General features: G+C 69.1%; 37 protein-coding genes, 1 tRNA gene and 2 pseudogenes (1 of these 40 only partly in view). 17 read left to right on the forward strand and 23 right to left on the reverse strand.

Annotation, left to right across the window (positions count from 1 at the left end; all coding sequences use genetic code 11):
- From ACFHYO_RS06065 to ACFHYO_RS06120, 12 genes are all read right to left on the reverse strand, one after another.
- Window positions 1–865, reverse strand: partial view of a c-type cytochrome gene (locus tag ACFHYO_RS06065; protein WP_394319065.1) — the 5' portion only. 431 nt of this gene lie to the left of the window's left edge; the window shows 865 of its 1,296 coding nt (coding positions 1–865); its start codon is at window positions 863–865; the stop codon falls past the left edge of the window.
- A complete protein-coding gene (locus ACFHYO_RS06070; RefSeq protein WP_036707569.1) occupies window positions 865–1,431 on the reverse strand; it encodes a (2Fe-2S)-binding protein in 567 nt (188 codons plus the stop codon). Before ACFHYO_RS06070 ends, ACFHYO_RS06065 begins: the two co-directional genes overlap by 1 nt.
- Complete coding sequence (locus ACFHYO_RS06075) at window positions 1,431–4,238, reverse strand: xanthine dehydrogenase family protein molybdopterin-binding subunit (RefSeq protein ID WP_394319067.1); 2,808 nt, start codon at window positions 4,236–4,238, stop codon at window positions 1,431–1,433. The genes ACFHYO_RS06070 and ACFHYO_RS06075 overlap by 1 nt, the downstream gene beginning before the upstream one ends.
- A gap of 243 nt (window positions 4,239–4,481) precedes the next feature.
- The gene (locus ACFHYO_RS06080) at window positions 4,482–4,793 is read right to left on the reverse strand and encodes a ribbon-helix-helix domain-containing protein (RefSeq protein WP_394319069.1); all 312 of its coding nucleotides are present in this window, start codon (window positions 4,791–4,793) and stop codon (window positions 4,482–4,484) included.
- Between the two features lie 90 nt (window positions 4,794–4,883).
- Window positions 4,884–5,942, reverse strand: a complete 1,059-nt coding sequence (locus ACFHYO_RS06085) for a DUF1513 domain-containing protein (RefSeq protein ID WP_394319071.1) — start codon at window positions 5,940–5,942, stop codon at window positions 4,884–4,886.
- The gene (locus ACFHYO_RS06090; RefSeq protein ID WP_394319073.1) at window positions 5,942–6,928 is read right to left on the reverse strand and encodes an imelysin family protein; all 987 of its coding nucleotides are present in this window, start codon (window positions 6,926–6,928) and stop codon (window positions 5,942–5,944) included. Before ACFHYO_RS06090 ends, ACFHYO_RS06085 begins: the two co-directional genes overlap by 1 nt.
- A complete protein-coding gene (locus ACFHYO_RS06095) occupies window positions 6,910–8,508 on the reverse strand; it encodes a di-heme oxidoreductase family protein (protein WP_394319075.1) in 1,599 nt (532 codons plus the stop codon). The genes ACFHYO_RS06090 and ACFHYO_RS06095 overlap by 19 nt, the downstream gene beginning before the upstream one ends.
- A gap of 114 nt (window positions 8,509–8,622) precedes the next feature.
- Window positions 8,623–9,891, reverse strand: a complete 1,269-nt coding sequence (locus tag ACFHYO_RS06100) for an imelysin family protein (protein ID WP_394319077.1) — start codon at window positions 9,889–9,891, stop codon at window positions 8,623–8,625.
- A 21-nt stretch (window positions 9,892–9,912) separates the two neighbouring features.
- On the reverse strand, window positions 9,913–10,050 hold the full coding sequence (gene hemP, locus ACFHYO_RS06105; protein WP_074826909.1) for a hemin uptake protein HemP: 138 nt from the start codon (window positions 10,048–10,050) through the stop codon (window positions 9,913–9,915).
- 387 nt (window positions 10,051–10,437) lie between these two features.
- Entirely contained in the window at window positions 10,438–10,752 is a 315-nt protein-coding gene (locus ACFHYO_RS06110; protein ID WP_052175042.1) for a hypothetical protein, read from the reverse strand.
- Window positions 10,749–10,874 (reverse strand): hypothetical protein, encoded by a 126-nt coding sequence (locus tag ACFHYO_RS06115; protein WP_269429363.1) that lies wholly within the window; start codon window positions 10,872–10,874, stop codon window positions 10,749–10,751. Before ACFHYO_RS06115 ends, ACFHYO_RS06110 begins: the two co-directional genes overlap by 4 nt.
- 409 nt (window positions 10,875–11,283) lie before the next feature.
- Window positions 11,284–12,669 carry a glycosyltransferase family 92 protein gene (locus ACFHYO_RS06120; RefSeq protein ID WP_394319080.1) on the reverse strand — a complete coding sequence of 462 codons (1,386 nt, stop codon included), beginning with the start codon at window positions 12,667–12,669 and terminating at the stop codon, window positions 11,284–11,286.
- 116 nt (window positions 12,670–12,785) lie between these two features.
- Here ACFHYO_RS06120 and ACFHYO_RS06125 point away from each other — a divergent pair, with 116 nt between their 5' ends.
- Window positions 12,786–17,288, forward strand: a complete 4,503-nt coding sequence (locus ACFHYO_RS06125; protein ID WP_394319082.1) for a glycosyltransferase family protein — start codon at window positions 12,786–12,788, stop codon at window positions 17,286–17,288.
- A 103-nt stretch (window positions 17,289–17,391) separates the two neighbouring features.
- On the opposite strand, the gene ACFHYO_RS06130 is transcribed toward ACFHYO_RS06125, so the two are convergent.
- Window positions 17,392–18,873, reverse strand: a complete 1,482-nt coding sequence (locus ACFHYO_RS06130; protein ID WP_394319084.1) for a glycosyltransferase family protein — start codon at window positions 18,871–18,873, stop codon at window positions 17,392–17,394.
- A 372-nt stretch (window positions 18,874–19,245) separates the two neighbouring features.
- On the opposite strand from ACFHYO_RS06130, the gene ACFHYO_RS06135 reads away from it, so the two are divergent.
- Together ACFHYO_RS06135 and ACFHYO_RS06140 are read left to right on the forward strand one after the other, a co-directional pair.
- Window positions 19,246–21,792: a Hint domain-containing protein gene (locus tag ACFHYO_RS06135; RefSeq protein ID WP_394319086.1), complete on the forward strand. Its 2,547-nt coding sequence runs from the start codon at window positions 19,246–19,248 to the stop codon at window positions 21,790–21,792.
- A gap of 171 nt (window positions 21,793–21,963) precedes the next feature.
- Window positions 21,964–22,584, forward strand: a pseudogene (locus tag ACFHYO_RS06140) (AMP-binding enzyme); the annotation flags it as partial.
- Window positions 22,585–22,605: 21 nt separating this feature from the next.
- Here the strand turns inward: ACFHYO_RS06140 and modC are convergent.
- The 4 genes from modC to ACFHYO_RS06160 form a co-directional block, all read right to left on the reverse strand.
- A complete protein-coding gene (gene modC, locus ACFHYO_RS06145) occupies window positions 22,606–23,694 on the reverse strand; it encodes a molybdenum ABC transporter ATP-binding protein (RefSeq protein ID WP_394319088.1) in 1,089 nt (362 codons plus the stop codon).
- Window positions 23,691–24,401, reverse strand: coding sequence for a molybdate ABC transporter permease subunit (gene modB, locus ACFHYO_RS06150; RefSeq protein WP_394319090.1), 711 nt, complete (start codon window positions 24,399–24,401; stop codon window positions 23,691–23,693). The genes modC and modB overlap by 4 nt, the downstream gene beginning before the upstream one ends.
- A 9-nt stretch (window positions 24,402–24,410) precedes the next feature.
- Window positions 24,411–25,172: a molybdate ABC transporter substrate-binding protein gene (modA, locus tag ACFHYO_RS06155; RefSeq protein ID WP_394319092.1), complete on the reverse strand. Its 762-nt coding sequence runs from the start codon at window positions 25,170–25,172 to the stop codon at window positions 24,411–24,413.
- A 97-nt stretch (window positions 25,173–25,269) separates the two neighbouring features.
- Window positions 25,270–25,659: a hypothetical protein gene (locus ACFHYO_RS06160; protein WP_394319094.1), complete on the reverse strand. Its 390-nt coding sequence runs from the start codon at window positions 25,657–25,659 to the stop codon at window positions 25,270–25,272.
- Between the two features lie 539 nt (window positions 25,660–26,198).
- On the opposite strand from ACFHYO_RS06160, the gene ACFHYO_RS06165 reads away from it, so the two are divergent.
- Both ACFHYO_RS06165 and ACFHYO_RS06170 read left to right on the forward strand, forming a co-directional pair.
- On the forward strand, window positions 26,199–26,756 hold the full coding sequence (locus ACFHYO_RS06165) for a hypothetical protein (RefSeq protein WP_394319096.1): 558 nt from the start codon (window positions 26,199–26,201) through the stop codon (window positions 26,754–26,756).
- 99 nt (window positions 26,757–26,855) lie between these two features.
- The gene (locus ACFHYO_RS06170; protein ID WP_394319098.1) at window positions 26,856–27,407 is read left to right on the forward strand and encodes an SMI1/KNR4 family protein; all 552 of its coding nucleotides are present in this window, start codon (window positions 26,856–26,858) and stop codon (window positions 27,405–27,407) included.
- A gap of 352 nt (window positions 27,408–27,759) precedes the next feature.
- Here ACFHYO_RS06170 and ACFHYO_RS06175 read toward each other — a convergent pair whose 3' ends face one another.
- Complete coding sequence (locus ACFHYO_RS06175; RefSeq protein WP_394319100.1) at window positions 27,760–29,451, reverse strand: FAD/NAD(P)-binding protein; 1,692 nt, start codon at window positions 29,449–29,451, stop codon at window positions 27,760–27,762.
- Window positions 29,452–29,628: 177 nt separating this feature from the next.
- On the opposite strand from ACFHYO_RS06175, the gene ACFHYO_RS06180 reads away from it, so the two are divergent.
- The 11 genes and pseudogenes from ACFHYO_RS06180 to ACFHYO_RS06230 all read left to right on the forward strand — a co-directional run bounded on the left by ACFHYO_RS06180 (window position 29,629) and on the right by ACFHYO_RS06230 (window position 40,781).
- Window positions 29,629–30,111, forward strand: a complete 483-nt coding sequence (locus ACFHYO_RS06180) for a MarR family winged helix-turn-helix transcriptional regulator (RefSeq protein ID WP_394319102.1) — start codon at window positions 29,629–29,631, stop codon at window positions 30,109–30,111.
- Entirely contained in the window at window positions 30,108–31,307 is a 1,200-nt protein-coding gene (locus tag ACFHYO_RS06185; RefSeq protein WP_394319104.1) for an HlyD family secretion protein, read from the forward strand. Before ACFHYO_RS06180 ends, ACFHYO_RS06185 begins: the two co-directional genes overlap by 4 nt.
- A complete protein-coding gene (locus ACFHYO_RS06190; protein ID WP_394319106.1) occupies window positions 31,304–32,845 on the forward strand; it encodes a DHA2 family efflux MFS transporter permease subunit in 1,542 nt (513 codons plus the stop codon). The genes ACFHYO_RS06185 and ACFHYO_RS06190 overlap by 4 nt, the downstream gene beginning before the upstream one ends.
- A gap of 787 nt (window positions 32,846–33,632) precedes the next feature.
- Window positions 33,633–34,247 (forward strand): annotated as a pseudogene (locus ACFHYO_RS06195) (Fic family protein); the annotation flags it as partial.
- 37 nt (window positions 34,248–34,284) lie between these two features.
- Window positions 34,285–34,782 (forward strand): Qat anti-phage system associated protein QatB, encoded by a 498-nt coding sequence (gene qatB, locus ACFHYO_RS06200; RefSeq protein ID WP_394319108.1) that lies wholly within the window; start codon window positions 34,285–34,287, stop codon window positions 34,780–34,782.
- Window positions 34,783–34,835: 53 nt separating this feature from the next.
- Window positions 34,836–35,651, forward strand: a complete 816-nt coding sequence (locus tag ACFHYO_RS06205; protein WP_394319110.1) for a hypothetical protein — start codon at window positions 34,836–34,838, stop codon at window positions 35,649–35,651.
- A gap of 469 nt (window positions 35,652–36,120) precedes the next feature.
- Window positions 36,121–36,753 carry a CerR family C-terminal domain-containing protein gene (locus tag ACFHYO_RS06210; RefSeq protein ID WP_394319112.1) on the forward strand — a complete coding sequence of 211 codons (633 nt, stop codon included), beginning with the start codon at window positions 36,121–36,123 and terminating at the stop codon, window positions 36,751–36,753.
- The gene (locus ACFHYO_RS06215) at window positions 36,746–37,687 is read left to right on the forward strand and encodes an HlyD family secretion protein (protein ID WP_394319114.1); all 942 of its coding nucleotides are present in this window, start codon (window positions 36,746–36,748) and stop codon (window positions 37,685–37,687) included. Before ACFHYO_RS06210 ends, ACFHYO_RS06215 begins: the two co-directional genes overlap by 8 nt.
- On the forward strand, window positions 37,684–38,595 hold the full coding sequence (locus ACFHYO_RS06220; RefSeq protein ID WP_394319116.1) for an ABC transporter ATP-binding protein: 912 nt from the start codon (window positions 37,684–37,686) through the stop codon (window positions 38,593–38,595). The genes ACFHYO_RS06215 and ACFHYO_RS06220 overlap by 4 nt, the downstream gene beginning before the upstream one ends.
- On the forward strand, window positions 38,592–39,707 hold the full coding sequence (locus ACFHYO_RS06225; RefSeq protein WP_394319118.1) for an ABC transporter permease: 1,116 nt from the start codon (window positions 38,592–38,594) through the stop codon (window positions 39,705–39,707). Before ACFHYO_RS06220 ends, ACFHYO_RS06225 begins: the two co-directional genes overlap by 4 nt.
- Before the next feature lie 633 nt (window positions 39,708–40,340).
- Complete coding sequence (locus ACFHYO_RS06230; protein WP_394319120.1) at window positions 40,341–40,781, forward strand: hypothetical protein; 441 nt, start codon at window positions 40,341–40,343, stop codon at window positions 40,779–40,781.
- Between the two features lie 522 nt (window positions 40,782–41,303).
- Here the strand turns inward: ACFHYO_RS06230 and ACFHYO_RS06235 are convergent.
- From ACFHYO_RS06235 to leuB, 4 genes are all read right to left on the reverse strand, one after another.
- On the reverse strand, window positions 41,304–42,233 hold the full coding sequence (locus tag ACFHYO_RS06235; RefSeq protein WP_394319122.1) for an anti-phage phospholipase: 930 nt from the start codon (window positions 42,231–42,233) through the stop codon (window positions 41,304–41,306).
- Between the two features lie 37 nt (window positions 42,234–42,270).
- The gene (locus ACFHYO_RS06240) at window positions 42,271–43,632 is read right to left on the reverse strand and encodes a hypothetical protein (RefSeq protein ID WP_394319124.1); all 1,362 of its coding nucleotides are present in this window, start codon (window positions 43,630–43,632) and stop codon (window positions 42,271–42,273) included.
- Window positions 43,633–43,981: 349 nt separating this feature from the next.
- Window positions 43,982–44,058, reverse strand: a tRNA-Pro gene (locus ACFHYO_RS06245).
- Window positions 44,059–44,337: 279 nt separating this feature from the next.
- Window positions 44,338–45,483, reverse strand: a complete 1,146-nt coding sequence (gene leuB, locus ACFHYO_RS06250) for a 3-isopropylmalate dehydrogenase (protein ID WP_394319126.1) — start codon at window positions 45,481–45,483, stop codon at window positions 44,338–44,340.
- 240 nt (window positions 45,484–45,723) lie between these two features.
- Here leuB and ACFHYO_RS06255 point away from each other — a divergent pair, with 240 nt between their 5' ends.
- Entirely contained in the window at window positions 45,724–46,119 is a 396-nt protein-coding gene (locus tag ACFHYO_RS06255; protein WP_036735876.1) for a hypothetical protein, read from the forward strand.
- A 22-nt stretch (window positions 46,120–46,141) separates the two neighbouring features.
- On the opposite strand, the gene ACFHYO_RS06260 is transcribed toward ACFHYO_RS06255, so the two are convergent.
- A partial coding sequence (locus tag ACFHYO_RS06260) for a DUF2270 domain-containing protein (RefSeq protein ID WP_394319128.1) occupies window positions 46,142–46,980 on the reverse strand: 839 nt, incomplete at its 5' end.

The raw sequence follows: 46,980 nt of genomic DNA on the forward strand, positions 1-46,980 counted from the left end.
CGGGGGCGAGGTGGCGGGTCGAGTGGCGCAGCACCGGATACATCGTCAGCGTCGGCACGCCCTGCGCCGACAGTCCCTGCCCGAGGAACGCCTTGAGGTCGCCGTCCGTCCAGCCCTTCGCGGCCAGCGTCTGCGGCCGCAGGTCGGGGGCATAGGCCCCTTCGAGCGTGAAGCCGGCCAGGTGGTCGTCGGTCATGGCAAAGGCGAGGTTGCGGGGCGTGTGACACTCGCCGCAATGGCCCAGCACGTTGACGAGATAGTGGCCGTCCACCGTATAGGTCGCGGCCCCGGCGACCGGCGCATAGGGGCGCGCGGTCGGACGGAACAGGGCGTTCCAGAAACTGACCGCCGGGCGCAGGTTGAAGGGGAACATCAGGTCCGGCGTCCGGTCGGGCGTCTCGACCGGCGGCTGGGCCATCAGCCAGGCATAGAGCGCGTCGGAATCCTCGCGGCTGATCTGGTGGTAGCTGGCATAGGGCATCGCCGGGTAGAGGTTGCGGTTGCCGGGTGCCACACCCCAGGCGACGGCGCGGTAGAGGTCATCGGCGTTCCACGTCCCGATGCCGTGGTCGCGCGAGGGCGTGATGTTGGTGCCGTAGATGGTCCCGACCGGGGTCATCATCGGATAGCCGCCGCCAAGCTCCGACGCGCCCGAGGGATCGAGGTGGCAGGCCACGCAGTCACCCGCGCGGGCGACGCGCGCGCCGCGCTCGACCAGCACCAGCCGCTGGGTGTCGTCCAGCCGGGCGAAGTCCACCGAGGCCGGCGGGATCTTGCCCGCCCCGTGGCCGAGCCAGAACAGGAACACCGCGGCGACGAGGCCGAGGAAGACGACGGCGGCGATTATGCGCAGGACACGGACCATCAGCCCTGCCTCGCGTCCGTGGCGACCACGTCGATGACGAGGCCGGGGGTGGCGAGGATCACCGCGCGCACCGCCTCGAGATAGCGGATGTAGCCGGTGCAGCGGCAGATGTTCTCATTGAGCGCCGCGACGATCCGGTCCTCGAGCTGGGCGCGCGGGATCGGCGCCCGGCCCAATTCCTCGACCAGCGCCGTCGCGGCCATGACGAAGCCGGGGGTGCAGAAGCTGCACTGGAACGAGAAATGATCGAGGTAGGCCTGCTGGATGGCCGAGGGGACCACGCGCCCCTCGGGGTCGCGGCCGGCGATCCCCTCGATCGTGCGCAGGGTGCGGCCGTTGGCCCAGGCTGCGCCGGTGACGCAGGCGGGCAACGTCCGCGCGCCGCCCGCCGCGTCGTCGAAGATCACCGTGCAGGCCCGGCACACGCCCTGCCCGCAGGCGGCGCGGGTGCCGGTCAGGTTGAGGTATTCGTGCAGCAGCTCGGTCAGCATGAGGTCGGCGGGGATGTCGAGTGGCCCCACCGCCTGCCCGTTGATCGTCGCCGAGAAAGAGATGCGCTCGGCCATCACAGCACCGCCCGGATGCGCTCGGCGGTGACCGGCGTGCGGTAGAAGCGGTGCCCCGTCGCGTGGCAGATGGCGTTGGCGCAGGCCGCGACGACCGGGATCATCGTGACCTCGGCCATGCCCTTGGGCGGGTCGAACTCAGAGAGCGGCGGCAGGACGTGGCCGGTCTGGGTCCAGACCGCGACCTCGGCCGCGCGGGGCACGCGGTAGCGGCTCCACCCCCAGGTGCCGTTGCCGGGGCCGTCGGGGCCAAGCGGCAGCTCTTCGTAAAGCGCATGGCCTATGCCCATGGCGACGCCTCCCTGTAGCTGGCCCGAGACGAGCTCGGGGACGATCTGCGTGCCGCATTCGAGCCAGGTCTTGTGCGACAGCAGCCGCACCTCGCCCGTACCGCGGGCCACGCTGAGGTCGAGCAGCGTGGCGCAGGGGGCGTAATAGACCGGCCCCCCGTCGTTGCGCGCCACCGGCGGATAGCGCACCGCGCTGCGCGGGATGAAGGCATAGCCGCCCGCCGTCATCCGCGCCCGGCGCTCGGCGCTGGCGCCCTGGCCCCACTGCACCGACAGCGCGTCGATGGGGGCGCTGACCAGCTCGCCCTCGACGTCGAAATCGGCCTCGGCCCAGCTCCACCGGTTGAAGGTGTGGATGCAGACGCCGGTGACCAGCCCGTCGCGGTGCGCCCGCTCGGCCAGCCGCGCATGGCTGAGCGGCTCGAGCGAGCGGGCGGTCAGCATCCCGCCGGTCCAGCGCGCCTCGGCCAGCGCCACCGGCTCAGGCCCGGTCTGGCCGCCGCCCGCGCCCTCGGACCAGATCGAGAGCGCCGCCGGCCACAGCCCCAGCCGCAGCAGCATCTGCGCCGCCTGCTGGGTCGCATGGGTGAAGTAATAGGCCGAGTTCGACGCCGAGCGTGGCGAGGTGATCCGCGGCACCCAGGTCGGGTCGCGGGCGAGGGCGTCCTCCTCGTCCTGCGAGATCTCGTAGGGGTTGTCCTCGGTGTGGACCGGCATCTGCGGCCAGTGCTGGACCGAGAACTCGACCTCGTCCACCGGCCGGCCGAGCTGCGGCTGGACCACCAGCATCTGCGAGGTGGTCGCCCCCGCGCCGATTTCGGACGCGATGTGGCGCATCCGGGTGCGCCCGTCGGGCGTGATCTCGAGCTGCACGATCGCCGCCTCGGCGCCGGTGCCGAAGTTCTTCTGCGACGAGGCGAAGCCCACGCCGTAGAGCATCCCCGGGTTCTCGGCCTCGAACCGCGCCTTGCGCTCGGCCCGCTCGATCCACAGCGGCTCCTGCTCGGCCAGGGCGAGAAGCTCGTCCATCCGCAGGTGCCCGGCGGGGACCAGCCCCTGGGTGTTCTTCATCCCCGACTTGAGCACGTTGAGCCGGCGCAGCGCGATGGCGTCGCGCCCGGTCTCGGCGGCGAGTTCGTCGACCAGCATCTCGGTCGCGGCCATCGACTGCACGGTGCCATAGCCGCGCATCGACCCCGCGGTGACGTTGATCGTCGCCCGGACGTCGGCCGACAGGTCGCTGGTCGGGAAGTAATAGGCCGACTGTGCCGCGGTCACCGCGACGGTGCCCACCGAGGGGCTGAAGTTCTGCACCCCGCCGCCGTCGCCCACCATGTCGCAGATGAAGGTCTGGAAGCGCCCCTCGGCGTCGCAGGCGATGGTCAGGTCGGTCTCGAACGGGTGGCGCTTGAGCGCGAACTGGAAGTGCTGCCAGCGGTCGAGCGCCAGCCGCACCGGCCGCCCCTCGGCGTAAAGCCCGGCCACGGCGACGTAGTTGGGGAACGAGTGATGCTCTTTCTGGCCGTAGCCGACCGTATAGCCGGTGACGAAATCCAGCGTGCCGACCTGGAAGCTGCTGCGGTCGAGCATGTGCAGGATGTGCCCGGCGGCGGTATAGGGCGACTGGGTGGCGCCGATCACGTGCAGCGTGCCGTTGGCGGTGTCGTGCCAAGCGAGGCCGTTCTCCATCTCCATCGCCGCGGGCTCGACGCTCTGGCTGCTGAAGTGGCGCGAGATGACGTGCCAGCCCTGCGGCGGCGCGGCGGTGCGGGCGCGCAGCTCGGCCGACAGGCGGCGCGCCTCGCCGAAGGCGGCATGGTCGGCTCCGGGCCAGACGACGCCCTCGGGCGTCAGGTCGGGCCAGATCGTGCCGTTCTCGAACGGCGAGAAGCGGTCGGGGCCGCGCGGGTCGTCCCCGCCGATCCGCACGAACTGCGCCGCGCCATAGGACGGCCGCGCCGGCGGCGCACCGGCCGCGCCGAAGCGGAAGATCGCCGGGTTGAAGCGCAGCAGCTTCTGCGCCGCGCGGAAGCGTTCGTAGTCGTGCCAGATCCCCATCGCCACCGGCTGGCCCAGCATCGGCGAGACCTGCCCGGGGGCGAGCATCAGCTCGCCGTAGAAGTCGGGGTCCGACATCGAGACGCCGTCGGCGCTGAGGCGGGCGTGATCGACCAGCACGTCGGGTTGCAGACCGTCGCCCAGCACCGAGAGGTCCAGCCCCTCGAACACCGCGTCGGCGCGGGGGATCATGATCAAGAGCGCGTGCGACTGCTGGTCGGGCCAGCCGTCGAGGTCGCGCGCCCGCAGGTCGAGGGCAAAGACCTTGGACCCGGTGACCTTCGCCATCCCGTCGCGGCGATAGCGCAGCTTGCCGTCGCGGAACCAGCCGGTGTCCTGCCCGACCGGCGAGGGCATCATCGCCGCCCGCGCCTGGTCGAGCGGCCGCACCATCGCCACCATCCCCAGCGCCGCCGCCGAGGCGAGCAACTGCCGCCGGGTCAGATCGAATCTCGGCATGGCGCGGCTCCTCCATTCGCTTCGCCGCGGGGGGTAGGACGGGGGCATCGTCCGCGCCGGCCGCGACGGTGTAAACTCAGGGTTGCACGGGTTCGGCCGTCGGGCAACCCGGCAGGCCGGGATCGACACCGATTGCCGCGGCCGGGGGAAACCAGTCAGGGCGTCGTCGCGCCCGCGGGGGCGATCGCCTGCGCGGCGGCGATGAACCGCCGGACGAGCGGCGGCGGGGGTAGTAGGGGGCTACTACGCCGACTTTCGGTCGAGGTCCGGGGCGCGCGCCCGCAGCGCGGCCGCGGCCCCCATCTCGGCGCGGGTCAGGCAGGCGCAGCGCAGCAGCGAGGTGAAGTTCGTCGCCTCGCCCTGCGAGAGCAGCACCTCGTCGTGCAGGCGCGAGATGAAGGCGGGGGTGGTCAGCCCTTCCTCGGCCGCGATCTGGTCGAGGATCTTCCAGAACGCCCGCTCGAGCCGGATCGAGGTCGACTGCCCGTTCAGCCGCAGCCGCCGGGTCAGCGGCTGGTAGCGGCTCATGTCCAGATGGGCGAACATTCGGCACATGGCGGGGTTCCTTACGCCTGGCCCCGACGATGCGGCGCGGGGGGCCGGTCTGTCAAGGAAGGCGGGGGAGGGGGGGTAAAGGGGGGGGCCTCACCCCACCGCGATCAGATGGTTGTCCCACGCCAGATCGTGCCGGGCGCGCAGGCGCAGGCCGGCGGGGTCGGCCGACCACACGGCGCCGGCGCCGTCGGTCAGGGTGAAGGCCGCGTCCGGGGCGGGGGCCGCGCCGCAGAGGTCGGCGCGGCGCAGCGTCGCCAGATGCGCGCCCGCTGCGTCGTGGATCATCGCCACCCCGCCGCGCGGCGAAGTGACGGCGATCAGCCCCGCGCTGGCGGCGATCGAGCCGGCGTAGCCCTGCATCGCCAGCGCCTCGGCCTCGGGCGCGGGGCAGAGGGTCAGCCCGTCGCCCTGCGCCAGCCCGAGCAGCGGCACCGGCTCGGTCGCCTCGCCCTGCCACTGCATCGCGAAGGCCACACCCGCGCCGGTCAGCGCGAGGTGGCGGATCGAGTTCCGCGCCAGTTCGGGCGCCAGCTCGTGGCGCGAGAGCAGCGCGCCCTCGGCGTCCAGCACGGCGAGGTTCGCGCGCATCGTGTCGAGGTTCAGGGGCGTGCGGTCCTCGGGATCGGTGGCGATGCCGCCGTTCGCGACCACCAGCGTGCCGTCGGGGCGGACGCGCAGCTCGTGCGGGCCGATCCCGGCCGAGTCCCACTCGCCCAGCCGGCGATAGTCGCGGCTGTCCCAGATGCCGACGCGGCCGGCCGAGCCCTCGGCCACCACCTCGGAGGTATAGAGCCGCGTCCCGTCCGGCGAGAAGGCGCCGTGGCCGTTGAACTGGCGCCCTTCGGGCGGGGTCAGGCGGCGGATCACCGCGCCGGTGCGGCAGTCGAGCGCCACGCCGAAGACGCCGGGGCGGCGGGCAAAGGCGACCGCCTCGGCGCGCTCGGGGTGGATGGCGGCGGCGTGGCCGCGGCCGGGCAGGGGCACGGCAAAGGTCAGCGCGCCGTCGGCGGCGATGCCGTGCAGGGCGTGGGTGCCGTCGGGGTGGCGGGCGGCGGCGACCCAGGCGGGGGCGCCAACCGTGGCCCAGCCGCGGGCGGGCAGCAGCAGCGCGGCGGCCAGCCCCTTGAGCAGCGTGCGCCGGTCGCTCATCAGTCGCCGTCCTGGGCGTTGAACCCGGCCGAGACGCCGAGCGTCGGGCCGATCTCGGCCTCGACCGCGGCGCGCGCGGCGGTGACGGCCTGCTGCAGGATCTCGACCTTGAGGCGGCCCTGCGGGTCGGCCACCCCGGCGAAGACCGGGTCGTCCAGCCCCTCGGCCAGCGCCAGCGCCCGGTCAAAGGCGGCCTGCGTCTGCGGCGCCGGGCTGTGCAGCGCCAGCGCGAGGTCGCGCATCCCGCCGAGCGATTGCGCCACGTTCCGCAGGCTGCGGCCGGCGGCGGCGGCCTCGGCGCGCTCGGGGCGGGGCTTGTCGAAACTGCCGAGCGGGCGGCCAAGCCGCGTCGTCTCGAGCGTCGTGAGCCCGGTCACGAGCTGGGTGAAGAGCGCCTGCCGGGCCTCGGTCTCGGTCAGATAGGTGGTGTTGGCGCCGCCCGGCGCGGTCAGCAGCGCCGCCTGCGCCGGCCAGTCGGCGGCGATCTCGGCCGCGATCCGGGCGAGGTCGGCGGCGGTGGCGCGGGTCAGGCGGCAGACATCCGCCTCGGCCCCCGTGAGCGCCGAGGGGTAAAGCAGCCGCTCGAGCCCTGAAAGCCCGCGCATGGCGACCGAAAGCTGGGCGAAGTCCGCGGGCCGGTCGGCGACCGCCGCGCCATCGGCCAGCACCGCCTGCTGCGCCCGCAGCCCCGAGCTTTTGGGGTCGGGCCAGAAGGCCATCGCCAGCCCGCGCCCGTCGCGTTCCACCGCGCCGAGCCGCAGGAAGTCGATCCGCGCCCAGGCGTCCCAGGCGTCCTGATAGGCCGGGCGCAGCGCCTCGGGCGCGCAGTCGCGGGCCGCGGCCTCGGCCAGCGCCGCGGTGCGGCCGGCGAGCGTTTCGTAGGCCGGGGCGATCACCGCGACCGCCTCGGCCACGTCGGCGGTGGCGGGGTGGGCGAGGGGCGCGGCGAGCACCCCCAGCGCCAGCGTCAAAGCGATGCGAGCCATGCGATCAGCGCCTCCCTATCCTTTGTGGGCAGCGCCACCACGGCGTCGCGGGCGGGCTGCGCCTCGCCGCCGTGCCACAGCACCGCCTCGATCAGCGACCGCGCGCGGCCGTCGTGCAGATAGCTTTCCACCCCCGTCACCTTGCCGTTGAGCGCGATCCCCCACAAGGGCGCGGTCCGCCATTCGCGCCCGTCGGCGCGGGCCTCGGGGCGGTGGTCGGCCAGCCCCTCGCCCATGTCGTGCAGCAGCAGGTCCGAATAGGGCCAGATGAGCTGGAAGCTCTGCTCGGGCCGGTCGGCCAGGCGGTGGGTCACGAACTTGGGCCGGTGGCAGGATGTGCAGCCGATGGCATAGGCGATTTCCTTGCCGCGCAGCACCTGCGGGTCGGCGGCGTTGCGGCGTTCCGGCACGGCGAGGTTGCGCGAGTAGAAGGTCACGAGGTCGAGGCTCGGCCCGTCCACCTCGAGCCCGTCGCGGACCCCCGGCTCCTGCCCCGCGGGGGCGGCGCGGCAGTCGGGCTGCGCCTCGGTGCACTCGCCCGCGGGGTCGGGGAACAGCGGGTTCGACAGCCCCATGTCGCCGGCGAAGGCGCTGGCCGACTGCTCGCGGATCGTGGCGTTGCCCGCCTTGTGGCCGAAGCGGCCCAGCATCGGGCGGTCGAACTCGGACGACCAGACGATCTGCGCCCGCCCCGAGATGCCGTCGCCGTCGGCGTCGCCCTCGTCCGCGGCGGCGACGATGTCGGCGACCGGGATCGCCTCGATCAGCCCCAGCCCGATCATCTGCGGGGCGACGCGGGGCGAGGTCTGAAGCTGCGGATGCGGCGGGCCGTAGGCGGGCGCCTCGACCGCGTAGCTGGGCGCGCGCAGGCTGACGACCGTGCCGTCGGCCAGCGTCACCGGCTGCTCGGTCCAGCGCACCCCCATCCGCGCTTCGGCCAGATAACCTTCGAGCGCAAGGTCCTGAAGCTGCCCGCCATAGACCGGATCGGGCCGGGTCGGGTGATAGCCGGGGATCTCGGGCCGCCCCGGCCCGCCGGGGACCGAGAGCCGCAGGAAGGCCGACACCCGGCTGTCCTCGGGGCCGTCCGGCATATGCCCGCGGCCGTCCTTGATGTGGCAGTTCTGGCAGGCCCGCGCGTTGAAGAGCGGCCCCAGCCCGTCGCTGCCCCGCGTCGAGGACGGCGCGCCCACCCAGAGCTTGCGGAAGATGCCGTTGCCGATCTTGAAGTCCATCTCGCGCTCGACCGCCATGTTGGGCGAGAACTGTGAGAAGGCGTCGGCGGTCGGGATCAGCCGGGTGGTGGCGGCGCCCGCGGGCTTGGTCTCGAACGGCTCGGGGGCGGTGAAATCGGCGGGCGGGGCGAGCACGCCCGCGATCCGCGCCGTCTCGGCCGCGGTGCGGGGGATGATCGACAGATGCGGCTCGGTCCGCCAGTCGCGGGTGGCGGTGGCGGTGGCGGGAGCGGGGGTGGGGTCGGGGGCGACCGGCACGGCGCGCACCGCGTCGGACGGCGTCTCGGCCCAGGCCGCCGTGGCGAGGCCGAGGGCGCAGAGGGCAATGAGGGGGCGCGGGATCATCGGGGCCTGCGGGGGTGTGGCGGGGGAACGGCGCCGGCCGCGCGGGGGGCGGCCGGGGCAGGGGGGGTCAGGCGGTGGGGCCGGGACGGGCCGCTGACCCGCCCCGGGCGCGGCTCACTGGAACACCGCGTCGGGGTTGTCGAGGCTGTCCGACCCCTCGAACGCGATCTTGTCGAGCCCCAGCGCCGCCACCGCCCGCTCGATCGAGCGGGTCTGCGCCACCAGCGCATCGACGCCCGCGGTGATCGCCGCGGCACCCTCGGCATTGCCGGGGGCGAGCATCTGGTCATAGGCCATCCCCGCCTCGGCCTTGTCGCGCAAGGCGCCGAGCGCCGTCATCGTCGCGTCGAGATCGCGCCGCAGCGCCTCATCCACCCCCGCATCCCGCGCCGCGACCAGCGCCGAGAGCGACGGCCCCTCGACCACGCTGCCATCCGGGCGGACGTAGCGGCCGAGATAGACGTTCCGGATGCCGAGGCCGTCGTAATAGTGGCTCATGTGGGTCTGGTCCGAGAAGCAGTCATGCTCTTCCTCGGGGTCGTTCAGCATCAGGCCGAGGCGCATCCGCTCACCCGCCTGCTCGCCATAGCTGAGGCTGCCCATGCCGGTCAGCATGGCGTTGAGCCCCGCCTGCGGGTTCGCCGTCACCGCGGCACGCGCCGCGCCGCCCGCGGCCCAGTTCCCGGCCATCTCGTCCAGGTCGCTCACCAGCAGCTCGGTCGCCGCGGTCAGATAGGCCGCCCGCCGGTCGCAGTTGCCGCCGGTGCAGCCCGCGCCCTGCACGTAGTCGGTGAAGGGCCGCGCGCCCGCCCCCGGCCCGGTGCCGTTCAGGTCCTGCCCCCAGAGCAGGAACTCGATCGCGTGATAGCCCGAGGCGACGTTCGCCTCGATCCCGCCGGCCTCGTGCAGGGCGCGGATCGTGTCGGGGGTGATGGTCGTGGCGTCGAGCGTCTCGGCGCCGAGCTGCAGCGTCGGGTTGGCGATGACGTTGAGCTGCGCCAGCTCGTTGTCCTCGGCCGCGGGAGTGCCCGCGGCGACGTAGTCGATCAGCCCCTCGTCCAGCGGCCAGGCGTTCACCCGCCCCTCCCAGTCGTCGACGATGGGGTTGCCGAAGCGGAAGGCCTCGGTCTGCTGATAGGGCGCGCGGGCGGCGATCCAGGCGCGGCGCGCGGCGTCGAGCGTCTCGGCCGAGGGTGCCGCGACGAGCGCGGCCACCGCCGATTGCAGCGCCCGCGCGGTCGTGAGGCTGTCGCCATAGGCCGCCGCGGCGATGTCGGCATAGGTCGAGACGACCGCATCGGGCGTGGGCGCCGGCGCCGCGGCGTGGCCGGCCTGCGCGCCGAGGGCCAGCGCCAGCGCGAGGAAAGAGGGGGTCAGCCGCATCGGCGAGGCTCCGTTCGTGGGTTACTTGGTGAGGATCAGCTTGCCGGCGCGGGTGATCCGCAGCGTGTAGATCTGCCCGTCGAGCGCGATCTGCGCGAGATGCCCGCCCTCGGTCAGCGCGGTCGCATCGTGCAGCGGCACGGTGGGCAAGACGGGCATGGCGACGCGGTCGCTGCCGCGGAAGCTCAGGTCGTTCATGGTGCGCCCCTAAGGTGACTACTTTGGTCGGCTACTATGCCTGAGTCATTGCGTCAGGAGTGGGCGGTGTCAAGGGGGGTTGGGGGTAGGGGGCGTGGCGCTGATGTCTCGGGCAAAAGGGCTATTGCTGCGCGGGTAGTGCTGTCGTCGCGGCCGAAGGCGACCGTCTGTCTTGACGACTCACGACCCGAACCGTGTCGCGTTGGCCCTTTAAGTGGAGGGGACATTGCACAGCGGCGACAGGTCCAACCCGTCAGCCAGAGGCGGCAAGCCTTGCCGGAAGTGGGCAACCCGCGTCGCAGCTTCAGCACCGGCCCGCCATACGCCTCAAGCGCGCCGTTGGGGTAATCAGTGCCCCTCCTCGTTCGCGGCCCCCGCGATGCGCAGGCAGTCTAAGGGGTCCGCAAGGTGCCGGGGCAGCGCCGCCAGCGCGAGGATATTGCGCCTTTTGACCGCCAGCTTGCGGTAACCGCTGACCAGAGCCCTTGCCCGCAGCGAGCCGCGATCGAATCGGAAGTCAGGCCGGTCGAGCCCCGTCAGATCCCACAGCAAGGCGAAGCTGAAATCTGGCGCCTGGGCCGGATCCAGCAACGCGTCCCGCGCCGCCTTAAGCGACTGGGCTGGCTCGGCAGCGGAGCAATGCAGCAGGAGGGCGAGGTTCACTGCGCGGTCACGTTGGGGCCCGCACTCTCGAAGAGGACGCAGATCTCTTCGGCGCCGATGCTGTCGAAGTTGTCTGGCACGGAGCAGGCGCCGGGGGGATTCGAGCCGCGGCGGCGCAGCATCCTCGATCACCGCCCCACCCCGCGTTTGCCGGCCCGCGCGATGAGGAACGCCTCGACCCGGATGGCACCCTCGACGAGCCGGGAGAGGTGGGCCTTGGCTTCGCGCATGTTCACGGTTTGATCGGCGCCCCTGAGTTAATCTGGGTAGGGTTGTATCGTGGAGCGAGGTTAGCACGGGTCTGCTGTGGCTGCGGGTCAAGGGGGCAACGCGGCGGGTGTGGGTTGCCGTTCGGTAGACCGATGTTTCCGATCGGGCGCAGTGGGTGTCGGCCAGCAGGGCAGTGCCTGCTCGCCGGCAGCAATGTCCGCCAAGAGGGGTCCCACACGCCAAGAAGCTGCTGCCCGCCGCCCCAAGATCGAGAGCCCCGCGTTACGGGCCAACCAAGGGCCCGCGTTCCAGCACGCCCGCTCAATCGCAGCCAAAGACCCGCAGGGCTCGAACCCTTACGGCCTCAGGGTCCAGCGGCTGAAGGCGCAGAGCCCGCGGGACGACCGGCTCATCGTTGACGACCAGCAGTGCGAGAACCCGGCCCGCGTGCGGCAGGGGCTGCCGCCTCCGCTGGGTCAGGCGGGTGGCATCGCGCCTGTCGCCGGTCAGCAGCACATCGACGTGACCGGGCGCTTGCACCTCGAACTCGACGGCGATCCAGACCGATCCGACCAGCCGCGCGGGGTCGAGTGGCCCGCCTTCCGCCGGTGCAGGCGCTTCGGCCGGCAGATCCAGTTCGGCGCGTCGCGGCATATCGTGGAACAGCGGCTCGAGCCCGGTATCGGGGAGGTTCGCCGCGCTGTCTGCAAGGACGAGGGCCGTGCCGAACAGGCTGTGCTGCTGCCGGACGGGATGGCCGGCAGCCTCGACAACCTTCGCCATCTTCTTCACTGCTGCCTGCGAGGCCGTCATGAAGCTGCGGGTTGAGCCCACCACCCCCATCCGCGACTGGCAACCGTACCGGGTCGGCGCCGCACCGCGGCGGCCAACCAATTCTAACAGCGCCTGCACCGCCGGGGCGTGCTCGGCCGCCTGTGTGTCGGTATGGTCGAACTGCCACTTCTCGAAGGGCTCGAGCTTCTTCTCGCTGCGTCCGTCGGCCTGGCCGCGAGCGATCTTCGCCGCGTAGTCGTCATACGAGCGCGTGAAGTAGTGGTTGACGACCGCAACCTCGCCGGTCACGGCGCCGCGCTCGTGCATCCATACCTGCGGGATCGGGCGGCCCTTTTCGTCCACGCTGCGCCGGTCGATCGTTTCGGCGTGGTGGACGAACATGGTCCTGACCCGCGCCGGCCGCACGAAGCACTTGGCGATCTGCCACAGGTTCGGGTCGCACTCCACGAAATTGGCGGTCACCAGCCCGGCCGGTCGGGCGCGGTGACCCGAATGGCCGAACATCCGCCAGAACAGCACGACCTCCTCTGCCTCGGCCGGCAGGCCGGCTAGGAACGCGGGCAGCGTCATGCCGCGGGGCAACGAGACGAACTCGTCGATGTCGAGAAAGCCCATCCAGTCGCAGCGCGGGCCGAAGGTCGCCACCGCGTGCTGATAGGCGTCGATCTGGCCGGGAAACAGCGGCCAGTGCACGAGCGTCACGATGCCCGCGTTCACGAACGGCGCCAGCACCTCGACCGTCGCGTCGGTCGAGCCGTTGTCGTAGATGATGAAATGCTCGACACCCAGAAGATAGTGATAGGCTACCCATTCGGCGATGAACGGCCCCTCGTTCTTCGTGATGGCCGCCATGGCGACGCCCAGATCAGGTAGTTTCATGCGGCCCCCGGCACCGTGACGACGGCGCACCATAAGGGAAACGGCCATAGGCGCACAGGGGTGACGGGCCGTTGCGTAGAGGTTCCCCCGTCTCGGGCGCTGCCCTATAAGCGGCCATCCGCCGATTGACCCTCCAGCCCGAGCGCCCGATGAGCCCCAACGCCAGCGACACCCCCCTGCAATCGCCGAAGCCGGCCGCCGTCGAGGCTCGGTGGGAGCAGATGTTCGAAGCCGGGCAAGACACCCTGGTCGTGCGTGGATGGGCCTATCACCCCCAGGACCCTTCAACCCCCGTCGTCATTACCCTCTACGCCGGTGGCGAGGTGGTGGGACGCGGCGTGGCGACCGATCGGCGGGGCGACCTGCTGCGGCGCGAACGCGGCGATGGGTGGGCCGGGTTCGTCCTGCACGTGCCGCTCGTCCGGTTGGGCGGCGCCCGGCCGCGGCTCTTTGCCGGGGATGTCGAGTTGCCCGCCCCCGCGGCGGCGACGCCCGTCAAGATCTCGCCGCCCCAGTTGGTGGGCGAGGTGACGCGACTGGTGGCCGAGAACGGCGTGCTGCAGGTCGAGGGCTGGGCCGCCGACATCACCCATCCGGGCAACCGGCCCGAGGTCAGCCTTGAGGTGGGCGACGAGGTGTGGCGTGACTTTGCCGCCCGTCCGCAGGCCGCCCCGCCGCTGGTCGGCAAGGGCGAAGCCGGCCGCGGCTTCGCTTTTGCCGTGCCTTGGCCCGAGGGCGCCGCGCTCGACCGGGTGCGGGTCCGGCTGCCGGACGGCAGTCTGCTGGACGCAGGCGCGCGCCGGGCGCTGAGCTGGACGGTTCCAGTCGCGGCCTGGCCGCCCGAGACGGTTGCGCACGGCACACTGCGTGGCGGCGTGCTGCTGGACCGACGACTGTTGCGGGGCTGGGTCGAGGACACGGCCGCGGGGACCACCGCACCGCTCGAGGTGCGGATCACGATGGACGGGGACCCGGTCTGGCAGGGCGTGGCGCGGCGGATCGAGGACATTCCAGCCGCCGCCGACGACTCAGCCGGCCAGCAGCGCAGGCCGTCAGGCTACCGCGTTCTGCTGCCGCGGCCGCCTGCAGGGCGGATCGGTGCGACGGTCGATGCCGTCACGCTGGATGGCCGCCGGCTGCCCGGTTTCCCTCTGCGGAGCTGGGTCGGGGACGAGCTGATCGGCCGGCTCGAGCAGCTGACGCTTGCCGACGGCAGTCTCGAGCTGCGTGGCTGGTGCATCGATACACGCGATCCCTCCACCCCCGTCGAGATCGAGGCGCGCCGGGCGGATGGCGCGCTGCTGGCCCGGACGACGGCCTCGGATCGGCCCGACCCGCATCTGCTGAAGAAGATCGGGAACGCGCCGGTGGGCATGTTCCAGATGAGCGTACCGCTGCCGGCCCTTCGCAGCGCGCCCGGCGAGCCGGCCGACACGGGCCGGCTGCCGGTGATCTCGCCCGTCGGCACCATGCGTCGCATCGCCCCCCGGGCCGAGGCCGGCACGCTGGCCGCCCTGCAGTCCGCGGCGTCCGAGCGCTTCGCCAACTGGGACTCGCCTGTCCAATGGCACATCGACCGGCTGTCCGACAACGTCCTGCACGGCTGGATGCTGAGCCTGAATGATCCCGAGGCGGTGTGTTACGCTGACGTCTTCCTCGACAACGCGTGGCTGGCAACCGTTCCCACCACCCGCACCCGCCACGATCTCGCCAAGCGGTTCGGTACCCACGGGGGGCACGGCTTCGCGCTCGAGCTGTCCCCTTCGCAGATGGGTCAGGTGCCGGGGTTCCTGCGGGTCCAGCCGCGAATCGGCGACGGTGCCGAGGGGGCGACCGGCAAGCACCAGATCCAGGCGGCCGCCGGTACCAAGCGCAATGTCATCCACACGGCCAGCCAGCCGTTGGCGCAGTTCCTCGTTCCGGCAGCGCCGCCCGGGCCCCGCATCCGCAAGGTCTCGGTCCTGATCCTCAATCGCAACGGGGCGCGGCTGCTGGAGCGCTTCTTCCAGTCCTTCGAGCGCCACAACACCTACGCGAATGTCGAGTTCATCGTGGTGGACCACGCTTCGGCCGACGACAGCGCCCAGGTGTGCGCCGCATGGCAGGATCGGCTGGACGTGCGTTTGGTGCCGCGCAACGGCAACTATTCCTTTTCGCAGTCCAATAACCTTGCGGCCCGGCACGCCACGGGCGAGATTCTCATCCTCGCCAACAACGACGCGCGTCTGTGCGAGGACATCATTCCCCGGATCGTGGACGCGCTCGATGATCCGCAGGTCGGCGCGGTGTCGCCCGCGCTGCTGGACGACGTGCCCGACCCGTCGCTCGAGCTGCCCGGGCAGCCCGGCCCGATCCAGCACCTCGGCGTTCACATCGATCTCGGCGGCATGCGCAAGGCCGGGGTCGTCCCCTTCGAAACCCGCCCGTCGCGCGAGTGGCTGGGCCTCGACGCGACCCCGATCGAGGTGCCCTCGGTCACCGGCGCCTTCATGGCGGTGCGCCGGGACGAGTACCTGCGGCTGGGCGGGCTGTCCGAGGACTATTTCTACGGCCACGAAGACATCGACTTTACCCTGCGACTGCGCCGCGCCGGCCTGCGGATCGTTGCGCTGAACCAGCTGCGGGCGCTGCACCTGCGCGCCTACAGTCGCAGCGGCATGAGCCGTGACTATGCCGCGATCCGTCAGCGCAACCGCGACATCTTCGACCAGCGCTTCGGCGTCTGGGTGCGCCGCCTGCTGGCCACCGATCGGTTCGAGAAGGTCGGGTTCTGGTCCGGACGCCGCCTGCGCGTCGCCTTCGTCGTCACGGAAAACGACCATGCCACGATGGCGGGCGACTTCTTCACCGCGCTCGAGTTGGCGCGCGAGCTGGCGCGCAGCCATCCGGTCGATTGCCATTTCATCGAGCACAAGGGGCCCGAACTGGCCGACCTTGACGGCATGGACGTGCTGATCGCCATGCGGGACGATTTCGACCCGCTGACGGCCAAGTCCGGCAATCCGGCGATGCTGCGCGTGGCGTGGATCCGCAACTGGGCCGACCGCTTCGCCACCCGGACATGGACCCGCGACTTCGACGTGATCTGGGCCTCATCCAAGAACGCGCAGGCGCGGCTCGAGCAACTGCTTGGCCGCCGCGTGGACCTGATGCCGATCGCCACTGCTGCCGAGCGGTTCGCCCAGGGCCGACGCGACCCCGCACTGGAATGCGATTACTGCTTCACCGGCAGCTTCTGGGGGCTGAGCCGGGAAATCTCGCAGAACCTCGACCCCGCCGCGCTGCCCTATCGCTTTGCTCTCTACGGCACGGGATGGGAGAACGATCCGGCGATGGCGCCCTACAGCCGGGGCTCGCTGCCCTATGACCGGATGCCGGACGTTTATGCCAGCACCCGCATCGTGATCGACGACGCGAACCACGCCACCAAGCAGATGCAGTCCGTCAACAGCCGCGTCTTCGACGCACTGGCGGCAGGCGCCCTCGTGGTGACCAATGGCGCCGAGGGGGCCCGCGCCGTCTTTGGCGACCTGCTGCCCACCTATGACAGCCCGCAGGAGCTCGAGGCGCTGCTGCACCGGTATCTGGGCGACGAGACGCTGCGCCGCGACACTGTGGCCCGACTGCGCGCCATCGTGCTTGAGGACCACACCTACCGACGCCGCGCCGCGCAGGCGTGGGCGTCGCTGCGCCATGCCAGCGCCACCCCACGCATCGCCATCAAGATCGGTGCGCCGAACCGGGGCGCCCTGGCCGAGTGGGGCGACTTCCACTTTGCCGACAGTTTGCGGCAAGCGCTCGAGCCGCTGGGCTTCCGCGTGCGAATCGATCCGCTGGACGAGTGGACGAACCCGCAGTCGAACGGAGACGACATCGTGCTGGTCCTGCGGGGGCTCTCATCCTACACGCCGCTGCCGCATCAGATCTCGCTCTGCTGGGTGATCTCGCACCCCGACCGGGTGAGCCTGGCCGAGCTGAAATCCTATGATCACGTCTTCGTCGCCTCCGAACTGTTCTGCCAGCAACTTCGGCGCGACCTCGGCGACCGGGTCTCGACGCTGCTGCAGTGCACGGACCCGGCCCGCTTTCATCCCGACGCGCGCGATCCGGCCTTTCGGGAACAGGTTCTGTTCGTCGGCAACTCGCGCAACCAGTTCCGGCGCGTCATCCGCGATGCCATCGCCACAGGGATCGAGCCCGCGATCTACGGTACCCGCTGGCGGGGCCTGGTCCCCGACCGGATGATCCGTGGCGAGAACATCCCGAACACGCGGCTGGCCCACGAATACCGCGCCGCCGGGGTCGTGCTGAACGATCACTGGGACACGATGCGGGACTATGGCTTCATCTCGAACCGGGTGTTTGACGTGCTCGCCTGCGGCGGGCGGCTGGTGTCGGACGAGGTGCCGGGGCTCGAGGCGCTGTTCGGGGACATGGTCCGCGTCTACCGCGATCCCGCCAGCCTCTCCGCGGCGGTGCAGTCGCTGCTGGACGAGGGCAGCGCCGCTCAGGTCGAACGTGATGCCTTTGCCCGCCAGGTCGGCCAGGAGCACGGCTTCGCCGCGCGCGCGGCCGAGATCGAGCGTGTGATCCGGGACCTGCTGGACCGCGCCATGACTGCGCCGTCCGAGGCGGACGGGATTGCCGGTTAAGGCGAGGTTCGTGAGGGTTGCGTCTGGGGTCGATGGCGCCGGCAAGTTGTCGGCGGTGGCACTTTGTTCATCCCCACGCCCATCCATCCGGGAATAGGGCGTCTCACACGGCCGGGTCCGTGTCGGAGGCCCTTCCCTCCCACATCCAGAAATGCTCCCGCATCGGGTTCAGCCTCGACAACGGTGCTTGCGTATCCGAGGGCAACAGGTTGAGCCGGGCATCGCCCAGTGCTGGAAGGAGCAGCGCCCGCGCATCCAGTCGCAGTCGGCTGGAATGCCATTTCTGCGCCACCTCTTCGGGATCGAAGATCCGGCCCAGGTATTTCCGCCCAACCGCCTCACCGCTCAGGGCGATATAATGGCAAAGATCCTGACTTTCCGGCAAGAGCGAGACCAGCCCCTCCAGCCGGTGACCGGCGCCTTTCAGATTGGTGAGACCAGCCCCATGACGCCACAGCCGGATCAGCCGGAAGGGCTGGGGAGCAAAATGGTAATAGCGTCGAATCACCGCCACATAATCGCGGCCCGCGTAATCGACGCCGCGCTCGGGCAGAAAGACGAATCCTTCGAAATTGATAGCGTTATGATCGCCCGCCTCCGCCTGGGACAGCAGGTCGATGAGCCCGCGGGCTCTGTCGCGATGGGTCGGGATTTCGTCGGCGTCCAGGTGCAGCACCCAGCGCGGGTCGATCCGTTCCAGGTGCCGCTGTTTTTCGCGCAGCTGCGCACGTAAGGAAAAATCCGGGCTGGCGGGCATCCGATGCCGCTCAGCAATGCCGGCGCCAAGCAGGTCACCGGCGAGCTCGAAACTGCTGTCGCTCGAGCCATGGTCGATATAAATGAGGCTGACGCCCTCATCCTGCATGTGCCTCGCCAGCACCGGCAGGTAGGGGGCAACATCGCGTCCCGTGGTGATAGCGAGCAGATCGGGTCCGCGCGTAGATCGCAGGGCCGGGGTGGGCGGCAATGCCAGCGCCGCGCTGCCGATACCGAGAACGGCGCAGGCGCGGGTCAGCTCGGGCAGGTTGCTGACCAGATTGTCGGGTGCGCTGATCGGGGACTGAGCGAAGCCCGGCAGGCCAAATCGCGTCAAAATGGCCGGATCGGGGTCGTCGACCAGCAGCACCGGCGGCGCAGCGGGCAGGACCGCCGCAATCTGCGCCCGCCAGAGCGGCAGCTTGCCGATCATTCGGGTGAAGCGATCAGGATCGATGGCGGGGCGAAAACCTGCCGCATCAGGGATCGGCATACGCCGAGGCTGACCCTCCTTAGCGGGCTCGGCGAACCACGCCTCCGCGCGCAGCGCCGACAGGACCGGCGGGACCGGATCGACCCAGTCAAGCTGCAGGATCTGCGCGTCCTGCGCCGCTTCCGGCCAGGGAGCGTGTGGTCCCAGCAAATCGAGGCTGGGGCCGGGAAGGATAACCGCCACGCGCCCATCGGGAGACGCGAGCAGGGCCTCGGTCAGCGCGGCGACGGCGCTTTCGCCATCACGCGCTCTGGCGCAGGGATTCATGCGCGGCGTGATCCCAGTCCGCGTCATCGCGCCCAGTAGCCTGCCCGGCAGCCAGGCGATGCCTGGCACGAGGATTATCAGCGGAGCAGCAGGCATGAGCCAGAAAGTGTCCGGAGGAACCGTAGCCGAAGACGGAAGTACAGGCCTGTCCAGCCGTGCACAACGCCGACGTGCCGGGCGGGAACGATCCGAGGCGGCCGCTTCATCGCGTAGTCCAAGTGCTCAACAGATTCACGCCGCAACCGTCGACCCGCGGTGGCCGGCCCGCCACCACTGCGGAAAAAAAATCAACCCCAGCGCGAAAGATGTTCGCAAAAGCTCACGTGGTGTATAGGGCGGTTCGGATGCATTTCATCCCGGCCTCTCGTCCCGGTGCAGGCGGCCGCGTTTGTAACTTTCCGGCCGTGCCGATCAACGGGGCGGGGCCTCAAGAGGAATTCGATGCCGACCGTCAGTCAGTACACGATGATCAACCTGGGCGTCCTGCCCGACATGGATCCCACTGAGACGAACTCCACGACCGAAAACCATGCGACGGTGCTCGACGGGCGGGTGTTCGGGTCGACGACCTCTCCCCTCTATGCCAACAGCACCCGCGTCGTCGTGACCGATCAGAATGACGACGGGCTGATCGGATTCGATCACGGTGCCACGACCGATCAGATCCGCTATCGCGTTGGCGACACCGTCTACACCACCACGCTTGATTCCGCGGTACTCGTCCAGGCTTCGGTGACGCAGGTCAGGCCCGATGGACTGACGGAAACGTTCGATGCATCGATCCGGCTGTTTCAGGACACCTCCGGACGGATGTTCATGGCACCGCCCACCGCCACGGGGGTGTTCCTGAATGAGGACAGGCTGGACGATTATCCGATCATCAGTATTCGGATCCCGAATCCCGCAGTCTACGACGTCCGCGCCTATTCCGGCATGTCGACCAATCGTTCGGCGCTCAATTTCAAGGACGGTTACATCGACGGGACCGAGGGTCCCGATTCCATCAGCGCGGGCTACACTGACGGCTCGGGTGACAGGGTCGATGGGAACGACGCGCTGCTGCCCGGGATGCGCGGCAACGACGACTTCATCCGCGCGGGCGCCGGCAATGATACCGTCTTTGCAGGCGATGGTGCCGACGTCGTGTGGGGCCGTGAGGGCAATGACACCATCTATGGCTACCGACAGGATGGCGTGGACGACGGCGCCAATGACACGCTCGACGGCGGGGCGGGCGACGACAGGCTCTTCGGCGGCGCCGGGAACGACTCCCTGATCGGCGGGACCGGCAACGATGTGCTGTTCGGCGGGTCAGGGAACGATGTGCTCGATGGCGGCGACGGCGATGACCGGATCGAGGCAGCGGCAGGCAATGACACCGTGCTCGGCGGCGCGGGGTCCGACACGATTTACGGCGGCACCGGGTCGGACACGCTGAGGGGCGATGATGGCTCCGACACGCTGTTCGGCGGCAGCGAGGCGGATTCGCTCGACGGCGGGAACGAAAACGACCGGCTCGAGGGCGGCGATGGCGCCGACAACATCGTCGTCGGCCGCGGCGACACGGCGCTGGGTCAAAACGATGCGGACGTCTTCCGCATCGATCCCGTGCAGACGGGCACCGGCGCAGCCACCATCACCGGCGGCGAGGGCGTGACCGCGGGCGGGACGGATGTCGACCGGATCGATGCGACGGCGATCACCTCGGGCGTCACCGTCAACTATGCCGGCAGCGAGGCCGGCACGCTGGCCGGGGGCGGCGCGAGCTACGGATTTTCCGAGATCGAGCGGGTGACCACCGGGGCGGGGAACGACTCGATCAACGCCGCGGCGGTGACGGCGGGCGGCATCAACGTCGACACCGGGGCCGGCGACGACACCATCGTCGGCGGGGCGGGGAACGATACGATCGTGGCGGGAACGGGCGCCGACTCCATCCGGGGCGGGGCTGGCGCGGACACGATTCAGGCCGGGGCTGGGGCCGACCGAGTCGATGCCGGCGCGGGCAACGACGCGATCGACCTCGGCGCGGGGGACAGCGCCACCGACACGCTGGTGATCCGCAACAACGGCGGCACCGACACGGTGACGGGGTTCGCGGGCCCCGTGACCAGCCCCACCGGCGTCGTCACCTCCGAGGACAAGCTCGACGTCAGCGGGATGGTGGACCGGGACGGCAATCCCGTGGACGTGGCCGATTTCCTCGGCGCGCGGGCGACCGGGACGATCACGCCGCTGCGCGACGCGGGCGGCACGGTCATCGGCTCGGTCCTGACCTTCCCTGACGGGACGGCCGTGCAGCTGCGCGGCGTTCTTCCGAGCCAGCTCGACAGCTGGCAAGAGCTGAACGCCCTCGGCATCCCCTGCTTTGCCGCCGGCACGATGATCGAGACGGCCGACGGCCCCCGCGCCGTCGAGACGCTGGCCGAAGGCGACCTGGTCCGCACGCTCGACCACGGGCTGCAGCCGGTGCGCTGGGTCGGCGCGCGGCGGCTCTCGGCGGCCGAGCTTGCGGCGGCCGAGAAGCTGCGGCCGATCCGCATCCGGGCCGGGGCGCTGGGGCCCGGGACGCCGCGCGCCGATCTGCTCGTCTCGCCGCAGCACCGGGTGCTGGTCCGCTCGCGCATCGCGCAGCGGATGTTCGGGACCGACGAGGTGCTGGTGGCGGCAAGACAGCTCTGCCAGCTGGCCGGCATCGACATCGCCGAGGATCTGGCGGCGGTCGAATACGTCCACATCCTGTTTGACCGCCACGAGGTGGTACTCTCGAACGGGGCGGCGACCGAGAGCCTCTACACCGGGCCAGAGGCGCTGAAGTCGGTCGGCCCGGCCGCCCGGGCCGAGATCCTGGCGCTGTTCCCTGAGCTCGCCACGCGCGACTACACCCCGCCGGCCGACCGCACCCTCGCCTCGGGGCGGATGGCGCGCAAGCTGGCGGTGCGGCACGCGCAGAACGGGAAGCCGCTGGTCGAAGCGCGGGCGGGTTAGGGTGTGACGTGCCCTCGGCTGCGGGCCTGACGGCCTGGGCCGGGGGGCAGCGACGGATGCCGCCCCAGCATCACCCCCCCATCCGGATCGCCAGCGCCGCCTCGATGGTGAGGGGGGCGATGCGGGCGGCGAAGTCCTTGGGCGACCACTCGGACAGCGAGGCGGCGACGTGAGACGAGCCCGGTGTCCTTCCAGTCCCATACCGACGACCCGCTGGAAAAGCGCGTCTCGACCGTCGGCCGCATCCACCCGCATCTCGAGGTCAAGCTGGTGGACGAGGCCGGCCACACCGTCGCGGTGGGCGAAAAGGGCGAGCTCTGCACCCGCGGCTATTCGGTGATGAAGGGCTACTGGGGCGAGCCGGAGAAGACCGCCGACGCCGTCGATGCCGATGGCTGGATGCACACCGGCGATCTCGCCACGCTGGACGACGAGGGCTATTGCAACATCGTCGGACGGGTCAAGGACATGCTGATCCGCGGCGGCGAGAACATCTATCCGCGCGAGGTCGAGGAGTATCTCTTCCAGCACCCCGCCGTGCAGCTCGTGCAGGTGTTCGGCGTGCCCGACCCGAAATACGGCGAGGAGGTCTGCGCCTGGATCGTCCCCAAGCCCGGCGCCCAGACGTCCGAGGACGAGATCCGCTGCTTCGCGCGCGAGCGCATGGCCCACTACAAGGTGCCGCGCCACATCCGCTTCAAGGACGAGCTGCCGATGACCGTGACCGGCAAGGCGCAGAAGTTTGTGATGCGGCAGGCGATGATCGACGAGCTGGGTCTGGCCGCGGGGTAGGGCGCGGCGCCGCGGCCGGGGTCAGGCCCGGTCCGCGGTGGGTGTGCCCACGTCGCCGGGGCCGTGCGACAGCGACTTGACGATCGCCGTCAGCGCCGCGCCGGGCGCCACGCCCAGCTGCGCGGCCGAGCGGCGGGTGATGCGCGACAGGATCGGCCCGGCGGCGGTGTTCAGTCGGACCAGCACCGCCGGGCCGTCCGCGCGCAGGCTCTCGACCGTGCCGGGCAGGATGTTGAGGGCCGAGAGCCCCTCGGGGCGGCCGCGGGCCAGCATCACGTCGGCCGCGGCGATCCTGAGCCGCAGCCGGGCGCCCGGCGCGGCGGCGAGCGTCGGCAGGAACAGCGCCAGCCCGCCCGCGTCCAGCTCGGTGATCCCGTCGTCGTGCTGGGCCACGACCCGCGCCGCGATCAGCGCCCCCGCCCCGCGCCCCGGCCCGGCCACGGCGGGGTCCGACAGCACCTCGGCCGCCGGCCCCACGGCGGTCACCCGGCCCGCGTCGAGCCGCACCACGGTGGTGGCGATCCGCGCCACCTCGGCGGGGGCGTGGCTCACGTAGAGCATCGGCACCGCCAGCTCATCACGCAGCCGCTCGAGATAGGGCAGGATCTCGGCCTTGCGGTCCTCGTCCAGCGCCGACAGCGGCTCGTCGGCGAGGATCAGCCGCGGCTCGGACATCAGCGCCCGGCCGATGGCCACCCGCTGCCGCTCGCCCCCCGAGAGCGTCGCGGGCGCGCGGTCGAGCAGCGGGCCGAGGCCCAGCATCCCGACGATGGCGCCCTCGTCGGCGCGCGGGCCCTTCGGCGCGAACCAGCGGCCATAGCGCAGGTTCTGGCGGACGGTCAGGTGCGGAAACAGCCGCCCGTCCTGAAAGACGATCCCCAGCCGGCGGCGATGCGGGGGGATGAACACCCCCCGCGCGGTGTCGGTCAGCACCGCGCCGTCCACCACGATGCGCCCCGTCTGCGGGCGCAGCAGCCCTGCGACCGCGTTCAGCACCGTGGACTTGCCCGACCCCGACGGTCCGTAAAGCGCCGTCACACCCGCCGGGGCGGTGAAGCCGAGGTCCAGCGCGAAACCGCCGAACTCATGGCGCAGGGCGATCTCGATCATCGCCCGGCCTCGCGCCCCGTCACCCGGCGCGCGACGCGGCGCGCCAGCCACTCGCTGGCGACCAGCGCCCCCATGGCGACCGCGACCGAGACGATGACCAGCCGCGCGGCGGACGCCTCGCCCCCCGGCACCTGCAGGAAGCTGTAGATTGCCGAGGGCAGGGTCTGGGTCTGGCCGGGGATGTTCGAGACGAAGGTGATCGTCGCCCCGAACTCGCCCATCGCCTTCGCAAACCCGAGGATCGCGCCGGCGATCACGCCGGGCAGGATCAGCGGCAGGGTCACCGTCAGCCACACCCACGGCCGCGCCGCCCCGAGCGAGCCCGCCGCCTGTTCCAGCCGCGGATCCACCGCCTCGATCGACAGCCGCATGGCGCGGACCATCAGCGGAAACGCCATGATCGCCGCGGCGAGCGCCGCGCCGGTCCAGCGGAAGGCGAAGACGATCCCGAACCACTGGTCGAGGTGGCTGCCGATCCACCCCCGCCGCCCGAAGGTCAGAAGCAGCAGGTAGCCCGTGACCACCGGCGGCAGCACCAGCGGCAGGTGCACGAGGCCGTTCAGAAGCCCGTGCCCCGGAAACCGCCAGCGCGCGAGCGCGTGCGCCGCCAGCAGCGCCAGCGGCAGGCTCGCCAGCACAGCGACGACCGAGACGCGCAGCGACAGCCGCAGCGCGTCCCATTCGGCGGGGCCGAGCCAGTCCGTCACCGCGCCGCCTCAGTTCGGAAGCGTGAAGCCCTGCGCGGCAAAGACCTTGCGCGCCGCCTCGCCCGACAGCGCCTCATAGAAGGCGCGGTCGGCGGGGTCGGCGGCGGTCTTGAGCAGCGCGGCGGGGTAGGTGATCGGCGTGTGGGTCCCGGCCGGGAAGGTGCCGACGACATGGACCGCCGGATCTGCGGCGGCGTCGGTGGCGTAGACGATGCCGTAGGGCGCCTCGCCGGTCGACACGAGCGCCAGCGCGGCGCGGACGTTGTCGGCCTGCGCGACCGAGCCCTCCACCTTGTCCCACAGCTTGAGGCTGGTCAGCGCTTCCTTGCCGTATTGCCCGGCGGGGACGGAATCGACCAGCGCCATGGCCAGCTTGCCGCCGTTGAGCAGCGCGGGCAGGTCGGTCGCGTCGCTCAGCTCGACCTTGGCCGCCGCCGGGTCCTGGGCGACCAGCACGAGCGTATTGCCCAGCAGGTCGGCGCGGGTGCCGTCCGCGACCTCGCCCGCCGTCTCGACCGCGTCCATCCACTGGGTCGAGGCCGAGATGAAGATATCCGCCGGCGCGCCTTCGATGATCTGCTTGGCGAGCGTGTTCGAGCCGGCATAGCTGACCGTGACCGTGTTGCCCGTGGCGGCCTGGAACTCGGCCGCGATCGGGTCGAGCGCGGTCTTCATCGAGGCGGCGGCGAAGACCACGACCTCCGCGGCGGCGGCGGGCAATGCCAGCGCCACGCCGAGCGGCAGCGCGAGAAGCAGGGAGCGGCGGGTCATCGGGAGCCTCCGGTGGTTATGTCTGTGAGAACATAACCGACGGCGGGGACGGGGCAACCGTTATTTTCGTCGGGATATAGCGAGGGGGTCTGGCGGCTCAGTTCCATGTCTTGGAGCTGACCTTGCGCGCGTCGCGCACCCGGCCCTCGGCGTCGAAGCGCACCAGCACCGCGGTGTATTCGCCGCCGAACAGCAGCGGGCCGGCCATGTAGGCCCACGAATCGGGGAAGCTCTGGTCCGGTTCGCCCAGCCGGGCGCGCACTTTGTCGCGGGGGGTGCCGGGCGGGATCTCGGCGATGGCGGCCTCGATCAGCGCGAAGCGCGGCTCGGACTGGTCGGCCTTGCCCGCGACGGCCACCCAGGCCGCGCGGTCGAAGGTCGTCGCGGTGCCCGCGGCGGGCGTCTCGGTCAGGTGGGTGGGGCTCAACGCGCCGGCGCTCTGAAGGCTTAGCGCCAGCAGGCTGGCGGCGATTGCGAGGGATTTCATGTTTTTCAAGCCTCCCTGTCTGTGGGCCGCTGAGCGGCCGCGTCATCGGTTACAGTAAGATCGACCCGGTGCGGTCTTCGCCCGGATGCGGCGCGAGGATCGCCGCGGGCGAGAGGCTCGCCGGACACGGCTTGGTCGGCTCGCAGGGGGCGGGCGCATCAAACCGCAGCCGTCGCCGAGTCCGTCGAGCATGGGCAGGTCTCCGTCGCGGGCTCGGGCGTGGCATCACCCGGGCGTTGCCGCCGGTCACTTCCTCCGGCGCGTGCTGGATGAGTACGCTCGGGGCCGCGCGTAAACGTTCTGTGTCAGGATCATCGCCGTTGCGTGACACCCTGTGCCATCGGCAGGTATTCGCCAGAAAATCGGGGCGCGCTGCCCACCGCCGAGCTGTCGCACAGCCGACATAGTCGCGGTCTATCAGGGGATCAGTCTCAGCTCGACACCAGCTCACCCCACCGCCGTAGTCCTGCAGGCCGAGGGGTCGGAAGGGCTGAGCCTCGGCATCACCATCCACAACCGCAACGCACAGGAGTAATCCGATGGATTGGCTGGACACGCTGCGCGAGATCGCTCCGCCCCCCGCCGAGGTCCGCGAACTGCCGGGTGCGGCGGAGCGGTCGGCGGCCGAGGCCGCGCTGAAGGTCGGGTTGCCGCGCGATTACGTGGCCTTTGCCGAGGCGTGGGGGCCGGCCTATGTCGGGCAGTTCTTCCATGTGTTCGCCCCGGTGCCGGGCCGGAACGGGCTGGTCGAGAAGGCGCGGGGGGTGACGGAGGCGCTCTCGACGCTCAAGGCGCACCATCCGCAGCGCTGCACCGCGCCGGTGTTCCCCGAGGCGGGCGGGTTCCTGGCCTGGGGGTGGACGGACAACGCCGACTATCTGGGCTGGATGGTGACGGGCACCGACCCCGAGGCCTGGCCCACGGCCGTCTGGGGCGAGGAGGACGGTGCGCCCGAGGTGTTCGAGGGCACCGGCTTCGGGGCGCTGCTGGCGGGGATCGTGACCGGCTCGATCCGCCCGGCGGCGTTCCCCGCCGATGTATGGGACGAGCTGCCGCTGACGAAAGAGGCGCCCGCGTCCGAGCGGTCCGCCGACTGAGCGCCGGACCGGCTGACCCCCGTCCCGTCCCATGCGCCCCCCCTCGGGGCGGTCGCGCGGGCGCATCCACAACCGCAACGGCCAAGAGGAGTAAGGGTCATGGACTGGTCGGCCGAACTTCGCAGCGCCCTGCCGCCACCCGCGCACCTTGCCGCCGCGCCGTCGGCTGCGGATTGGGCCGCGGCCGAGGCGGCGCTGGGGGTCACCCTGCCTGCGGACTACAAGCAGTTCCTGTCGGACTGGGGTCCGGCGCAGATCGGCGCGTTCTTCTATACGCTCTCCCCCGGCCACCCCAACCGGGTCGTCGAGTTGGTGGAGAAGGCCCGCTACGTCACCTATGCCCTGGGCACCCTCAAGGCCCATCACCCCCGAACTTACACCGCGCCGGTGTTCCCCGAGGCGGGTGGTTTCCTCGCCTGGGGCCTGACGGACAACGGCGACTTCCTGGGCTGGATGGTGACGGGCCGCGACCCCGAGGCTTGGCCCGCCGCCGTCTGGGGCGAGGAGGACGGGACGCCCGAGGTGTTCGAGGGGACCGGCTTCGGGGCGCTGCTGACGGGGATTGTGACCGGGACCATCCGCCCGGCGGCGTTCCCCGCGGATGTGTGGGACGAGGTGCCGCTGACGATGGAGCCGCTGGGGTCCGAGTGAAGCGGGGGGGGGGCGGGTGACGCCTGACGATGTGCGCCCTAACAGGGCCGGTGTTGGGGTCAGGCGCTGGCGGGCGGGCTCGCCGACGACAGTGGCAGAGTGGCGCGAGGACCAACTCGGGCGGCTCGGTCGATCAAATCCACTTACGAGTTAGGCGGCGGCTCACGGCCGAGACGCACACACCTCTTGCTTTCCCAAGGTCAGCGAGCAACCACCGCTCACCGCTCACCGCTCACCGCTCACCGCTCACCGCTCACCGCTCACCGCTCACCGCTCACCGCTCACCGCTCACCGCTCACCGCTCACCGCTCACCGCTCACCGCTCACCGCTTCCACCGCGAGCCGCCCCAACTCACCCCGCCGCCACGTCCGGCACCGGGTCCGCGAGCCGCGCCAGCGACCGCGGCAGACGGGGGCGGAAATCCTCCCACCAGATGCGGCCGCGGCGGCGTCGGGAGGTCTCGATCGCCTCACGCAGGACAGCGCCGCCGATGCGGGTGCCGATGTCGCAGGCGGCGGTGATCCCCTGCACGAAGGGCCGGTCGTGCATGAGGTACGGGATCGCCCCCATGTAGACCCGCGCGTCATAGGCCGGCGCGCCGAGCAGGCGGTAGTCCTCGTCCACGTCCAGAACGTCGACGCCGGCGGCCAGCAGGGAGGCGCGCAGCGTGGGGAAGGGCAGGTCGTCGGCCTCGAGCGGCTTCTGGCCGCGGGCGTCGACGAACACCTCGAACGTCAGCGGGCCGGCGGCGGTGTCGAGCGTCGTGCCCTCGTCCGACTGCTGCATCGTCCAGTCGCTGCCGATCGCGCGGATCGACAAGAGCCCCGCGTCGTGCAGCGCGAGAAGCCGGCGGATCGATTCCGGCGGGACGGCGGCATAGTTGTCGACGAAGACGGGCTTCAGCGAGGCCTCGAACCGGGTGCGGTCGGCGTCGGACATCTGCTCGACCAGCCCCTCGACGGGCTCGTGCATCCGCAGGATCGCATAGCGCCACGGGACCGTGCGGCGGGCGTCGTGGTTGGCCTCGGCCTCGGCGAGGTTGCGGCGGGCCCAGTCGAAGGGCTCGCTCTGCTTGCGGGCGCGGAAATACCGTGCGGCAAAGTCGTCCACGGTGGCGTTCCTGAGGTCCAGCGCCGCGGCGTAGGCCGGGTCGGCCAGTTCCAGCTCGGCCCGGAACAGGTCGAACGCCGCGTCGAGCAGGTGGTCGCTGCCCGCCAGCCCCGCGAGCGCGGCGGGGGTCATGACCCTGAGTGGCTCATAGGGGATCGGGCAGTAGAAGTCCGCCTCGGGCAGGAGCCCGGCCCGTGACATCATCGTAATCGACAGGGCGGGGTTGGCGTCCGGGTCGCTCGGCTCGAAGCGCAGCGCCTCGCCGCGGCCCTGCACGAAGCGGCCGTGCTGGGTGGCGATCGCCATCGTCGCGTCGATGGCGCTGAGCGAGGTGCCGAGGATGCCGACCCGGCAAGCCGGGATATGCGCATCGAGCAGACCCGACCACGGGCTCGGGAAATAGCGCCGGGTCTCGTCGTCGTCGGGAAACACGTGGCCGGTGGCGAGGATCACCTTGTCGAAGGGATCCTCGACCTCGCCCCGGTCGGTGACGATCTGCAAGCGCCCGTCGGCGCGGGGGCGGATGTCGGTGACCTCGGTGCGCTCGCGCAGCTCGACCTTGTGGCCGAGCGCCTCGGCCTGATGGACCAGCTCGTTGAACTCGTCGCGGTAATAGCGCCCCAGCATGAGGCGCGGGGTGAAGTCGCGGTCGTCGATGTCGTGCGGGTCGATCCCGTGACTGCGCAGCAGCGCGTGGGTCTGGGCGCGCAGCCAGTCGAGATAGCTGCGGGTGACCGGCGGGATCTCGATGCTGGCGATGTTGGCCAGCATCACCGCGCTGGCGGTGTCGTCCGAGTACGGCATCCCCACGCCCGCGTCCGCGCCCTTCTCGAACAGCCAGATGGTGACGGCCTCGGCGCTGCGGACCGTGGCCAGCGCCTTGAAGGCGTAAACGCCGGTCGGGCCGGTGCCCACGAGGGCGATGTTGATCATCCGACGCGCCTTTCATCGTCTCTGCTCAGGAGCGGTGAACGCGCCGGGGCGGCCAACGGACGCCTTGGGCGGCAAATGTTAGCCTGCGTCACGTCGCCACGGTGGGGGGTGGGCGTGAGGGGCCTCATGGCAGACAAGGCACTTGCTTACTATAAGCATGATTACTATTAACGAGCGATGTCCCTCTCGCCCCTTCCCACCAGCCTTGCCGGCCTGCTGCACGTCACGAGCCGGGCCCTCAGCCGCTCGATCGAGGAGCGGACGCGGGACCGGGCGTTGTCGTCCAGCCAATGGCGGCTGCTCGTCGTGCTGCTCAAGCAGGGGCCGATGCGGCAGGTGCGGCTGGCCGAGGCGCTGGGGGTCGAGCCGATCAGCGTGTCGCGCCTCGTCGACCGGATGGTGCAGTCCGGCTGGGTCGAGCGCACGGCCGATCCCGACGACCGCAGGGCCCACATCGTCCACCCCACGCCGCGCGCGACGGCGTCGCTGGCCAGCCTCGGCAACGTCGCCGAGGCCACGGCCGACCTCGCCCTCGCCGATTTCAGCCCGCAGGAACGCGCGGACCTGTTCGCCATGCTGCGGCGGCTGAACGCGAACCTCTGCCGCGCGGCCGAGAGCCCCGCGGACCCCATGCCCCCCACCGGAAAGCCAGACCGATGACCGCCCCAGCGTCCCGCGACCACGCCCCCAACCCGCGTGAGCCCGAACCGCGTGAGCCCGCCCCGGACGCCCCCCCGGCGCGGCGCCCGACCGTGGTGCCCCCGGCCCGGGGCGGCCGCTCGATCCGCCGCCGGCTGCTGATGCTGTCGCTGCCGGTCGCGCTGATCCTCGGCGGCGGCTACGTCTGGCTGAGCGGCGGGCGCTATCAGGAGACCGAGAACGCCAACCTCCACCAGGCGCGCATCCTGATCGCGTCCGACCTGGCCGGCCGGGTGGTGGCCTCCGAGGCGGCCGAGAACCGCCACGTCGCGGCGGGTGACCTGCTGTTCCGGGTGGACGCCGAACCCTACCGGATCGCGCTGGCGCAGGCCGATGCGGCGGTCGCGGCCGCCCGGGTGCAGGTCCAGCAGCTCAAGGCGGCCCATGCCGCGGCGCTGACCCGGCGCGAGCTGGCGCAGTCGAACCTCGACTTTGCCGAGACGGAATCCGACCGGCAGGCGCAGTTGACGAAGAAGGGCGTGGCCACCACCGCGATGCTGGACGAGGTGACGAACCGGCACGAGCAGGCCCGCCAGGGCCTCGCCGCCGCCGAGGTCGAGGTCCGGGCCGCCGCCGCCGCGCTGGGGGGCGACCCCGCCGCGCCCGACGATGACCATCCGCTGGTCCGCCAGGCCGTCGCGGCGCGCGAAAAGGCGGCCTATACCCTGACCCAGACCGAGGTTCACGCCCCGGCCGACGGCGTGCTGACCCAGGCGGCGTCGTTCCGCCAGGGCCAGTTCGTCGCCGCCGGCACCCCGGTCTTTTCCCTGATCGCCACCCGCGACGTGTGGGTGGACGCCAACTTCAAGGAAACCCAGCTCGAGGGGATCGTGCCGGGCCAGTCGGCCGAGATCACCTTCGACGCCTATCCCGACCGCACGTTCGCCGCGACCGTCGCCGACGTGGGCGCCGGGACGGGGGCCGAGTTCTCGCTGCTGCCGGCGCAGAACGCGACCGGCAACTGGGTCAAGGTGACCCAGCGGGTGCCGGTGCGGCTGCTGCTGGCCGAGGGGCAGGACCTGTCGGCGCTGCGCTCGGGGATGAGCGCGTCGGTCACCGTGGACACGGGCCGGCAGACCGGGCTCGAGCAGCTGCGGCTGCGCGCCTCGGCGGCTGAGGCGGGTGTGACCGGGTGGGTGGGCGACCACCGTCGATGAGCGCCGCGGCACCGCTCTCGAAACCTCTGATCGAGGTGCACAACAAGACCCTGATCACGCTGTCGATCATGCTCGCCACGATCATGCAGGTGCTCGACACCACGATCGCGAACGTGGCCCTGCCGTCGATGCAGGCCGATCTCGGCGCCTCGGCGGACACGATCAACTGGGTGCTCACCTCGTATATCGTGGCCGCGGCGATCGTCACGGCGCTGACCGGGTGGATGGCCGACCGGCTGGGCCGGAAGCGGCTGTTCCTGATCTCGGTCGCGGGGTTCGTCGCGGCCTCGGTCGCCTGCGGGCTCAGCTGGTCGCTGGGCTCGATCGTCGCCTTTCGCGTGCTGCAGGGCGTCTTCGGCGCGGCCATCGTGCCGCTGGCGCAGACCTTTATGCTGGACATCAACCCGCGCGAGAAGCAGGGCCAGGCGATGGCGCTGTGGGGGGCGGGGATCATGGTCGGCCCGATCATCGGCCCCACCCTGGGCGGCTGGCTGACCGAAAGCGTCAACTGGCGCTGGGTGTTCTTCATCAACCTGCCGGTCGGCATCATCGCGTTCCTCGGCTGCGCCGCGAACCTGCCCGAGCGGGCGGCGGTGCGCCGGCACTTCGACCTCTTCGGTTTCGCCTTCATCGCGCTCGGCGTCGGCGCGCTGCAGATGATGCTGGACCGCGGGGCGGAGCTGGACTGGTTCGCCTCGACCGAGGTCTGGATCGAGCTCGGGCTGGCGATCATCGGCTTCGGGGTGGCGACGATCCACATCGCCACGGCCGAGCGGCCCTTCCTCGACCCGCGGATGTTCGCCGACTTCAACTTCGTCGCCGCGCTGGTGATGATCTTCGTGATCGGCATGGTGCTGATGGCGTCGATGGCGCTGCTGCCGCCGATGCTGTCGCGGATCTACGGCTATCCGGTGATGACCACCGGCATGGTCATGGCGCCGCGCGGGATGGGGACGATGCTGTCGATGGTCCTTGTCGGGCAGCTCGTCCGGTTCGTCGACCCGCGGCTGCTGATCGCGGTGGGGCTCGCGCTCACCGCCTATTCGCTGCACCTGATGACCGGCTTCTCGCCCGTCATGGGCAGCCGCCCGTTCGTCATCTCGGGCGTGCTGCAGGGGATCGGCATGGGGCTGGTCTTCGTGCCGCTGTCGACCACCGCCTTTGCGACCATGGCCGTGGACCTGCGGGCCGACGCGACGGCGCTGTTCAGCCTGGTGCGCAACATCGGCTCGTCGATCGGGATCTCGGTCGTGGGGTTCCTGCTGACGCGCAACATCCAGGTCAACCACACCGAGCTCGTCTCGGGGCTGACCATCACCTCGCCCGAGCTGCTGCGGCAGTGGCCGGTGCTGGACGCGCTGCCGGGGGGCGTGCCGTGGAACGTGCTCGACGGGCTGGTGACGCAGCAGGCGCTGATGATCAGCTATCTCGATGACTTCGTGGTGATGATGTGGCTGTGCCTCGCCGTGCTGCCGCTGACGCTGATCCTGCGCCGACCGGGGGTGCCGGCCGGGCCTGCGGCGCATCATATGGAGTAGGGGCGGCGCGGGTCCGTGAGTGGGGGCAATCGGGTGTGAGGGCCAGCAGACGGGACGTCTCGATGCCGGCGAGGATCGTACGTTTCCGCCGTGAGCCACCTGCGCCCTAGACCGACCGCGGCATAAGGTCTCTCCCGTCCAGCGCGCGCAGGTTGTCGGTGACCAGCGACGCCAGATGCTCTTCCGCAGCTGCCCCCTGCACGGCCACCCGTGCTGTCCTGATTCTACTGCCTGCCCGATCGGGTGGTGGAACGCTGTTAGCCGCCCAGTTGACTATGCTGGACCGACTGCGGGTTGGGACCGGTAAGCCGCCCTTCCCGTTCCGCGATGCGCTTTCCTGACTGCTCGAAGGCCCGTCGGTCAAGGAAATCCGCTGACTACATATCATACCTCCCATGAGATCATACCTCCCCTGCGCGGCGACCGCAGGGTATCGGCCTTGGCTTTCGCCGGCGGCCCGGAGGGGATGACCAGCCGCGCCGGCACCGGGCGGGCAGAGAAAGCGGCGCTTGCGGCGGCGGCGGCGGGGGATGCCCTGCGCTCGCGGGTTCGGGGGCGGGCCGTCCCGCGCGACCCGCGGCTGTTCCAGCGGCCGCGCGGGCCGGTCTGACGCGGCGAGCGGGCGCGTGCGTCGGCTTTGTGAGCCGGCGAATGGGCTGGCCGTCTGCCGTCGCGCGCAGGATTGCGCGGGTTGGCCGCAACCCCTCTGACCGCATGACGCGAAACCCACCGCTATTCCCCTCACAATCACCTTGTCCGTGAGCCGAATACGCCCCACAATCCCCTCATGGAAATCTGGGAAACCCCCGCCTGGCCCCGCTTCACCCACGATCCCGCCCGGACCGAGGGGCCGCTGGCGGCGTTCTCCGCGCGGCTCGGGGCGATGTCCGGGCTGCACGAGGCGCTCTCGGCCGACGAGCGGCGCGAGGCGTTCCTGCGCGCCGTCACGCATGAGGCCGTCTCGTCCTTCGCCATCGAGGGCGCCACGCTGCCCGCCGCCCAGATCGAGGCCTCGGTCGTGGCCTCGCTGGCGCATCGCGGGCGCGAGCCGCAGCGGCGCAGCGATGCCATCGCCACGCTCATGCTCGAGGCGCGGGCGGGGCAGGGGGTGCTGGACGCGCCGACCCTCTTCCACTGGCACCGGCTGCTCTTTCACGGCACCGAGGTCGAGGACAAGGGCCGCTGGCGCAGCTTCGCCATGGTGATCGCAAGGACCGCCGCGGCCGGGCGCGACGAGGTGCTGTACCGCGCGCCCCCCGCCGCACAGGTGCCCGCGATGATGGAGGATTTCCTCACCGCGCTGCCCCGCGACACCCGTCCGCTGCCGATCCGCGCGGCGCTGGCGCATCTGTGGTTCGAATCGATCCACCCCTTCTCGGACGGCAACGGCCGGCTGGGCCGCGCCATCGTCGAGCACGTCTTCGCCCGCGGCGGCCAGGGTGGGGTCGGCGCGGGGCGCGGGAAGTCGCCTTCTCGGCTTCCTGTCCGACGCTGTGGTCCGCGGCGCCACCGAGGCGTTGCGCTGGCTCAACCTGGACGGCTTGGCAGGCCGCCCTATCGAGGAAATCTTTCTCGGCTTGGCCGACTACGTCTGCCCTGACGGAGGCTCGATCGACGAAGGTATCGCTCGCGAAGCTTTCATTGAGACGATCGCCGATCTCGCTGGTGCGGGCATCACGGATCTGGACGGCCTCACCGCTGAGCATATGCAGACCGTCTTCGAACTCTACGCTACGAACGCCATCGAAGCGCGACTGTGCAATGACATCGGCGCACGAGCGGTGACGCTGCCCAGCGACAGCCGGGAAGCCGCGCGGGTACAGGCGCAACTCAATGATTTCATCCGGCGGGGTGTCGCCGATGCCCTCACGACCGTCAGAGCTGCCGCTGCCGTGCTGACGCCGGACCGCGTGCTCGCCTTCGTCGGACGCATATAAGAGCAGGCGTTCGGCACTCTACAGGTCATGGGCGGTGCGGAGTCAGAGGGCGCATGAGACGACACTTTATCGCCGGCCGTTACGGCCCAGAAGATCGCAGCCGAATGCCGCTTGGCGACGGCGAGGAGGAAACCCGCCTCGACCTCGTCGTCGGTGAGCGCTCGCTCGATCACGGCATCGGACGTGCGCTAACCGATTTGTCCCGCCTCGGCGTCTTCCCCTCGGAGACAGGCGTCGACCTCCTCGTGCTGGCGCCGCATGTTCACGCTGCGGACACCCGCGTTTCGCGTGACAGTGAGTCTCAAGACGGTTGGACCCGCGAGTTGCGGATCATCGTCCCGGTGGCTGAACCCGATCGTTGGCAGGCGGCTGCGCCGATCTTCGTGCAACTGCTCAATTTCCTGACGAGCGACTACTGGTCTTTGGGGTTTCGGGCGCGGCCTCGACGTTTCGCGAACGTGGCGCCGACACCGCCAGCGAGACCTATAGCCGCTCCGTTCGACGACCTCGCTCTCTTCTCGGGTGGTCTCGACAGCCTAATCGGCGCCATTGATGCCGTTGAGGGAGGACGCACGGCCAAAATGAGTGAGACATCGACGATCAGCGGCGTGGTCTTTCATTCCAAGGCGCATGTTTGCTCGGCCAAAGGCTCTTTCCCGCTACAAAACGCCACCGGAAACAACTTGAAGAACGTCAATGTCGATGTGCCGATGGGAGTCCTGACCGTTGTAACCGGCGTCGCCGGGTCTGGAAAAATCTCGCTTATCAGTGGGGCTATACCGATCTTGCGCTTCTCGATCCGATCAAAACAGTTTGTGAGACTTAACACATCGCTTGAGCGCTATATAAAGCAGGTGGCCGCGAGGTGAGTGGTGTTCATGGGGCGATAGCTTTTATCGAAGCCCAAATTCGCCGACCAATGCAATCCCCGAGTTAGATCTGCGCATCGCATCCAACTCGTTGGAGCATCACACAGTCGCGAACGCGCCAGCGATTAAATGACGGTCTTGGCCGCGGTGCCTGTTAATCTTGGCGGTGCGCATAGTCGTTGAGGCGCTGCATGCACTTTGGGGAAGATACGGCGCCGCGCGGCCCTGACTGGCCGCCTTAAGCCGAAAGCAGCGGATCGAAACCTCTGTCACCGTCGACGCGTTCGAACCAGCCCTTTTACTACAAAGGACAAATATCGACCCCAAAGGCAAAAGCCTCAGGAATCAATATCGGGTGTGGATTGCAGAGGTATTTGTCCTTTGTGAAGTCTATAAATCAATCACTTGCGCCGATGATCCATCGCTTGTCTTGATCTAATCAATCGATTGATTTAGATCACTGCTTATGATGACGGAGCACCCCACCCGCCGCGACCTGCTCGATGCCGCCCTGCGCCTGTTCGCGCGCGACGGCTACGATGCCGCCTCGACCCGCGCGATTGCGGCGGAAGCCGAGACCAACATCTCGTCGATCGCCTATCATTTCGGCGGGAAAGAAGGGCTGCGGCTCGCGTGCGCCGATGCCGTGGCCCAGGCGATCGGGCAGGTGGCGCGGGCGCTGCCGGCGGGCCCTGCGGCGCTGGACCGGCTGGCCGCGCGCCGCATCCTGCGCCGGCTGGTTCGGCGGATCGTGACATTCCTGACTGTGACGCCGGCGGCCTCGGGCATCGTCGGCTTTCTGCTGCGCGAACTGGCACAGCCGAACAGCCCGGTGCTGGACCGGCTTTACGACACGCTCGTCGCCCCGCGCCACGCGGCTCTCTGCCGTCTGTGGGCAGCAGCGACAGGGGCCGCACCGGATAGCGAGGATACACGCCTTGCCGTGTTCGCGCTCATCGGCCAGGCGGCGTATTTCCGCCTGGCCGCGCCCATCGTGCAGCGTAGGATGGGCTGGGACGGCTATGCGCGGCGGGAGGCGCGGGCGATCTCGCGCCGCCTGATCGTCAATCTGGACGCGATGCTGGGGGCGGCGGATGGCTGACGCCCTGTGCAGCCTGCCGCTGATCGCGGCCTTGTTGGCGCGTTGCGCGCCGCCGCCGCCGCTGGCCACCGGCTATGTCGACGGGGAGTATGTGCAGGCGGCTCCCCTGGCCACCGCACGGATTGCCGAGGTCATGGTGCGGCGCGGCGATGTGCTGCGTGCCGGGCAGGTGCTGGCGCGAATGGACACGGCCGATGCGCAGGGCAGGCTGGACGGGGCCGAGGCGCGGTTGCTGCGGGCGCAGTCCGAGCTGGCCGACCTGAGCCAAGGCAGCCGTCCCGAGGAGTTGGCCGCGCTGGAGGCCGCCGTGACCGCCGCAAGGACAGCGGCCGAGCAGGCCAGGGACGACGCCGCGCGCGAAGAAAGGCTCAGCGCGCGGGGCGTGTCGTCGCGGTCGCAAAGCGAAACGCTGCGTTCCGCGGCGGATGTCGCCTCGGCGCAACTGGCCCAGGCCGAGGCGCGGCTTGCCGCCGCCCGCCTGCCCGCCCGCGCCGACCGCATCGCCGCCGCCCGCGCCGCCGTGGCTGAGGCCGAGGCCGCCCGCGACACTGCCCGCTGGCAGCTCGATCAGCGCAGCATCCGCGCCGACGCGCCGGGGGTTGTCTCCGACAACATTCGCGAGCCCGGCGAGATCGCCGGCCCCGCCGCTCCGGTCGTGTCCTGGCTGCCGGATGGCGCCGTCCGGCTGCGGGTCTATGTGCCGGAACCCGCGCTGTCCTCGGTCTCGGTCGGCACGCGGCTGGCGGTGTCCTGCGACGGCTGCGCCCCGCAGACCGCCCGGGTCACCTGGATCGCCGACATGGCCGAGTTCACGCCGCCCGTCATCTATTCCCGCGAGTCGCGCCAAAAGCTGGTGTACATGGTCGAGGCCGCACCCGAGGCGCCGTCCACCCTGAAGCCCGGGCAGATCGTCGAGGTTCGGACCGCGCCATGACCGCCGCACCTGCCGCCATCCTAGTCGAGGGTCTGACCAAGTCCTTCAACGGAAAGCGAGTGGTAGACGATGTCAGCCTGACCGTGGCAACCGGCGAGATCGCGGGCTTTCTCGGGCCCAACGGCTCGGGCAAGACGACCTGCATCCGCATGATGTGCGGGCTGCTCACGCCCGATGCGGGGCGTAGGCGGGTGCTGGGCCTCGACCTGATGCGCCAGCAGCGGCAGATCAGGTTGCAGGTCGGCTACATGACGCAGAGATTCTCGTTCTACGAGGATCTGTCGATCGAACAGAACCTCGCCTTCGTCGCTGGCCTTTACCGGCTGCCGCGTCAGGCGGTCGCCGATACGCTGGCTGATCTGGGGCTGACCTCGCGCAGGCAGCAGCTCGCGGGATCGCTGTCGGGCGGTTGGAAACAGCGGCTGGCCCTGGCCGCCTGCATCATGCACCGGCCGCGCCTGCTTATGCTCGACGAACCCACCGCGGGCGTGGACCCTAAGGCCCGCCGCGCCTTCTGGGACGAGATCCACGACCGCGCGGCCAGTGGCATCACGGTGCTGGTCTCCACGCATTACATGGACGAGGCCGAGCGCTGCCACCGGATCAACTACATCGCCTATGGCCGGCTCGTAACCAGTGGCACGGTGGCCGAAGTGATCGCCGACGCTGGCCTCGCCACCCGCACGGTCGAGACCGACCGCCCCGGGGCGCTGGCCGCCGCGCTGCGCCGCGCGCCGGGCGTGGCGCAGGTCGAGCCGTTTGGAACTGAGCTGCATGTCACCGGTCCCGATCCGGCAGCGCTCGACGCGGCGATCGCCGCCGCCGGGGCGAAAGGCGTTCCGGCCGACACAAGCCTCGAGGACGTGTTCATCCGGCTGATGGACCAGTCGCAGGACAATGTCGCATGATCCCGTCGCCCACTCGCGTCGCGGCGCTGCTTCGCAAGGAGTTCATCCAGATGCGCCGCGACCGCGTCACCTTCGCGATGACGCTTGCCGTGCCGATCATGCAGCTGCTGCTGTTCGGCTTCGCCATCAACACCGACCCCAAGCAGATGCCTGCCGCGCTGGTCGCGCCGGCCGGCGACCGCTTTGCGCGCGCGATGGTCACGGCGCTCGAAAATACAGGCTATTACCGCTTTATCGCGCCCGACCTCACGGCGGCCGAAGCCGAACGGATGCTGACCGACGGCCGCGTGTCCTTCGTCGTGACGCTGGCGCCGGACTTCGGCGCCGACCTGCTGCGCGGCGAGCGGGCGCAGCTGCTGATCGAGGCCGACGCGACCGACCCTGCCGCCGCCTCGGGGGCGATCTCGACCCTGCAGACGGTCGCCGCCGGTGCGCTGACACGCGAGCTTGGCCCCGCGCCGCCCGTGACGGGCCCCGAAATCGTGGTCCATCGCCGCTATAACCCCGAGGGCCTGACCCAGTTCAACATCGTTCCGGGTCTGCTGGGGATCATTCTGCAAATGACCATGGTGATGATGACGGCGATGGCCCTGACCCGCGAGATCGAGCGCGGCACGATGGAGAACCTGCTAGCGATGCCCGCCACCCCGGCAGAAATCATGATCGGCAAGGTCACGCCCTTCCTGGCGGTCGGCGCGGTGCAGGTGGCGGTGATCCTGCTGGCCGCGCGGGCGATCTTTGCCGTGCCGTTTGTCGGATCGCCGTGCCTGCTGTTCGCCGGGGTGTTCCTGTTCGTGCTTGCGCTGGTGCTGCTGGGCTATCTGATCTCCACCGTGTCGCGCACGCAGATGCAGGCGATGCAGCTGTCGATCTTTGCCTTCCTGCCCTCGATCCTGCTGTCGGGGTTCATGTTCCCGTTCCGCGGAATGCCGCATTGGGCACGGGCCATCGGGGAGGCGCTGCCGGTCACGCATTTCCTGCGGTTGGCGCGAGGGGTGATGCTGAAGGGCGCCGCCCCCGCCGATGTCGCGGCGCAGTTCGGCGCATTGGCGATCATCGTCGCGGTGCTGACCGGCTTGGCGCTGGCGCGGTTTAAGCGGACGCTGGATTGAGGTTGCTGAAGACCGAGGGTAGGAGTGTTCGGTAGCGTTACGAGCATGAACGCTTCGATGTCAGCGAGGCGCATCTCGTGCTGCTCGGTCAGTTGAACGACCAGCCGCGCGATGTTTGGGTCGCGTGGCGCGTAAAACGGCCAATCATCCAGTTCGTGGCTGTCCGGGTGGTTGCTTCTCAACGCTGCCCTCCGCTCTCAGTGGCCTTGTCCGCTCCGTCAGCAGCTTGGCTGCGCATTTGGTCGCAAGATATTCTGCCAAGGAGGTGTCCCCTTTATTAACTTGAGTCGCCAGCCGCAGGCATAGTTGCTGTTCGGTTTGGCGTTCACTTCGGCTTCCGCCTGAAGGCAAAACGATCGCCAAGGTCCAGACCGCAGCCGCCAACGGAACCAAGATTTCCGTTCTCATATTTTGGATACGTCGCTCTTTCTCAGGGCTTCGATGGTCGTCGCGATACGGCGCCACGGGTAAATCGGTCTTGTTCCGTGAGGGGCTTTAATGGGCGGATGGCCTGCAACCCGAAGCCGACTGGCGACAAAGTGGCTGGCAAGCTCAAGCTGGCGCGCAATGACGCCTGCCGTTCCATATTCGGCTTCAAACTGCATTACAGAGCCGATCGTGACATACTCGCGCGTGACCCTGGAGACGGAGGCCCACGTTTGCGCCGGCCACGCGGTCGCGGTCGGCAAGACCGATGGCTGCCTGCAATGCCATATCGAGCGCACCGGTGTGCCGGATCTGACGGTGGTCGAGTGGCCAGCCGGCGCCGATCCCACTTTGGAAGAGCCGGCCTGCGGCGCGCATTATCAGCCTTATGGACCGGTCGAACTCGCCTTCGTCACCGCGATGATCTCGGAGGTGGCGCTCGACTGCCTGTTGGATCCGCCGAAAGCCTCCTTCAGTCGGGTCGGCATCGCAGCACCGCGTCGCCTCGAAGCGCTCGGTGGGCAGCTGACGCGCGGCTGGCGGTCTGAGTTTGGTGTAGGCAACGGCGGTTCTCGCACCGTTAATCGTCCCTGGACCGCAGCAGCCTGTGCGGCCTGTGGGCCCGATCGGCTCGACGAAGCGGTTTAAGCGCGTACGACGTTAGACACTGATGATCGTGCACCGGATAGATTGTGGGACAGCCGATGCCGATTGGGCCGCTCGTAGCTCGGACATTGGGGCGAACGTCCGGCTTGGGCCGACTGGCGCATGGTGCGCCGGTAAAGAAAGTTGATCAAAGGTCGATCCCCTTCAACAGCGACAACGCGTCGTCGATGTCGACACCGAGGTACTGCGCCGTGCTGTCCATCTTCGGATGCCTCAGCAGCAGCTGGACCGCGCGCAGGATGCCGATTTCCTTGTAGATCTGGGCAACCTTGGTCTGTCACATGGACTGCGTGCAGTAGGTGCTAGACTCTAAGCCGAGTGTTGATACGCACCCCCGGACGATCCGGGCATACTGCCGAGTGGAGAGATGCGGGCTGCCGTGGATCCGCCTGGGCCATAGTAGCTCCAGACCGTTCATCTCCGGGTCAGATATCCAGCGCTCAAGGACACCCTCACGGCTTCGGTGATCTCGAACCGAACCGGCTTGCCGGTCTTGCTCTGGATCTACTCCTCATTCAAAAGTAGTCGGCGAACGTCCCTTTCACGTCGCGCAAAGGACTCCCTCCCTTGTTGGCGAAGAAGATTCAATTTCTTCAGATCATGCTCGAACATATCCGTCGCCATTTCTGGCTTGTCGAAGGTATCGTTAATACGAACTGTCGGCACGTTCGCGTAGAGCAACCGCCTGAGCTGATCCATCGAAGAAGTGTTCACCTCGAGCGTTTTTTGAAGCAGTTGAACCGGCAGGAAGCTGTTGATCTGCCGTGCAATGAAGCCTCGCTTAGGTTCGGGGTACTGGCCGCATCCCAAGGACAGAAGGCGACAGTTCTTAGGGGCGTGACCCAGGGCCACTGTCGCATCTGAAAGCGCGTAAAGTGCCGGATTATTCGCACAATAGCCGCCGTCGAACAGTTCGACAACATCTCCGGAGGCCGTTTCCAATGACTTAATCTCAAAAAAAGGATAGGCTGAGCATGACGCCTCAATTGCATCTGCGAGTTTGCAACCGAAACCTGGAACGAACGTGGCCCTTCGCCCGTGCGCTTGGGTTTCCTTGCTTTTAAAAATCATCGGCATCTCGAGTTGCCACTTAGTTGACACAATACCCAGACCGGTAAGCACTGTATCGAAACCAGCGTCACCGAAGACCGTGACGCCAGTCTCACGAAGTTTTGCCGTTTTTGCTGCCTTTCCGGAAGCTCGCATAATCGGAGGGACATACTTCTTATATAAATCATGGATTTCAGCGACGGAATGCCCAATCGCCAACAAAGTCGCAATTATAGATCCCGTACTGGTGCCAAAAATCAAGTCAAAGTGCTGATGCAGCCTTTTACCAACTGCGGCTTCGACTTCATGAAGGATGCCCAGTGTATAAAATCCTTTTGCTCCGCCGCCGTCCAACGAAAGAATCTTGAATATTTCTTTATTCAAAACGGCCTCATTCTTTGTGTCGAATACAGCTTTGCGATCAAATCACAAAGTTCGCGATCATTCGCCCATCTTTGTAAATAGAAAGCGGGCCGTCTTCTGAAACTTTCAGTGCGACCCCGTAATATGAAGCTGCCTGGGCTGCTTGGGTCCTCCCGCCACCCTCGTAGCTAATTTTATGTTTGACCGAAAGGTCAAGTATATCTCCGGTTGACACCAGCCGCCCGTGCGGGTCGAGAGTTGTCAATCCGTCAGACGTCAAAATTCCGAACGCAGAACCATTCGCCACGATGTCAACAATCGACCTGTTTTGGTTAACTTTGAGTATATGTGAACTGACGGCACTATTATCGATTTTTCCAACATAGTTTGGCATTCTTTCACCGCTGAGGACCAAAACCAAGGTGCCAATCCGCAAATTAGAGCAAACTAGGAGCGCGGATTTTAACGACTTGATGCCTTCCTGCAATAAGGAAGTCTCATCTCTTAGAAACTTTAATATTATGTCGAGGTCGATAATTCGCCAGGTCAGCTTATCCCATCGGTATAGCGCCTTCCCTTTGGCGTATATAAGGACATCCGCATTACGGCCCACAAAGGCGCAGTACATTCGGCCTGTGCTAGTTTCAGAGATTCCATCTATGTGCTCAAAGAGCGCTCGATTATAAAGAGAGTACTTTCCAGGGTCTTGCACGGTAGCGATGCCGTGAATTCTTCTGTTATTATCAATAACATAAAACGAATTTCTGCCATCAACATAGCGGTGAGAAATGGTGCTCTGGAAAAATCCCGGCTCAAGGAAAAAATCGTCGTCAAAGCGCTCAACACGAAAACCCGCTGCCTCAATTTGCTCGAAGTACTGATGAGGCGCACGAAAGAACAGGAAGCCAGAGTGGCATTTGGCGCCTTCATAACTCGTCAGAGCGAGTCTTTGCAGCTCATCTATCACTACAGCATTCGTAAAGATATTGCTTGACACGCTACCGGTAAGACTGTGTGCAATGATCATGTTTCCTAGACTGTAGCCCGTCGCCAGCCTATTGATATTGTTCCCGAGGTAAGAGTTTTCCGGCGCGCGCAGAGATTGGGCAGTACCGATTAACCCCGGTGAAATTTTCCTGAAGGAGCTGAACGGCTGCCATTCTCGCTTTGATATCCGTGGATTCTCGCGGTTAACTTCGAGAGCGGCGTACTCGTTGTTCTCGAGAAACCAGATAACAAATCCCGTCTCCTTTATCCGAAAAGAACCGCTATGACGGCTTTCCGATTGATGTGCGCCATTAGGAAACCGAGCAACAAAGTCCTCGTGGTTGCTAAAGAAATGCCATGTAGTGCTTACGCCTGATAGCAGGCCTTGAACGACACGTTCGATGGTAGTGTGGCGATGGTTATGTGCCGGCATTTTATAGAGGTCTCCGGAAGCTTGTTCACACTAACCATATCTGCAGGCGGTAGCCTTATCATCTTAAATCGCTCTGCTGGGGTATCAAGCTAGGACAACTGAGGTGGCTGTCGTACAGCCAGTGTTCGGAACGGGTAAGCCACCCCCTAGTTATTGCGTGCGCGGCGAATGCCTAGTTTAGCGGAGCTGCACTGCGGCGGTCTGCAACGCGGTGGAGGTCCGCTCTGGGCCGAAAGCGGCCGCCGGGAACCTTCTTCAAATTCACAGCAAAAAGGTCAGCCTCACTGTCCCAAAGGACAGATATCGTCCCAAAAGGTCAGATATTACTGGAATCAACAAACGGGAAAAATGGTCGGAGCGAGAGGATTCGAACCTCCGACCCCCTGCTCCCGAAGCAGGTGCGCTACCAGGCTGCGCTACGCTCCGACCGTGACGGGGCAGGTAGCGGGTGGCGGGGGGGAATGCAAGCGGTTAGCGGCGCGAGGCCGGGGAAAAATCGTGGTGCCGGGGTCAGGGGGCGCGGGGCGGAAGAAGCGCGTCGTGACCCGAGGCCGCCCGACCCTGCGCCGAGGCGTCAACGTCAGACGTTGGCCCGCCCGGCGACCCGGCGGGCACCCCCGGGAGGTTGACCCACCCGGCCGAACGACCGCGCGGCCCCCCGAAAGCTGACCCGCCCGGCGCAATCACCGGGCGGGTGCGTCGTCGTCAGGCGGCGGCCAGCGCCGCCACGATCCGGTCGCCCATCTCGGCGGTCGAGACGGGGGTGCCGCCCTCAGGCCCCATCAGGTCGGCGGTGCGCACGCCATCGGCCAGCACCTTCTCGACCGCGGCCTCGAGCGCGTCGGCGGCGGCGCCCTCGTTGAAGGAATAGCGCAGCGCCATGGCAAAGCTCAGGATGCAGGCGATGGGGTTGGCCTTGCCCTGCCCGGCGATGTCGGGGGCCGAGCCGTGCACCGGCTCGTACATCGCCTTGGGCCGGCCGTTCTCCATCGGCGCGCCGAGCGACGCCGAGGGCAGCATCCCGAGGCTGCCGGTCAGCATCGCGGCCGCGTCCGACAGGATGTCGCCGAACAGGTTGTCGGTCACGATCACGTCGAACTGCTGCGGGCGGCGGACCAGCTGCATGGCCCCGTTGTCGGCGTACATGTGCGTCAGCTCGACGTCGGGGTATTCGTTGTCGTGGACCCACTGCACCTCTTCGCGCCAGAGGATGCCCGATTCCATGACGTTGGCCTTTTCCATCGAGCAGACCCGGTTCGCGCGCTTGCGGGCCAGCTCGAAGGCGGCGCGGGCGACGCGGCGGATCTCTCCGCTGGTGTAGCGCTGGGTGTTGATGCCGACGCGGCCGCCCTCGTTGTCGGCGTTGTCATGGGCGTGGATGCCGCGCGGCTCGCCGAAATAGACGCCCGAGGTCAGCTCGCGCACGATCAGGATGTCGAGACCTGCGACGATCTCGCGCTTGAGGCTGCTGAAATCGGCCAGCGCGTCGAAGCACTGGGCCGGGCGCAGGTTGGCGAACAGGTCCATCTCCTTGCGCAGGCGCAACAGGCCGCGCTCGGGCTTGACCGAGAAATCGAGGTTGTCATAGGCCGGCCCGCCCACGGCGCCCAGCAGCACGGCATCGACCGACTGGGCCTTGTCCATCGTCGCGTCGGCCAGCGGCACGCCGTGCTTGTCATAGGCAGCGCCGCCGACCAGATCCTCGGACACCTCGAAGCGCATCCCGCGGTTGGCCTGGAACCAGTCGATGACCTTGCGGACCTCGGCCATGACCTCGGGGCCGATGCCGTCGCCGGGCAGGATGAGCAGGGAATAGGGCTTGGATGCGCTGGTGGACGGGGTGGGGGACATGGGGCCTCCGGGGCTGGCGGATTGGGGGTGTCGGATGTCGGACCTCGCGTAGCCGTGCCCCGACGCTGGGTCAAGTTCACGGCCATTTGGCTTGCGGTCCGTCGGCCCATGGGACGGTATGGCGGCGCCACGAGGGCGGTCAGCCGCCCGTCCCCATCACCCCCGACGACGCGTCCGCGACCCCGGACGCCGCAGACCGCCACGCGCCGCACGACCGGCACGAGCCAAGGAGACCCGACCATGAAACCCACGCACGCCGCCCTGATCGCGATGCTGCTCATGTCGGGGCCCGCGCTGGCCGATGGCGGGGTCAGCGTGCCGCTGCCCGACACCTCGGGGATGCCGGCGGCCGAGGCGAAGGCGCTGATGTCCGAGCTGGCGCAGGTGAACGTCATCACCTCGAACTGCCCGGCCTACGCGCTCGACGACGAGGACTGGACGCTGATCACCGGGACCGGCGACCAGCTGGCCGCGCAGCTCGGGCTGGATGCGGCGGCCTATGACAAGCAGGTCTACGGCCCGGCGTTCAAGCTGCTGGACGACCCGCAGGCCTGCGACCGGATCGGCCCGACCGCAGCGCCGCTGGTCGCGCGGCTCAAGGGCATGGGCGCGGGCGGGGCGGCGGCGAGCCAGTAGGCCCGACGCGCGGCCCGGCCGCTCAGCCCATCCCGCGGCTGCCGTCCGGGCCCCACTTGGCGTGGTCCACGCGCCAGGACCAGACCGCGACCGCCACCCACATCCCGTTGTAGAGCAACCCGGCGATCAGCACCGCAACGCCGGGGATCGGGCCGATCGCTGCCCGTCCGATCAGGTCGTGAATGTCCTGCGCCGGAAACGGGTGGATGGCGATCTTGCCCCAGTAGGCGGTGGACTGGATGGCGAGGATCCAGATGAAGTTGCGCCTGAGCCGCCGCCCCAGCGCCTGCGCCATGCTGATGTGGTGGACCGGCTCCTCGTAATCCGCCGCCAGCACGTCGCGCCAGCCGGGATCGACGTGATCGCCGCGCAGCATCGGCGCATAGAGGTGCTTCTCGATCCAGCGCGCCCGCGCCCGCCAGACGTTGAAATAGCGGTAGCGGCGCGCCTCGAACACGAGGAACACCAGCAGCAGCATCCCCACCACCAGGAGCGGCAGGGCCGAGGCCGACGGGCTCGAGAAGGTCGAGGTCAGCGCCACGCCCATCATCACAATCGACCAGTTCGTCGTGTTGTCGAGGCGGGTGCGCCAGACCGTCGAGCGATAGACCTCGCCGCGGTAGAGATGCGCGATGGCGCCGAGCTGCGCCGAGTCGAACTCGGTCAGCCGGGTGGCGAGCGGCGGGGCGACGGCCACCGCCGGGGACGCCGCGGGCAGGTCCTGGTCGAGCGGGTGGGCCGCGCCGTCCGCCGGCGGCGGGTGGGCCGGCTCATCGGGCGGCAGCGCGGCCGAGGGGGCGCAGTCGGAAAGGTCGGGCGGCTCGGCCGGGGCCGCGACCGGCGCCCCCGGCCCCTCGCGCG

Origin of the sequence: Paracoccus panacisoli, assembly GCF_042435015.1 — a bacterium.
GTDB lineage: Bacteria > Pseudomonadota > Alphaproteobacteria > Rhodobacterales > Rhodobacteraceae > Paracoccus > Paracoccus panacisoli.

Excerpts from the sequence above, each read along its gene's own strand:
- ACFHYO_RS06070 (WP_036707569.1), bottom strand. The coding sequence starts at position 1,431 with ATGGCCGAGCGCATCTCTTTCTCGGCGACGATCAACGGGCAGGCGGTG.
- ACFHYO_RS06075 (WP_394319067.1), bottom strand. The coding sequence starts at position 4,238 with ATGCCGAGATTCGATCTGACCCGGCGGCAGTTGCTCGCCTCGGCGGCG.
- ACFHYO_RS06080 (WP_394319069.1), bottom strand. The coding sequence starts at position 4,793 with ATGTGCCGAATGTTCGCCCATCTGGACATGAGCCGCTACCAGCCGCTG.
- ACFHYO_RS06085 (WP_394319071.1), bottom strand. The coding sequence starts at position 5,942 with ATGAGCGACCGGCGCACGCTGCTCAAGGGGCTGGCCGCCGCGCTGCTG.
- ACFHYO_RS06090 (WP_394319073.1), bottom strand. The coding sequence starts at position 6,928 with ATGGCTCGCATCGCTTTGACGCTGGCGCTGGGGGTGCTCGCCGCGCCC.
- ACFHYO_RS06095 (WP_394319075.1), bottom strand. The coding sequence starts at position 8,508 with ATGATCCCGCGCCCCCTCATTGCCCTCTGCGCCCTCGGCCTCGCCACG.
- ACFHYO_RS06100 (WP_394319077.1), bottom strand. The coding sequence starts at position 9,891 with ATGCGGCTGACCCCCTCTTTCCTCGCGCTGGCGCTGGCCCTCGGCGCG.
- hemP (WP_074826909.1), bottom strand. The coding sequence starts at position 10,050 with ATGCCCGTCTTGCCCACCGTGCCGCTGCACGATGCGACCGCGCTGACC.
- ACFHYO_RS06115 (WP_269429363.1), bottom strand. The coding sequence starts at position 10,874 with ATGCTGCGCCGCCGCGGCTCGAATCCCCCCGGCGCCTGCTCCGTGCCA.
- ACFHYO_RS06120 (WP_394319080.1), bottom strand. The coding sequence starts at position 12,669 with ATGGTGCGCCGTCGTCACGGTGCCGGGGGCCGCATGAAACTACCTGAT.
- ACFHYO_RS06125 (WP_394319082.1), top strand. The coding sequence starts at position 12,786 with ATGAGCCCCAACGCCAGCGACACCCCCCTGCAATCGCCGAAGCCGGCC.
- ACFHYO_RS06135 (WP_394319086.1), top strand. The coding sequence starts at position 19,246 with ATGCCGACCGTCAGTCAGTACACGATGATCAACCTGGGCGTCCTGCCC.
- modC (WP_394319088.1), bottom strand. The coding sequence starts at position 23,694 with ATGATCGAGATCGCCCTGCGCCATGAGTTCGGCGGTTTCGCGCTGGAC.
- modA (WP_394319092.1), bottom strand. The coding sequence starts at position 25,172 with ATGACCCGCCGCTCCCTGCTTCTCGCGCTGCCGCTCGGCGTGGCGCTG.
- ACFHYO_RS06160 (WP_394319094.1), bottom strand. The coding sequence starts at position 25,659 with ATGAAATCCCTCGCAATCGCCGCCAGCCTGCTGGCGCTAAGCCTTCAG.
- ACFHYO_RS06165 (WP_394319096.1), top strand. The coding sequence starts at position 26,199 with ATGGATTGGCTGGACACGCTGCGCGAGATCGCTCCGCCCCCCGCCGAG.
- ACFHYO_RS06170 (WP_394319098.1), top strand. The coding sequence starts at position 26,856 with ATGGACTGGTCGGCCGAACTTCGCAGCGCCCTGCCGCCACCCGCGCAC.
- ACFHYO_RS06175 (WP_394319100.1), bottom strand. The coding sequence starts at position 29,451 with ATGATCAACATCGCCCTCGTGGGCACCGGCCCGACCGGCGTTTACGCC.
- ACFHYO_RS06180 (WP_394319102.1), top strand. The coding sequence starts at position 29,629 with ATGTCCCTCTCGCCCCTTCCCACCAGCCTTGCCGGCCTGCTGCACGTC.
- ACFHYO_RS06185 (WP_394319104.1), top strand. The coding sequence starts at position 30,108 with ATGACCGCCCCAGCGTCCCGCGACCACGCCCCCAACCCGCGTGAGCCC.
- ACFHYO_RS06190 (WP_394319106.1), top strand. The coding sequence starts at position 31,304 with ATGAGCGCCGCGGCACCGCTCTCGAAACCTCTGATCGAGGTGCACAAC.
- ACFHYO_RS06205 (WP_394319110.1), top strand. The coding sequence starts at position 34,836 with ATGAGACGACACTTTATCGCCGGCCGTTACGGCCCAGAAGATCGCAGC.
- ACFHYO_RS06210 (WP_394319112.1), top strand. The coding sequence starts at position 36,121 with ATGACGGAGCACCCCACCCGCCGCGACCTGCTCGATGCCGCCCTGCGC.
- ACFHYO_RS06215 (WP_394319114.1), top strand. The coding sequence starts at position 36,746 with ATGGCTGACGCCCTGTGCAGCCTGCCGCTGATCGCGGCCTTGTTGGCG.
- ACFHYO_RS06220 (WP_394319116.1), top strand. The coding sequence starts at position 37,684 with ATGACCGCCGCACCTGCCGCCATCCTAGTCGAGGGTCTGACCAAGTCC.
- ACFHYO_RS06225 (WP_394319118.1), top strand. The coding sequence starts at position 38,592 with ATGATCCCGTCGCCCACTCGCGTCGCGGCGCTGCTTCGCAAGGAGTTC.
- ACFHYO_RS06240 (WP_394319124.1), bottom strand. The coding sequence starts at position 43,632 with ATGCCGGCACATAACCATCGCCACACTACCATCGAACGTGTCGTTCAA.
- leuB (WP_394319126.1), bottom strand. The coding sequence starts at position 45,483 with ATGTCCCCCACCCCGTCCACCAGCGCATCCAAGCCCTATTCCCTGCTC.
- ACFHYO_RS06255 (WP_036735876.1), top strand. The coding sequence starts at position 45,724 with ATGAAACCCACGCACGCCGCCCTGATCGCGATGCTGCTCATGTCGGGG.